Source organism: Caballeronia sp. HLA56, assembly GCF_054655155.1.
This window is the reverse complement of record NZ_BAAHOB010000001.1, coordinates 1252968-1309167: the sequence shown is the minus strand read 5'-3', so window position 1 is coordinate 1309167 and position 56200 is coordinate 1252968. Positions and strand designations below refer to the sequence as shown.

Here is a 56200-nt window from a genome sequence, read left to right as displayed (position 1 = left end):
GCGCGGCGAACGCTTGCTGGAGCGTCGCGCGCTCGGGCAGTTGGCATAGGTTCAGGATCACTACATTCGGATGGACGATATGCAAGTCAGGCAATTCGCCGCGCTCGGCGCGGGTGTGATCGGCAGCGGCTGGGTGGCGCGCGCGCTTGCGCATGGGCTAGATGTCACCGCGTGGGACCCGGCGCCTGGCGCTCAAGCGCAGTTACGCGCGAACGTCGCCAATGCGTGGCCGGCGCTGGAACGCGTGGGACTGGCGAAAGGCGCGTCGCAGGATCGCCTGCGCGTGGTGGAAACTGTCGAGGAGTGCGTCGCCGATGCGGATTTCATTCAGGAGAGCGCGCCCGAACGCGAGGAACTGAAGCTCGCGCTGCACGAACGCGTGAGCCGCGCGGCGAAGGCCGATGCGATTATCGCGTCATCCACTTCGGGCCTTCTGCCCAGCGATTTTTACGCACGCGCCGTACATCCCGAGCGCTGCGTGGTCGGGCATCCGTTCAATCCGGTTTATCTTTTGCCGCTCGTCGAAGTGCTTGGCGGCGAGTTGACTTCCGGCGACGCGATCGATACCGCGATGAGCTTCTACGCATCCATCGGCATGAGGCCGCTTCGCGTGCAGAAGGAAGTGCCGGGCTTTATCGCGGACAGATTGCTCGAAGCGTTGTGGCGCGAGGCGTTGCATCTGGTGAACGAAGGCGTGGCGACGACCGGCGAGATCGACGATGCAATTCGGTACGGCGCGGGCATTCGCTGGTCGTTCATGGGCACGTTCCTGACCTATACGCTGGCGGGCGGCGAGGCGGGCATGCGACACTTCATGCAGCAATTCGGCCCCGCGCTCGAATTGCCGTGGACGAAGCTCGTCGCGCCGACGCTCACCGATGAACTCATCGACCGCGTGGTGGACGGCACGTCGCGGCAGACGAACGGACGCGGCATCAAGGAACTGGAGCGGTATCGCGACGACTGCATCACGAGCGTGATCGAGGCGATTGCGCAGGCGAAGGCACGGCACGGTATCGAAGACTAACGGGGCGAGATTCATGGGCACGATTTATCGCGACACCGTGAAGGCCGAATGGGTCGATTACAACGGCCATCTGCGTGACGCGTACTACATGCTGATCTTTAGCCTCGCGACCGATGCGTTCATGGACGGCATCGGTCTGGACGACGCGGGCAGGCGCGCGCGGCAGCGCACGCTCTACACGCTCGAAGCCCATGTGAGCTATCTGCGCGAGATCAAGGAAGGCGCGGCGGTGCGAGTGGACGCGTGGGTCGTCGCGCGCGACAAGAAGCGCGTGCATCTTTATCTGGAGATGTTCGAAGCGGACGAGGCGGAGCCGGTATCGGCGTGCGAGCAGATGATGATGCACATCGATTCGAGCGGCGCGCCGAAGTCGGCTTCGTTCGATGAAGACGTGGCGCGAAGTATCGATATGCACGCGGTGATTGCCCCGTGCGATGCGCGTTATGCGGGGCGGGTGATTGGTTTGCCCGCGCGTTCCGCTGGCACCTCGGTTCCCGCCTGAGCACGCCAGCGCCGCAACAACAACGCGTTCGCCACCACGCTCACGCTCGAAAACGCCATCGCCGCGCCGGCGAACATCGGGTCGAGCATGCCGAATGCGGCAAGCGGAATGCCGATCAGGTTGTACACAAACGCCCAGAAAAGATTCTGCTGAATCTTGCGATACGTCCGGCGCGAAATGTCGATGGCATCCGCCACGAGCGCCGGGTCGCCACGCATGAGCGTGATGCCCGCCGCTTCGATCGCCACGTCCGTGCCGCTGCCCATCGCGATGCCGACATCGGCGGCGGCGAGCGCGGGTGCGTCGTTGATGCCGTCGCCCGCCATCGCCACGATGCCGTGGTTCGATGCCTTCAATTCCGTGATCACGCGCGCCTTGTCCGCGGGCAAGGTCTGCGAGAAAACCAGCGCCGACGGAATGCCCAGCGCGCGCGCAACCGCCTGCGCGCTACCCGCGTTATCGCCCGTAACGAGCGCGGCCTTCACGCCCAGTTGCGCGAGTCTTTCGATGGCGGCCCGCGCCGTCGGCTTGATCGTGTCGCCGAACGCGAGCAGGGCGAGGACGGTCGCCTTGCCGTCAGCGCGGTCCAAGAGCCATGACACCGTGTTGCCCTGCGCTTCGAGGTTGCGCGCCTCGACGGCAAGCGCTTCGGGCACGGCCGCATGCAATTCCTCGACCCAGCGCGCACTGCCTATCGCCACGTTGCGCGCGCCGATGAAAGCCTCCGCGCCGCGTCCGGCAATTGCTTTCGCCGACGTCGCCTCGTATCGCGCAATGTCCGGCGTGCTATCGGCGAAACCGACTACCGCTTTCGCCAATGGATGCTCGCTCATTCTTTGCACCGCCGCCGCCAGCGCGAGTGCTTCCGCGCGCTCGAATCCCGGCGCGGCTTCGAACGCGACGAGACTCGGTTGGCCGGCCGTCAGCGTGCCGGTCTTATCGAACGCAACGACGCTAATGGCATGCGCCTGTTCCAACGCCTCCGCGTCCTTGATCAGGATGCCGTGACGCGCCGCGACGCCCGTGCCGGCCATGATGGCGGTCGGCGTGGCGAGGCCGAGCGCGCACGGGCAGGCGATCACGAGCACGGCGACCGCGTTGAGCCAGGCGGTCTCGGCATCCGCGCCATGCAGAAGCCCGCCCGCCAGCGTGATGAGCGCAATTACCAAAATTGCCGGCACGAAAACGGCGGACACGCGATCGACCAGGCGCTGGATCGGCGCTTTTTCCGCTTGCGCCGATTCGACCAGCCGGATGATCCGCGCGAGCGTCGTTTCCGCGCCGATGGCCGTCGTTTCGATCGCGATCGCGCCTTCGCCGTTGATCGATCCGCCCGTCGCGCGCGCGCCCGGCTCTTTCGCAACCGGCAGACTCTCGCCCGTGATCAGCGATTCGTCGACATGTGTGCGTCCCTCGCGCACGATGCCATCCACCGGCACGCGCTCGCCCGGCCGCACGATGGCGATGTCGCCCACGCGCACATCGGCGAGCGCAATCTCGCTTTCATGCGAAGGATCGGCGCGATCGCGCACGCGCGCCGTCGTCGGACGCAGCGCGTTCAGGGCGCGGATGGCGTCGGTGGTCTGGCGTTTGGCGCGCGTCTCCAGCCATTTGCCAAAGCGCACCAGCGTGATGACGACCGCCGATGCCTCGAAGAACAGATGCATCGGCATGCCGCCGTGCGCGAACATCTGATAGACACTCAGCGCCCACGCCGCCGATGTCCCCAGCGCCACGAGCAAATCCATGTTGCCCGCGAACGCCCGCAGCGCGCGATAACCGCCGACGTAGAAACGCGCGCCGAAGCCAAACTGGACGATGCTCGCGAGCGCCAGTTGCAGCCACGGCGAGAGCGCTGCGCCGAACATCGGCGCAAGCAAGGGCAGCGTGACGAGCGCGCTCGCGACCACCGCGACGAGTTCGGCATCGAGCGCTTGCGGCGTTTTCGCATCGACAGGCGGCGCGTCTGGCTCGACCTTCGCCGCTTCGTAACCGGCTTTCGTAATGGCCGCGACCAGTTGTTGGTCGGTGACGGCATCGTTCGTATGGACGGTGGCTTTTTCGGTCGCGAGATTCACGGCGACCGATTCCACGCCCGGCACTCGTCCGAGCATTTTCTCGACGCGCGCGACGCACGACGCGCACGTCATGCCGCTCACGGCGAATTCCGCGGTTCTGGTTTGATTGACTGGTGCCGATGACATGATGAAACGCTCCTTCTGGCCACGCATGAAGCCAGTATTGACCTTCCAACGATTGGAAGGTCAAGAGCGCATTTCAGTCGCGAGGCGGTTCGATCGAGCCGAACATGGCGTCGGCGAGCGCGCCGGCTTCCTGGCCGCCGCGCTGACGCAAGCCCTCGACCGCGCCGATGCGGTCTGCTTCAGCCTTGTTCTGCGAAAGCTTTGCCTTGCCGACCAGCCGCGTCACCTCGATTTCGATGCCGACGATCGCGCCCAGCAATTGATCGATGAAATCGCGCGGAGCGTCGCCCATTTTCCACGGCATTGCTTCGCCCGCTTCCATCTTGCGCGTGAGTTTCGCAACGACGCCGCGCACGTAGGCTTCGTCGTCACGCACGGTGATTCGGCCATGCGCATGCACGACGAGGTAATTCCACGTCGGCACTTGACGGTGGGTCTCCTGCTTGCTCGGATAGAAAGTCGGCGAGATATAACCTTCCGCGCCCTGAAAGATCACCAGCACGTCCTCGCGCGCCCCGACTTCGCGCCACACGGGATTTGCACGTGCCACGTGCGCGCGCAAGGTGCCGTGTTCGCCGATGGCGGGATCGAGTTCGAAAGGAATGTGATTAGCGTCGAGCCCATTCGGGCCATGCGTGACCAATGCGCCAAAAGGATGCGCGGCGATCAGCGCGCGCAGGGCTTCCGGGCGGTTTTCCTCGAAATGGGCGGGAATATACATGCGTCGGACTCGTTCGAAAGGTTCCAAAACATTCATGTTACGCGATGCCGTGAAGCGAGTCTCGACGAGTGGTCAGACGTATTTGCGCGACGAGTAGCGCCTTTTATGCGTGTTGTCTTGCCTATCATCAGCGGATACGTTAAAACCCCAATTTCGAGATCGAATTTTCGGCGCGCTACCTCGGGGATCAGGACGGCGGCGGGCTGCTCGTCTGCGAACCCATCGAAATAAAACCGGATTTCCATTCGAATGAATAAGCACCGACGCTGGACGTTTCCGCTCGACGCCGCTTTATGGGTCAGCACGAGCCTTTCTGCCGCGGCCTTGCTCGCCGGCTGCGCGGGAACCGCGACGCCCGAGGCGGCAAATACGGGCGGCTGGGTGAAAAACCAGGTCGTCGATGCCTACACGTTCGGCTTTCCGCTCGTCGCGTCGGACATCGCGCGGGAACGTGCAAGCGGGGCGGCGCGGCCGGGTCAGGCGCCGCTCAACACGTTCCGCCACGCCATCGCGTTGCCGCCCGCGGGCGCGACCGGCTGGCCGAGCGTCGATACGCTCGATTCCTCCGCATGGCTCGATGTATCCGCCGATCCCGTGATCGTGACCGTGCCCGCCGCGCCGCGCGCACGCTATCTCGATACCCGCGCGTTCGATGCATGGAGCAACGCGCTGTATTCGAGCGCCGACACGACGCCGTTTCCGAAGGCGCAGCTCATTGCCTTCGTGCCCGCCGGCTTTACGGGCACGCTGCCCGCCGGTGCAACGCGCGTCGAAACGCGCACGCGCTATGTCTGGCTTTCGGTGCGCGTGCGGGTGAACGGCATGCGCGACGTGCGCGAAGTCAGAAAGCTGCAGACGTCGATGCGCATCGATACGCTTACGCCCACCAAGGGCTCGCTCGCCGATCCTACTTCGACCGTGACGGGCGCGTGGCCGGGCAATGCCACGGGCCAGACGCCTAGCGTGCCGCCTTTGCCGAGCGCGGCGCCGACGGCATCGCCCGGCGCGCAGGCCGAAGCGCTCGATGCCAACGCGTTTTTCGCGCGCCTTGCCCGCTCGCTCGACGACAATCCGCCCGCCGCCGACGATGCGCCCGCGATGTCCCGCCTCGCCGATCTCGGCGTGAAGCCGGGCGAACCGGTGCAGTTCAAGAAGGCCGACGCGCCGCTTCTGGCGTCCGGTGTCGCGGATGGCCGCGCGCATCTCGCGACGGCGCCATCGAACGCGATCACGAAGAACGGCTGGACGTGGTTCGGCGACGACGTCGGCAACTACGGCACGGATTACATTCTGCGGGCTTATCTCGCGCGCTATCAGCCGTTTTCGGGGACGAAGGCGGGCGAAGCGAAGCCGGTTGCGCGCGTGGACAGCGACGGCCATCCGCTCAACGGCGCGAACACCTACGTGCTGCACTTCGCGCCGAACCAGTTGCCGCCGGTGCGCGGTTTCTGGACGCTCGCGGCCTACACGAAGGATGGCGCGTTCGCCAACGGCAAGCTGCCGCGTCTGTCGCTAAGCGACCGCGACCGCCTCAAGAAAAACCGCGACGGTTCGGTCGATGTCACCGTATCGGCCGAAGCACCGCCGCGTGCGCGCGCATCGAACTGGCTGCCCGCGCCCGACGGCGACTTTCAGCTGACGATGCGCCTCTACGCGCCCAAACCGCAGGCAAGCGACGGCACGTGGACGCCGCCGGCCGTCGAACGGCAGTGAAGCATTTGATGAACGTTTGCGCGATGCCTCGTCGTATACTCGAAGCATTCTCTACCTGACAGGGCGATGCGCCGCCGCGCGTCGCAGCGCGCATCGAATGGCAAGCGTCACCAAGTCTTCACTGGCCTCGGCCGGGCAAACCCTGCGCGGCGTCGTGCATGCACGGCGTACGCGGCGAATCGCGATTGGCCTGATCGTCTTCATGGTGGTCATCGGCCTTCTCGGCTTCTTCGTCGCGCCGCCGGTCATTCGTCATATCGCCGAGCAACAGCTTGGCAAGCAACTCGACCGGCCGGTGACCATCCGGCGCATTTGGCTCAATCCCTATTCGCTCGATTTCGAAGCTGATGACGTGCATATCGGCGAAGCGCCCGCGAATCTCGCGAAAGCGCCCGGCGCGGCGGCCGGTTTCGTCGATGTGTCGCGGCTCGTCGTGCGCACGTCGTGGTCGTCCATCTTCCGGCTCGCGCCCGTCGTCAATGAACTGAAGATCGATTCGCCGCGCATCAGCATCGTGCGTTTCGACGGCGAGCATTTCAATTTCTCCGATCTGATCGAGAAATTCTCGAAGCCTTCGTCGCCGCCATCGGACAAGCCGGCGCGCTTCTCCGTGTCGAACATTCGCGTGGAGAACGGCCGGATCGTGTTCGACGACCGGCTCCTGAAGGCGAAGCACACCATCGACCAGTTCGCGCTCGGTATCCCTTTCATCGCGACGCTGCCCTCGGCCACCGATATTTTCGTGACGCCGTTATTACAGGCGCACATCGACGGCTCGCCGCTCGTCGTGAAGGGCCGCACGAAGCCGTTTTCGGAGTCGCGCGAGTCGGAGATCGCGCTCACGCTCGACGGACTCGACGTGCCGCAGATGGCGTCTTACGCGCCGGCTTCCGTGCCCGTCGCGGTGAAGAGCGGCAAGCTCACGACCGACCTCAACGTGCGCTTTGCCATTGCCGGCGATGCACCGACCATTCGTATCGACGGCACTGCGGATTTGGCCGATCTCGCCGTCACCGATAAAGCGAACGCACCGCTCGTCGCCGCGCGCGCGTTGCATGTGAAGATTGCCAACGCCGAGCCGTTGCGCGATATCTATCATCTCGACGAAGTGACGCTTGCGGGTCCGGATGTACGGCTCGCGCGCGATACGTCCGGCACGCTCAACGTGCAGAAACTCGCGCCGCCGCCCGCGAAGGCCGAGGTGAAGAAGCCCGAAGCGAAGGACGCGCCGCCGCTCGATCTGGCCATCAAGCACGTTGCCATCGACGACGGCAAGATCGCGTTCGACGACCAGTTGATGAAGCAGCGCGTGCAGGAAACGCTGACAGGTCTAGCCGTCACGCTCGATGGTTTTTCGACGCTCGACAAGACGCCCGCGCGCTACACGCTCAAGACGGCGTTCGGTCACGGCGGTTCGCTCGGCGCTTCCGGCAACGTCGCGCTCGCCGCCAAGACCGCCGACGTCAAGTTGGCGCTCGAAGCATTGGCGCTGCCGCCGTTGCAGCCTTATATCGCGAATTCGCTGGCGGCGCGCGTGACGAGCGGCACGCTCGGCGCGAATCTGCCGGTGTCGGTCGATTGGTCGAAGCCGGATGCCAACGTGCAGGTCGGCGCGGGCGATGTGAAACTCGACGCGCTCACGCTCGTGCCGAATGCATCGAATGGCGCGGATGCCGCCGCGCCCATCAAGCTCGATGCCGCGCTCGCGAAGATCGTCAAGGTGGATGTGCCCGCGCGTCAGGTCGCGCTCGACAGCGTGCAGTTGAAGGGACTTTCGCTCGATGCCACGCGCCGCAAGGACGGCAGTATCGACCTGGCCGCGCTCGCTGGAGCGCATGAGGTTGCGCCGGAGCCGAGCGCCACGCGCAAGATTCAGAAGGCGCAGGAAGCGGGACCGGCGTGGCGCTATCAAATTGGCCAGATCGCGCTCGATAACGCCTCGGCTAATGTCACCGACTTGACGCCCACGACGCCCGTGAAGCTGCGCATTGCGCCGATGTCGGTAGCCGTGAAGCAGTTCAGCGACGATCTCTCGAAACCGCTCGATGTTACCGGCAAGCTCACGCTCAACGGGCGTGGCGCGCTCGATATAAATGGCGCGGTCACGGTCACACCGCTCAAGCTCGCGCTGCATGTGAAGGGCGATCAGGTCGATGCCGCCGCCTTCGAACCGTATTTCGGCGACAAACTCAACGTCGATATCGCAAGCGCGTTCCTCAACGCCAATGGCGATGTCGGCTTGTCGGGCAGTGGCAAGACGCTCGCGGCTTCCTACAAGGGCGATGTTTCGCTGACAGACGTGCGCATGCAGGACAAAGCGACGTCCGACCGTTTCGCCGGCTGGAAACTGCTCGGCCTCACCAACGTAAAGGTGAATTATGGCGAGCGCGGCACGGACGTTGACGCGGCGCGCGTGACCTTCGCGAACTTCTACGGCCGCGTGTTGCTCGACGCGCAAGGCAAGCTGAACCTGAAGAGCGTCGTGGCAAGCGACAACGGCCCGCGGCAGTCGGTGACGCGCGATCAGTCGAAGCCCGAGGCCTCGGCGGCGGCATCCGCGCCGGTCGCGGCGAGTGCGCCGGTCAAGACGGCGGCGGCCTCCGGTCCTCCGGTGAACATGCGCTTCGGCCAGCTCGTATTGCAGAACGGCCGTGTGACCTACACCGACAACTTCATCAAGCCCAACTTCACGGCGAATCTCGTGTCGATCAACGGGACCATCGGCGCATTCGGCACGCATTCGACGACGCCCGCGCCCGTCGATGTTGCCGCCAAGCTCGCCGCGAACGGACCGGTTTCGATCAAGGGACAGGTGAATCCGCTCATCGAAAAGCCCGCGCTCGACTTGACCGCGAGCGCGCACGACGTAGAGCTCACCAACCTCACGCCGTATTCGTCGAAGTATGCGGGCTATCCGATCACGAAGGGCAAGCTCAACGTCGATCTGCATTACATGCTCGGCGACGACAAGCTCACGGCGAACAACCACCTGTTCATCGACCAGTTGACGTTCGGCGATCACGTCGACAATTCGACGGCGACGAAGTTGCCGGTGCGGCTCGCCGTGTCGTTGCTGAAGAATTCGCGCGGCGAGATCGACGTGAACATTCCCATTTCGGGATCGCTTTCGAATCCGGAGTTTTCTATTGGCGGGCTCGTCTGGCAAGCCATATTGAATCTGGTGCAAAAGGCGGTGACCGCGCCGTTCTCGCTGCTCGCGCATGCGTTCGGCGGCAGCGGCGAGGAGCTGAATTACGTCGAATTCGACGCAGGCTCGGCGACGCTTAACGATGCCGCGCAGAAGAAGCTGGAGACGATTTCGAAGGCGCTCGCGGATAAGCCGTCGATCAGGCTGGATGTGACGGGGCGAGTCGATCCGAAAGTCGATGAACCCGCGTTACGCAGCGCTTGGCTGGATGGCCAAATCAAACGCGCGAAGGTCCGCGACATGTCGGATGGCGGCGAGAATGTGGACTGGCAGTCGGTGAAGGTATCGGATGCGGATTACGACAAGTATCTGACGAAGTTTTATAAGTCGGCGGATTTCAAGAAGCCGAAGAACTTCATCGGTTTGACGAAGTCGGTGCCGGACGAGGACATGAAGAGCGCGCTGACTGAAAACGCACCGGTCGATGAAGGCGCGTTGCGCGATCTGGCGCAGCGCCGCGCGCAGGCGGTGAAGGAGTACTTCGACGGAAAGATCGACAGCAGCCGGATTTTTGTCGTCGCGCCCAAGCTGAACGCGGACGGGATCAAGGATAAGGGCGCGGGGGAGCGGGTGGAGTTGGGGTTGAAGGGTTGAAGTGAGCGTTGGCCGTATGGACGACCTTTGCCTGCTGCAAGTATTGTTTATTATTTCAACGTCCGTTCGAACCGGATAACCGCTGAAGAACGGGAGTCAGCCGATGGGAACGAGTTACGAGCAAGACGTGGTGGCATGGGCCAAGGAACAGGCCGCGCTGCTGCGTGAAGGAAAGCTCTCGGCCATCGATATCGAGCATATCGCAGAGGAAATCGAAGACGTGGGCAAGAGCGAGCAACGAGAACTGGCAAGCCGCATGTCGGTGCTGCTAGCGCATTTGTTGAAGTGGCGGTTTCAGCCGGAGAGGCGTAGCACAAGCTCGCGATTTACGATCCGCACGCAGCGCAAAGACGTAATGTATGTTTTGCGAGAAGCACCGAGCCTTAAAGCTAAGTTCGATGACGCGGATTGGATCGACCTTATTTGGTCCAAGGCTAAAAATCTGGCGCAGGCGGAGACGGGAATCGATATCGACGTATTTCCGGAATTGTGTGCTTGGCCAATGATCCAGGCACTCGAACCAGAGTTCTACCCCGGCTGACTTCCCGATGCGCGGGCTTTCTCAGCCCGCGAGCCACCATCTAATGCGCCCCCGCCGCCGCCCCACCGCCGCCACCCTTCGCCACCTTCGTAATCCAAATCAGCGGAATGATCAGAATGAAGATGACCGCTGAAATGAGGAAGATATCGTTGAGTCCCATCATCGCGGCTTGAGTGTTGACGGTGAAGTTGAACATCCCACGCGCCTGGGCTTCACCGATATTCAGCGTCGATTGCGACATGCCGAGCGACTGCAAGAACGCCGGGTTATAAATATTCGCCTGCTCCGTCAGCCGCTCGTGATGCAGCGCGATCCGATGATCCCACTCGTTGCCCGCAAGCGATGTCCCCACCGCGCCGCAAAACACCCGCGCGAAATTCGACAAGCCTGCCGCCGCCGGTATTTTCGATGGCGGCAAGCCCGACAGCACGATGGCCGTGAGCGGCACGAAGAACATCGCCATTGGAATGCCTTGCAGGAGCGTCGGCAGCACGAGATGCCAGGTATCGATCTCGATCACATACTTCGAGCGCAGCCAGAATACGAACGCAAAGCCGACGAACGCCATGGTCGCGATCACGCGTGCGTCGCTGCGCGGCAGCACCTTGCCCATTACCGGCGCAAGAATCACGGCGAAGATGCCGAGCGGCGCGGTGACGAGACCCGCGTCGACGGAACGGTAGTTCAAATACTGCTGCATCCATTGCGGCAACAACACGAGATTGCCGAAAAACACGCCATAAGCGACCGAAATGGCCACCGTGCCGCCGAAGAAATTGCGTCCCGCGAAGAGCCGCAAATCGACGACCGGATTCTCCGCCGTCAGCTCCCACACGACGAAAAACGCGAATGAAATGGCTGCCGTTATCGCGAGAATGACGATGACCGGCGACTGGAACCAGTCGAGATCGCGTCCCTTGTCGAGCATGATCTGCAAGGACGCGACCCACGCGATCAGCAGCCCGAGCCCGACGATATCGATAGGCGCCTTGCGGCTCGGCGACTCGCGGTTGCGGTAGATGATCCACGTCACGCCCGCCGCGAAAATGCCGACCGGGATGTTGATATAGAAGATCCACGACCAAGAATAACTATCCGTGATCCAGCCGCCGAGCGCGGGACCGGCGATCGGGCCGACGGTCGCGGTCATCGCCCAGAGCGAGAGCGCCATCGAAGATTTCTCTTTCGGATACGAGCCGAGCAGAATGGCTTGCGAGAGCGGAATCAGCGGCCCGGCCACCGCGCCCTGCAAGACGCGCGCGAAAAGCAGCACAGGCAAATTGGGCGCAAGACCGCACAACCACGAGGAGAGCACGAACATGAGGATCGCGCCGACGAACAGATGAATTTGCCCGAGTCGCTGCGTGAGCCAGCCGGTTAGCGGAATGGAAACCGCGTTCGACGCGGCGAACACCGTAATGACCCAGGTGCCTTCGTTGACCGAGACGCCGAGATTGCCGGAGATGGTCGGAATCGCGACGTTGGCGATCGACGAATCCAACACGTTCATGAACGTAGCGAGCGCCACGGCGAAAGTGGCGAGCACCAGTTGCCCGCCTTGCAGTGGTGCGGGCGCGGCCGGTTGTCCAGGGGCGGCGGGGTTCGTTCGAGGCGGCGTGCTCAATGCTTTTCCTGTGAGGGCGCCGCGGCGCTTCAACTCGCCGCGGGTGGTGAATCAAGCCGCCAGTGTGCCTGTGCCGTGGGAAAGTTGCTGAACGCCCGCTCATCCCTCATTTCGCCGAAATATCGATTTCCCCCAAATACTTCTTCGCGAACTTGTCGATCGTGCCGTCGGCCTTCACCTTCGCGATGGCCGCGTTGAGTTTGCTCTTCAGCGCATCGTCGCCCTTGCGCACGCCGTACGCAATGCCGCTGCCGAGAATCTTGTCGTCCCGCACCGGCGCGCCGACGAACGCAAAGCCGTTGCCGTCGGGCTTCGACAGAAAGCCGGTTTGTCCCGCAGGCGCGAGCACCAGCGTGGCATCGAGGCGGCCGGACTTGAGGTCCGTGTAGACCTGGTTCTGATCCTGATACGGCACGACCTTCACGCCTTCGTTTTCCCAATGCGCCTTGGCAAAGGTCTCCTGGATCGAACCCTGCAACACGCCCACGCTCTTGCCCTTTAGCGACGCGGGCGTCGGTTCGAGTCCACTGCCCGTTTTCGCGATGAGTTGCGTCGGCACGCGATACACCACCGTCGTGAAGTCGATGGCCTGACGGCGCTGGTCGGTCGCGTTCATCGCCGAATTGATGGCGTCGAACTTGCGGCCCTGCAGCGCGGGAATCAACCCGTCGAAAGAGGTCTCGACCCACTTGCAGCTCATCTGCGCCGCCACGCACACGGCGTTGCCGACATCGATATCGAGTCCTTGCAGTTCGCCCGTCGACGCCTTCGACTCGAACGGCGGGTACTGCGCTTCGAGCCCGAAACGCAAGGTATCGGCGGCGAACGCCGCGCCGCTCGCGAACGAGCAGGCAAGGAATAGGGCGGTGGCGGCGTATTTGATCTTCATCGTGTCGTGTCTCGAATGTTTTTAGATGGAGCAAAGGCGGCGCGCGCCTTCGATCAGCGTGTCGTCGTCCTTCGCGAACGAAAGCCGGATCACGTGGTTGTCGGTGCCGTCGGTATAAAACGCGGACAACGGAATGGTCGCCACGCGCGCCTCGCGAATCAGGCGCAGCACGAAGTCGCTGTCGCTTTCATCCGAAATCGCGCTGTAGCGTGCGAGCATGAAGAAACTGCCCGCGCTCGGCAACAACTCGAAGCGCGATCCCGCGAGCGATGTCGCCAGCAAGTCGCGCTTGTGCTGATAGAACGGTCCGAGGTTGAGATAGCTCGATTCGTCGGCGAGCGCTTCGGCGAAAGCCATTTGCATCGGCGTATCGGCGGAAAACGTCATGAACTGGTGAATCTTGCGGATCTCGGCAGTCAACGCGGCGGGCGCGAGACAGTAGCCGACGCGCCAGCCCGTCACGTGATACGACTTGCCGAACGACGACACGATCACGCTGCGCTCGGCCAGTTCCGGGTAGCGCGCCATGCCATGATGCGGCGCGCCGTCGAACACTACGTGCTCGTAGACTTCGTCCGACAGCACGATGATCTTCGTGTCGCGCGTGAGCGCCGTGAGACGCGCGATGTCTTCATCGGCGAAGGCGCTGCCGGTCGGATTGTGCGGCGTGTTGACGAGGATCATGCGCGTTTTCGGCGTGATGGCCGCCGCGACTTCGTCCCAGTCGATCTGAAAATTCTCCGCCGATAGCTGGATGGCGATAGGCGTCGCACCCTGAAGCTGCACGATCGGCGCGTAACTGTCGAACGACGGCTCGAAGTAGATCACCTCGTCGCCGGGATGCACGAGCGCGCTGATGGTCGCGTAAAGCCCCTCGCTCGCGCTCGCCACAACCGTCACTTCCGTTCCCGGATCGTACTGCGCGCCATACAGCTTGTGCGTCTTGTCGGCGATGGCTTCACGCAGCGCCAGCACGCCCGACATCGGCGAATACTGGTTATGTCCTGCTCGCATGGCTCGCTCGACGCCTTCGATCAGGCGCGGATCGCATGCGAAGTTCGGCGCGCCTTGAGAAAGATTGAGCGCGTGATGTTCGTCGGCAAGCTGGCCGATCACGGTGAAAATAGTCGTGCCGACGCTCGGCAGCTTCGACTCGGGGATGCAGGCGCTTTGCACGGCAAATGTCTCCGGTATTGCAGTTCGTCGATTGAACCGCGGCAATAAAGCCGGAACAATCGAAACTTTGTCATACTAGCCATGCTTCGAATTCATGGCTACGTAGACAAACCCGCGAACGACCACATGAAACCCTTGCCATCCCTGGACGTGCTGAAGACCTTCCTCGTGGTCGCGCGCAAGCTCAATTTCACGCGCGCCGCCGATGTGTTGAACGTGACGCAAGGCGCGGTGAGCCGCCAGATTGCCGGACTGGAGGCGCATCTCGGCTATGCGCTCTTCGTGCGGCAGGCGCGCGGCCTTGCGCTCACGCATCATGGCGCGTTGCTCATCGCGCCGTTGCAGCAGGCTTTCGAACAGATCGCCGATGCGCTCGCGAAAGGTGGCGCACAGTCCGGAACACTGCGTCTGAAGTGTCCGACCTGCGCCATGCGCTGGGTCTTGCCGCGTGTCATTCGTCTGCAGAACGAGCGTCCGGAACTGGTGATCGAAGTGACAGCAGCCGTGTCGCACAGTGTCGAGTTCAACGCCGAACAGTTCGATGCAGCCATCGTGTTTGGCGCGCCGGCGCCAGCGCAGAAGGGTGTCAGCTCGCACCATCTGTTCGATGAAGTGTTGACGCCCGTCTGTGCGCCCGAGCAGTTCAAGGTTCGGCGGGACCGCGCACCGTCGCCCGACGATCTGACCGGCAAAACGCTTTTGCATCCCACACGCGACCGGCGCGACTGGCTCTTGTGGCTCGGCGCTTATGGTTACGCCGGCCTTCCTTCGATGAAGGCGCAGCATTTCGACACGCTCGATCTCGCCATCACATCGGCGATGCAGGGTCTCGGCGTAACCATCGGCGACTTGTCGCTGATCGAGGACGACTTGCGCGCGAAACGCGTGATCGCGCCGTTTTCGCTGTGTGTGCCGAGCGGCGCGGCGTACTACCTCGTCTACCCCGAGCGGCCCGCGCCGTCGCCGACCTTGCAGCAGTTCGCGAAATGGCTGGAAGGGGAGGCGGCACAGACGCGTGAGACGCTCCAGGCTTACACGAACGCCGTGCAAGCCTGAGCACGTGCAACGCTTACATGCCGTGCTTCGTCACCACGGTGTCCCACTGGCCGTTCTTCACCTGATAGAGCGTCGATGACGCGTTCTTCAACGCGCCGTTGTCATCGAATGCGATCGGGCCGGTGATGCCATCGAAGGAAATCTTCTTCAACGCCGGCCGATACACCTTGGGATCGGCGGAACCGGCCTTCTCCATTGCGTTGATCGCGGCCCACGCGGCGTCGTAGCCGAACGGCGCATACGAGAGAATCGCCACCCCGAAGCGTTTCTGGAACTTGTCGCTGAACGCCTTGCCTTGCGGCAGCTTGTCGAGCGGGCTGCCGTATTCCCACGCCTGCGCGCCTTCGGCCGCGTCGCCGGCGAGCTTGAGGAAGTCGGCATCCATCACGCCGCCGCCGCCCACGAACTGCGCGGTCATGCCGAGCTGCTTCATGCGCTTGACCACGGCTGCCGCTTGCCGATCCAATCCGCCGAAGAAAATCAGATCGGCGTTGGCCGCCTTTAGACGCGTGAGCTGCGCGCTGAAGTCGACCGTCTGGTTGTCGCTGAATTCGCGCGCGACGATCGTGCCGCCTTTCGCTTTCACCGCTTTCTCGAACTCGTCGGCTTCGCCCTGACCGAAGGCCGTGCGGTCGTCGATGATGCCGATCTTCTTCGCCTTCGTCGTCGTCACCGCGTAGGCGCCGGCGTTGCCCGCGTTCTGCGCATCGCTCGAAATGACCGTGAAGACGTTTTCCAGGCCACGCGTGGTAATGGTCGGGTTAGTCGCCGCGGGATCGATCAGCGGAATGCCGGCGGTGTTGTAGATCGGCGATGCAGGCAGCGTCGTGCCCGAGTTGAAGTGTCCGACGACCACGGCCACGCCGTCATCCACGAGCTTCTGCGCGGCCTGCACGCCGATGCGCGGGTCGGCCTGATCGTCTTCCGCCGCGATTTCGAACTTCGCCGTCTTGCCGCCGATGCTGATCTTTTTGGCGTTCGCTTCATCGAGCGCGAGTTGCACGCCGTTCTGGAGATCTTTGCCGTAGCCCGCGTTTGCGCCGGTGAGCGGCGCGGCAAAGCCGACTTTCACCGTCATGTCCTCGGCGGCCGCGGCGAACGGCAGCGCGGCAAGCGCGACGGCGGCGCAGACTAGCTTGAGGCTCGTGTGGATACGCATGGTTTCCTCTCCTTGTTGGTCTGACTGACTGTTTCGACTATCGAATGGGACATCGCCACAAGTGCGCCGGCAAGAAGGGCTTTCCCCTCGCGCGCATCCGGCGCACGGTGAACGAGGCGGGACATGCGCAATTTAGGGAGCCAAATTCGCCGCGTCTTGTTGTTAAGTCGCGTGACGGATGCGGATTTCGGCATAGCGTCGGCGGACCGAATACCCAAGCGGGATGCGGCACTGCGGGATTTGAAGCAAGTCGCGCCACGACGATTCGCGCCGCGTCCCGAGAGCCTCCTGTCGCGTCGATGAAAACGCGGCTCTTGACAGAGTGCATATGCACAAATATGCTAAACGGCATGGCTACGAATCCGAACTCTTCTCTCTTCGATTGCAACTGCTTCGCAATCCGCCAGGCCGCGCGCTATGTCTCGCAGTTGTACGAGCGGCATCTGAACGTGGCCGGCATCACGGCCGCGCAATACACGCTCATGTTGGCTATCGCGCGCCGGCCCGATGTGTCGATGGCGGATCTCGCCGACGCCATGGTCATGGACCGCACCACGCTCGTTCGCGCGCTCAAGCCTTTGCAACGCGATGGCATCGTCGAAGCGGAGCAGCAGGCGGCGAGTTCGCGTGCAGTCGGGCTGCGGCTGACGTCGCAAGGCAGGGAGACGCTCAAGAAAGCGGTCGAGCAATGGCGCATCGCGCAGGCCGAGTTCGAAGCGAAGTTCGGAGAGAAGCGCGCGAAGGCCTTGCGTCAATCGCTATTCGAACTGACCGCGACGGCTTGAGGCGAAAGCACGAATGCTCCGCGTCTGGCTCAAGAGCGCGGCTTGTTCTGCGCTTCATCGAAGCCCGCCGCCGCTTCCTGCACGTCGGGCGGAAAGTCGCCGAACTCCATGACTTGCCGCACTTCGATCACCTCGTTGTCCGACGCGGGACAACGCTTCGCCCATTCGATCGCCTCTTCGCGCGATTTGACCTGCAGCATCCAGTAACCGCCCAGCACTTCCTTGGCTTCGGCGAAAGGGCCGTCGACGACGCGCGGCTTGCCGCCTTCGAACGAAACGCGCGCGCCCATCGAAGGGGGATGCAGTCCGTCGAGCGCGAGCAACACGCCTGCCTTCTGCAGTTCTTCGTTGTACTTCATCATTGAGGCGACGGCTTCGGCGGAGGGCAGCGTGCCCGGTTGCGCGCTTTCGTAGCCGCGCGGGATCATCAGCATCATGAAACGCATGGAATGCTCCTCGATAAGTTGCAAGCGTGGCCTTTCCCCGCTCACACCCTACGACGAGCCAGCCGCAAGCAAATCGACAGACGCGCGCTTTAAGCGTTTATCCCTAGCTGATTCCGGTTGCTTTAAGCGCGTCTCGCGCCGAATAATGTAATCCATTACATCTCGTTCGCCGCGGTGGCGCGCAGCATGTCGGATACGGTTCGTACACGCGAGGAAGTATCGATAGCGGATGTCGCCGAGCGCGCGGGCGTGTCGGTCGCGACGGTATCGCGCGTGCTCAACGGCCATGCGAACGTGCGCGAGACGACGCGCGAGAAAGTGCGCGTGGCCGTGGCCGCAAGCGGTTATCGCATCAACGAACTTGCGCGCAATCTTCGCACGGCGGAAAGCCGTCTGCTGCTCACCATGGTGCCGGACTTCGGGAATCCGTTTTATGCGGCTATCGTACGTGGCATCGACAGCGTGGCGCGACAAAACGGCTATTTCATGCTGATGTGCGATACCGGCGCCGACCCCTTGCGCGAGCGCAGTTACTTCGACTTGTTACGCGGACGCCGCGCGGATGGCGCAATTTGTCTCGACCCCGCCGCCGTGCAAAAGGCGCTTGCCGAAGAGGCCTCGACCTTGCCGTGGGTTGCGTGCTGCGAATTCGATCCGGGCGCGGGCGTGCCTTACGTGGGCATCGACAATCATCTTGCAGCGGGCGATGTCGTGCGGTATCTGCTTGGCAAGGGACACGAACGCATCGCGCTCATCAACTCGGGACACGGCTATCTGTACGGACGCCAGCGGCTGGCCGGTTATCGCGATGCGCTTCGGGACGCGGGTATCGAAGCCAATCCGGCGTGGCAGGTCGAACTCGAAAGCCTCGATTACGACGCCGGCGAACGCGCGGCCACGCAGCTTGCCTCGCTTGGCGAGCGCACAAGACCGACCGCGATCTTCGCCGTTTCTGACACGCTCGCCATCGGCGTGATGAACGGTCTGCGCGGCGTCGGCTTGCGCGTACCGGAAGATGTCGCGGTAGTGGGCTTCGACGATATCGCGGTGGCCGCACATGTCTATCCGCCGCTTACCACTGTCTCGCAGCCTATGCAGGCGCTCGGTGAAACGGCGGCGGAACTGCTGCTCAAGCGCCTGCGCGATCCACGCGCGGACGTGCCGGGCGTGCTGCTGCCGCATCGACTCATTCAACGAAGGAGCGCGTGAAAATGAGCCTTGCCGTGCGCTTCGAGGGAATCGAAAAACAGTTCGGGCCGGTGCGCGTGCTGCACGGCGTGAGCTTCGATCTGAAGCCGGGACGCATCCACGGCTTGCTTGGCGAAAACGGCGCGGGCAAGTCCACGCTCATGAAAATCCTCGCTGGCTACGAGCGCGCCAACGCAGGCGAGATGGTGATCGACGGAAGACGAGCCGACTTTAGAAGTTCGCGTGAAGCGGAACATGCCGGCATCGTGCTGATCCACCAGGAACTGAACCTCGCGGATCATCTCAGCATCACGCAGAACATGTTTCTCGGGCACGAGTTGCGGCGCGGCTTCTTTCTCGATGAACCGGCCATGCGCGATGCCGCCCGCGACGCGCTCACCGAAGTCGGCCTGCACAAGAACCCAGACACGCGCGTGCGCGACTTGATCGTCGCGGAAAAGCAGTTGGTCGAGATTGCCAAGGCGATGCTGCGCAATGCGCGCCTGCTCATCATGGACGAGCCCACCGCGACGCTCACGCCTTCGGAAACGCAGCGTCTTTTTGCGCTGATGGCACGGCTGAAGGAAGCGGGCGTGACCATCGTCTATATCTCGCACAAGCTTGACGAAGTGGAGCGCGTGACCGACGAAGTGATCGTCATGCGCGATGGCCGCTTCGTCGCGCGCTCGCCGACCGATGAAATCACGCGTCATCAGATGGCGAACCTGATGGTCGGCCGCGAAGTCTCTGACATGTTCCCGGACAAGCCGCCGCTCGCCGCCGATGCGCCCGTCGCCTTCAAGGTCGATCAAGCGTCGGTGCCGGGCTGGGCGGAAGGCGTGAGCTTCTCGGTGCGCGCGGGCGAAGTGTTCGGCTTCGCGGGTCTCGTCGGCGCGGGACGCACGGAACTCTTCGAAGCGCTCGTGGGTTTGCGGCCGCTGAGCGCGGGAACCATCGCGATTGAAAATGGCACCGTGAAGCTCAAAAGCCCGCGCGACGCCATGCGTCACGGCATCACTTACTTGAGCGAAGACCGCAAGGGACGCGGCCTGCATGTCGACATGGCGTTGAAAGACAATCTCACGATGATGACGCTGGAACGCTACGCGCATCCCCTCGTCGACATGCACGCGGAACGCGTGGCGCTCGATGTCGCCGTGAAGGACTTCGGCATACGCACGGGCAATGCGAAGAGCCGCGCGCGCATGCTCTCGGGCGGCAATCAGCAGAAGCTCGCGCTCGCCAAGTTCCTGCATCCCGATCCGCGCGTGATCGTGCTCGACGAACCGACGCGCGGCGTCGATGTCGGCGCCAAACGCGACATCTATTTCCTGATTCATCGCCTGGCCGCCGAAGGCCGCGCGGTGATCGTGATCTCTTCCGAGCTGATCGAACTCATCGGGCTTTGTCATCGCGTCGCGGTGATGCGCGCGGGCGAGCTCGTCGCGACGCTCGGCATGGAACTCCTGACCGAAGAGAGGTTGATCGCGCATGCGACCGGCACACACTGAAGACACCGCGCAGGAAAGCCGCCTCGCCGCCTACTCACGCATACTGTTCGGCGTCGGGCCGCTGATCGGACTGATCGCGCTTTGCGTCGGCGGAACCATGCTCAACGGCGACTTCGCCACTTTCGACAACGCCATGAACGTGCTCACGCGCACATCGTTCATCGGCATCATCGCGGTGGGGATGACCTTCGTCATCATCTCGGGCGGGATCGATCTGTCGGTCGGGTCAATGGCCGCGCTCATCGCGGGCAGCATGATCTACATGATGAACGGGCTGCTGCAGGGCGTGCGCGGACATGCCGTGCCGCCGCTCGCGATTCTCGCGCTCGGCATCGTGCTGGCGCTCGTGCTCGGTGCGTTGTTCGGGCTCGCGCATGGCTTGCTCGTGACCAAAGGGCGCATCGAGCCGTTCATCGTCACGCTGGGAACGCTCGGCGTGTTTCGCGCGCTTCTGACATGGCTCGCGGATGGCGGCGCGCTCACGCTCGACAATTCGCTCGTCGATCTCTACGGCCCGGTCTATTACGCGAGTCTCTTCGGCGTGCCCGTGCCGATCTGGGTGTTCCTGATCGTCGCGGCGGGCGGCGCTATCGTGCTCAATCGCACGGTGTTCGGGCGTCACGTGCAGGCTATCGGCTCGAACGAACAGGTTGCGCGTTATGCGGCCATTCGCGTGGATCAGGTGAAGATCGCGACCTACGTGCTGCTTGGACTGTGCGTCGCGGTCGCGACCGTGCTCTACGTGCCGCGGCTCGGTTCGGCCACGCCGACCACCGGCCTCTTATGGGAGCTCGAAGCCATCGCGGCCGTGGTGGTGGGCGGTACCGCGCTCAGAGGCGGCGAAGGGCGCGTGATCGGCACGGTCATCGGCGCGATTCTGCTTTCGGTCATCAACAACATCTTGAACCTGACGAGCATCATCAGCGTGTATCTGAATGCGGCGGTGCAGGGCGCCGTGATCATTTTCGTGGCCTTCCTGCAGCGTGGACGTCGATAGAAGTATCTAAAACACAGGAGACATCGTCATGAAACTCGTGCTTCGCGCGCTCGCCGCGCTTACCTTGACGGCGAGCGCGTTCGCCGTTTCCACGTCCGTATCCGCCGCCGATAAAGTCGTGCTCGGCGTCGCCATTCCGACCGCGACGCACGGCTTCACGGGCGGTATCGTCTGGTGGGCCAACGAAGCGAAGAAGGAACTGGAGAAGGCGCATCCCGACCTCAAGGTGATCGTGAAGACGGCGGCCGGCGCGCCCGAACAGGCCAACCAGTTGCAGGATCTCGTGACGGTCAACAAGATCAATGCGCTCGTGATTTTCCCGTTCGAATCGGCGTCGCTCACGCAGCCGGTCGCGCAGGTGAAGAAGAAAGGCGTGTACGTGACGGTCGTGGATCGCGGCTTGACCGACACCAGCGCGCAGGACGCGTACGTCGCCGGCGACAACACTGCGTTCGGCAAGCTGCCCGCCGAATATCTCGCGAAGACGCTGGACAACAAGGGCGATATCGTCGCGTTGCGCGGCATTCCGACGACCCTCGACAATGAACGCTGGGCCGCGTTCGAAGGCGTGATCAAGCAGCATCCGGACATGAAGATTCTCGATGCGAAATACGCCAATTGGAATCGCGACGACGCCTTCAAGACCATGCAGGACTATCTCACGCGCTTCAAGCACATCGACGCCGTGTGGGCCGCCGACGACGACATGATGATCGGCGTGCTGAAGGCGATCGAGCAGGCAAAGCGCACCGATATCAAGGAAGTGTTCGGCGGCGCGGGATCGAAGGAAGCGGTCAAGCGCATCATGGATGGCGACAAGCTCGTAAAGGCCGACGTCTCGTACTCGCCGAAGTTCATCTACGACGCAATCAAGCTCACCGCCGAAGCGCGCCTGAAGGGCGACAAGCTGCCGCCGACCACGATCATTCCCTCGGTGCTCATCACGAAGGAGAACGCCAAGCAGTTCTATTACCCGAACTCGCCGTTCTGAGTGGCGGGCCGGTTTCGACCGGCCCTTCGCGTTGTTCAAATATCGAGGCGAAAGATGAAGACCATCAAGGGCCCCGCGATCTTTCTCGCGCAATTCATGGGCGACGACGTGCCGTTCGACTCGCTCGCGCATCTCGCGTCGTGGGCGAAAGGACTCGGCTACGCGGGCATTCAGGTGCCGGCGGACCCGCGTCTCATCGATCTGGAGAAGGCCGCATCCAGCGATGCCTATTGCGACGACATTCGCCGCACCGTCGAGGATGCGGGCGTCGCGATCACCGAACTGTCTACGCATCTGCAAGGGCAACTGGTCGCGGTGCATCCGGCCTACGACACCTTGTTCGATGGCTTCGCCGCGCCCCATGTGCGAGGCAATCCGGCCGCGCGCACCGAATGGGCGACCGGGCAATTGAAGTACGCGGCGGCGGCATCGAAACGGCTCGGGCTCGCTGCGCATGTGACCTTTTCGGGCGCGCTCGCGTGGCCGTATTTCTATCCGTGGCCGCAGCGTCCGGCGGGTCTCGTCGAAGCCGCATTCGAGGAACTTGCCGCGCGCTGGCGACCGATCCTCGATGAGTTCGAGCACGCGGGCGTCGACGTGTGTTACGAACTGCACCCCGGCGAAGACCTGCACGATGGCGTGACCTTCGAGCGCTTTCTCGCGGCGGTGGATGACCATCCGCGCGCGAATATCCTGTTCGATCCGAGTCACTTCGTTTTGCAGCAACTCGATTATCTGGCGTTCATCGACATCTATCACGCGCGCATCAAGGCGTTTCATGTGAAGGACGCGGAGTTCCGGCCGAATGGCCGCCAAGGCGTGTACGGCGGATATTCGGGATGGGTCGAGCGCGCCGGGCGCTTTCGCTCGTTAGGCGACGGGCAGATCGACTTCAAGGCGATCTTCTCGAAGATGGCGCAATACGATTTCCCAGGCTGGGCCGTGCTTGAATGGGAATGCGCGTTGAAGCATCCGGAAGACGGCGCGCGCGAAGGCGCGGTGTTTATCCGCGATCACATCATCCGCGTGGCCGAACGCGCCTTCGACGACTTCGCGGGCAGCGGCGCGAATCGCGAGCAGTTGCGCGGCGTGCTCGGCATGGGAGAAACGCGATGAAGCGCGTGCGGCTGGGCATGGTAGGCGGCGGCGAGGGCGCGTTCATCGGCGCGGTGCACCGGATCGCGGCGCGGCTCGACGACCGTTATGAGTTGGTGGCGGGCGCGTTGTCATCGGACCCGCAGCGCGCGGCGGCGAGCGCATCGGCAATCGGTTTGCCGCGCAGCTATGGCGATTATCGCGAAATGGCGCGAGTCGAGGCGGGGCGTTCGGACGGCGTGGAAGCGGTGGCTATCGTCACGCCGAATCATCTGCATGCGCCCATTGCCACGGCGTTTCTCGAAGCCGGCATCCACGTGATCTGCGACAAGCCGCTCGCGGTATCGCTGGCCGAAGGCGAGGCGCTGCAAAAGCTCGCGCGCGACAAGGGGCTGGTGTTCGCGGTGACATACACGTACACGGGCTATCCGCTCGTGCGGCATGCGCGCGGCATGGTGCGGCAGGGATTGCTCGGCGATATCCGCGTGGTGCAGGTCGAATATGCGCAGGACTGGCTTTCGTTGCCGGTGGAAACGCAGGCGAACCGTCAGGCCGTGTGGCGCACCGATCCCGCGCTCGCGGGGCCGGCGGGATGCCTCGGCGATATCGGCACGCACGCGTATCAGCTTGCCGACTACGTGACGGGGATGCGGCCGTCGGAGTTGGCGGCGGAAGTGACGACGTTCGTGGCGGGGCGGCGTATCGACGATCACGTGCAAGCGATGCTGCGCTACGCGAACGGCGCGCGCGGCATATTGTGGGCGAGCCAGGTCGCGGCGGGCGAAGAGAACGCGTTGCGCCTGCGCGTTTATGGCACGAAGGCCGGTTTGATGTTCGATCAGCAGGAGCCGAACGAATTGTGGTTCACGCCGGTGGGCGGCGCGTCGCAGCGAATCACGCGCGGACGCGTGCAAAGCGCCGAGGCGCTGCACGCGACGCGGGTTCCGGCGGGGCATCCGGAAGGGTATCTGGAGGCTTTCGCGCAGCTTTATACGGATGCGGCGGCGTGTATCGCTAGCGGGACGACGCAGGGGGATGACTGGTTGACCACGGTCGAGGATGGCGTCGCGGGGTTGAGGTTCGTGGAGGCGGTGTTGAGGAGTAGTGGGAGGGATGGGGCTTGGGTGGGGGTATCTGACTGAAACGGTGTGCCTGCTTCAAGTCAACGACACAGTGCTATTTCCAATGGTAGGCTCTTGTCATTCATTCCCGAATGACGATCAAGGCGTTTCCTTAGCGGCCGGACCTTGAGCATCGTTTGACGCAATCGAGGTGGCAGCAGGTGGCAGCGACACTCCCTGTAATGACCGAGGCACGAATCAATCCCGCGATACTTTCCTGGGCGCTCGAGCGTTCGGGTATCGACGCGCCAGCACTGGCCGACAAGCTGGGAACACCGGCTGCACGCGTCTCTTCGTGGGAAGCCGGCGTGCGAATGCCTACCTTCAGGCAGGCCAAGCGGATTGCAGAGCTTACGCATATACCCTTTGGCTACCTCTATCTTGCCGAGCCGCCTGAAGAACCCCTGCCCATTGCAGATTTCCGGACTGTCGGCGATGGTCCGGTCAAGCCGCTCAGCACGAATTTCCGCGAGTTGCTAAACGACGTCTTGAGGAAGCAAGCGTGGTTCAGGGAATACCGGCAGCAGCAGGGCGAGCCATCGCTAGATTTTGCCGGACGGCTCGACATGCGCATCCCCGCCACCACCGTCGCGGCCAATATGAAACGCGCGCTCAAGATAACCGCGCAGGATCGCGCCGAAAGCGGCAACTGGGAAGACTACTTGCGCTTGTTGATCGGGCGCATCGAGGCGGCGGGCGTTCTCGTCATGCGTTCGGGAATCGTCGGGAACAATACGCATCGTCCGCTTTCGGTCGATGAGTTTCGTGGCTTCGCCATTGCCGATGAACTTGCGCCCGTCATCTTCCTGAATGCGAGGGACGCAAAGGCCGCCCAGATCTTCACGGTGATACACGAACTGGCTCATATCTGGCTCGGGGCGAGCGGTATATCCAACGAGCGGCTCGGGGACGTCAAGGCGCGCGATAGCGACATCGAACGTCAATGCAACGCTGCCGCGGCCGAATTCCTCGTTCCCGCCGAGGAGCTTCGCGGCCGCTGGACGCCGCGTCAGGACTTCGCAGCGCAAGTGCGCGAGCTCGCGCGAATGTTCAAGGTAAGCGGAATCGTGATCGGTCGTCGCGCGGTCGAACTGCGCTTCGCGACGTGGGACGAATTCAGCCGCTTCTACGAATCCGAACGTCGAGACTGGGCCGCGGCCGGAGCGCGCAGGACTCGCGGCGGCAATGCCTACAAGACGCTGGCGGTCAGAAACAGCAAGTTACTCACGAAGGCGGTACTGGAATCGGCTCTCGAAGGCCGCATGCTGCTGCGCGACGCAGGCAGCATGCTTGGAATCAGTCCTGCAAAGCTCAGACAACTCGCGGACAGTGTGTACGGGGAAAAGTAAGCATGTAGCTGTTGGACAGCAACATTTTTATCGAGGCGCAGAATCGGTATTATGCAAGCGATATTTGCCCTGGCTTCTGGGATTGGCTGGACGACGCGAATGCGAAAGGGCTGATTGCGAGCATCGGCGAAGTCTACGACGAACTCGCGGGCAAGGGAGGCGGTCTTGCGGAGTGGATCGAGGCGCGGCGCGGAACCGGTTGGTTCGTGGATGTGACAGACGAAGAAACCCAATCTTCTTTTATCGAAATCGTTCAGCATATCGAATCAATTGACCGATACACCCGGCCGAGCAGAGATCAGTTCCTTGGCGGCGCGGACCCGTGGCTTATTGCGAAAGCCCGAACGATGGGTTGCGGCGTTGCGACCCACGAACGTTTCCACGAGCACACGACCAAAGTAAAGATTCCGAATGTCTGCGTCAATTTCGGCGTGCCGATTCGCGACACGTTCGACATCTTGCGCGAGCTTCGAATTTCTTTTGGCTGGGCGCGTGCGGCCTGAACCATCAAAAAAAAGCGGCTCCAAAAGAGCCGCCCCGCTTCAACTCAAACCAGCACCCTCAAGCCCAGTTAGCGTGAAAGCTTCCCGGCTTATCCGTGCGCTCGAACGTATGCGCACCGAAAAAGTCCCGCTGCGCCTGCACGAGATTCGCCGGCAGTGTTTCCGACCGGTAGCTGTCGAAATACGCCACCGCCGATGAAAACGCCGGCACCGGCACGCCCGCCTTCACCGCCGCCACGACGACATCGCGCAATGCGTCCTGGTACTTCGCGGCGATATCGCTGAAATACGGATCGAGCAGCAAATTGGCTAGCCCCGCGTCCTTCTCATATGCGTCCGTGATCTTCTGCAGGAAGCGCGCGCGGATAATGCAACCCGCCCGGAAAATCTTGGCGATGGTGCCGTACTGCAAGTTCCAGTCGTATTCGTCCGATGCCGCGCGCAACTGCGCAAAGCCCTGCGCGTAGGAAACGATCTTGCTCAGATACAGCGCACGCCGCACCGATTCGATAAATGCCTCACGGTCGCCGTCGAACTTCGGCGACGGACCGGTGAGTACCTTGCTCGCCTTCACGCGCTGATCCTTCAGCGACGACAAAACACGCGCGAACACCGCTTCGGTAATCAGCGGCAACGGTGCGCCGAGATCGAGCGCGTTCTGGCTCGTCCACTTGCCCGTGCCTTTCTGCGCCGCGCGATCCAGAATGACATCGACGAGATCCTTGCCAGTTTCGTCGTCTTTCTTCGAGAAAATCTTCGACGTGATTTCGATCAGATAGCTGTCCAGCTCGCCCTGATTCCACTCGACATACACCTTGCCGAGTTCTTCGTTCGACAGACCCGCCACGCGCTTCAGCACGTCGTAGCTTTCGGCGATCAGTTGCATGTCGCCATATTCGATGCCGTTGTGCACCATCTTCACGAAGTGACCCGCGCCGTCCGGGCCCATGTACGCGACGCACGGTTCGCCGTCCGGCGCCTTCGCGGCGATCTCGGTGAGGATCGGTGCGACGAGTTCGTAGGCTTCTTTCTGGCCGCCCGGCATGATCGACGGGCCCTTGAGCGCGCCTTCCTCACCGCCCGACACGCCCGTGCCGATGAAATGCAGCCCCGACTTCGCGAGGTCCTGATTGCGTCGGATGGTATCGGTGAAATGCGTATTGCCGCCGTCGATGAGAATGTCGCCCTTGTCCAGCAGCGGACGCAGCGCGTCAATGGTGGCATCCGTGCCGGCACCGGCCTTGACCATCAACAGAATGCGGCGCGGAGTTTCGAGCGACTGCACGAACTCTTCGAGCGTGTACGCGGGCACGAGCTTCTTGTCGGGATGTTCGGCAATCAGTTCATCGGTTTTTTCGCGGCTGCGGTTGTAGACCGAAACGGCATGGCCGCGGCTCTCGATATTCAAGGCCAGGTTGCGGCCCATGACGGCGAGGCCCACTACGCCGATAGCTTGCTTGCTCATTGCTTGATCTCCGGATGGCCGAAGCCCGCGGCTCGTGGCGCAAGGCTTCGGGGATGAAACGTATCGATAAATGCGGCGTTCGCAGGCTGAAGAGATCGTCTTCACGCGCGGATCGCGCCGGGGCCGGCTGAAGGCCCGGTGCGACGCGCTGCGGCGCGGCCGGAATTCTACCGGCGGCGCGGCCGCTGACGCGAACGCAGACCGACCCGAATTTACCACTTTGAGCGCCATCCGGCAGGGAAAGCGCGCTCTCGGCAGGGCGTTCGGGCAGCGCACGCGGCGCCGTCATAGAATGACCAGCCCAACGAGCACGCCGCGAGGCAATTCATTCATGGCGCAGGCCCGGCGCGCGCGAGCGCATCACTATTCGGTCTACGTCGTCGAACTGGCGGACGCAGTCTGGAACGAGGCGCGCTTTCGTCGTGCGAATCCGGATTACGTGTTGGGCAAGCCGTTCGTCTATGTCGGCATGACGGGAATCGATCCCGACGTGCGCTTCGACAAGCACAAGGCGGGCATTCAGTCGAACCGCTTCGTGCGCGATTTCGGCTTGCGGCTCTTGCCGCATCTGTATGAGATGTACAACCCGATGCCCTACGAGGGCGCGCGCGACATGGAAGTGGAACTTGCAATCGGCTTGCGCGAAGCGGGTTATGGCGTCTGGCAGGCGTGAAGAACGATCACGAACACGAGCACCATCAACGACACGGAGCGTGACATGCGGATTCTGGTAGTGGGCGCGGGCGCCATCGGCGGATACTTCGGCGCGCGGTTACTCGAAGCAGGCAGGGACGTGACCTTTCTGGTGCGCGAACGCCGCGCGCAGAAGCTGCACGAGAGTGGCCTCGTGGTGAAAAGTCCGGCCGGCGATCTCCATTTCGACGCGCCGCCGCTCGTGCTGGCAAAGGACATCGATAAGCCGTTCGATCTCGTTATCCTGAGCTGCAAGGCTTATGACCTGGCCAACGCCATCGATTCGTTCGTGCCCGCGGTCGGACCGGACACCGCCATCCTGCCGCTTCTGAACGGCATGGGCCATCTCGACGTGCTCGATGCGCGCTTCGGCACGGCAAAAGTGCTCGGCGGGCAGTGCGTGATAGGCGCGACGCTCGGCGCTGAAGGCGAAGTGCTCCATCTGAACGACATGCAGTCGATGACCATCGGCGAGCGCGCGGGCGGGCGTTCGGCGCGCATCGACACAATCGCCGCGCAATTGAGCGACGCGCGGTTCGATCTGCAGGTGAGCGAGGACATTCTGCAGGCGATGTGGGAGAAGTGGGTCTTTTTGGCGACGCTCGCCACGGGAACGTGCCTGATGCGCGCGCCCGTTGGCGACATCGTGAGCGCGCCGGGTGGCGATGATGTGTTGCGTCGTCTCTTCGACGAATGCAGCGGGATCGCGGCGGATAACGGTCATTCGCCGGGCGAGGCGCTCGTCACGCGTGCACGCGGTTACTTCACGGACCGCAGTTCGCTGATGACGGCGTCGATGCTGCGCGATCTGGAAAACGGCGCGCGGATCGAAGCGGATCATATCGTCGGCGACTTGCTGGCGCGGCGCAAGACGCCGGTGGATGGCGCTTCGGTGCTGGCAATCGCGTTTGCGAATCTGAAGGCTTACGAAGCGCGGCGGGCACGGCTAGCTGGCTGAGGACGGCGATGCGGCCGCGTTCGCCTTCGCCTTCGCAGCGGCGAACCGCCATGCGTACCGCATCGCTTTCAATCAACCCACAACGATAAACACCTCTTCTGGCGCACATCGGGACGCTGTACCCTTTCGGCTTTCCCGATGAACGTTCACGCCCGCGCCTCATGTCATCCGATCCCGCTCTCACCGGCCGCACCGCCGCGCCGCCCACCGTCTCGCAGATCTTCACCGGCTTTCTCACGCTCGGCCTCACCGCGTTCGGCGGCGCGTTGCCGCTCGCGCGGCGCGAGATCGTCGAACGCCGCAAATGGCTGACTGCCGACGAGTTCACCGATCTCCTCGGCCTCTGCCAGTTCCTGCCGGGCGGCAACGTGATCAACCTGTCGGTGGCTATCGGCATGCGCTTTCGTGGCCTGGCCGGCGCGTTCGCGGGCCTGCTCGGGCTGATCGGCGGGCCGTCGCTGATCGTGATCGCGCTGGGCGTGATCTATCAGCGCACGCATCAGGACCCTCGTATCGCGCATCTGTTCGCGGGGCTTGCGGCGGCGGCGGCCGGGCTGCTGATCGCGATGGCGATCAAGATCATGTGGCCGCTGCGCAAGAAGCCCGAGGCGGCAGTCATCGCGCTCGTCATGCTCGCGGCCATCGCGTTCCTGCGCACGCCCTTGCTTCCGTCGATGCTCGTGCTCACGCCGATCTCGGTCCTCATTGCGTGGAAGGTGCGCCGATGATCGCGAATCTGCTTTCGCTCGCCGCCATCTTCAGCCAGCTCTCGCTGCTCGCATTCGGCGGCGGCAACACCATTCTTCCCGAGATGCAGCGGCAGGTCGTGCAAGTACACGACTGGATGACGGAGGCCGACTTTTCCGCGCTCTTTGCACTGGCGCAGGCGGCGCCTGGGCCGAACATGATGGTCGTCACGCTGATCGGCTGGCATGTCGCGGGCTGGCCGGGCGTGCTGGTCACGTCGATCGCGAAGTTCGGGCCGTCATCGCTCGTGACGATTGCCGCGCTGCACGCGTGGGAGCGGTTCAGGGACCGACCGTGGCGGCGCTATGTGCAACTCGGTCTCGTGCCGATCACGGCGGGCCTCGTGGCGGCGAGCGCGCTGCTGATCGCCGAGGCATCCGATCAGACGTGGATGCTGGTCGCGATCACCGCTGTCGTGGCGGTCGTGTCGTACAAGACGAAACTGCATCCGCTGTGGTTGCTGGCGGGCGGAGCGCTGATCGGGCTGACGGGGATCGGGCAGTGAACGGGCTGTAAGCGCGGTCCGCGAAGGCCGGCTCAAGCACGCGGGCGCACTTTCTGCTGAAATCGAACCGGACAAGACAGCCAGGACGAAGCCATGACCATGACCACCGAATACGCGAAAACCGCGCCGGAACGCGCTGAACTCGATGCATCGACGGCGCCCGTCGTCATCGAATTCGGCACCGACTGGTGCGGTTTCTGCCGCGCCGCGCAGCCGCTGATCGCGCAGGCGTTCCAGGATCATCGCGATATCCGTCACATGAAGATCGAGGACGGCAGCGGCCGACCGCTCGGCCGCTCGTTTCGCGTCAAGCTGTGGCCGACGCTCATTTTCATGACAGGCGGCAAGGAAGTCGCGCGGCTGGTCCGTCCCGGCGACGCGTCCGAAATACGCGATGCGCTGGCGCTGATCGACGATCCTTTGGAGCAGTAGCCGCTTCCCGGCTAGGGGTTAAAGCTGATACGATCTCGGCCATGCAAACTTGTATGATGACCCGATGACCGTACAAGATCCGTCCATCCGTATGTTCGAAAAGCTCCCGTCCCGCGCCCTGAGCGATACGGTCGCGCAGCAATTGCAAAAGCTGATCGAGAAGGGCAGTTTCACCGCCACCGGCAAGCTGCCGACCGAAGCCGTGCTCGCGCAGGAGTTCGGCGTGAGCCGCACGGTGATTCGCGAGGCCATTTCGCGGCTGAAAAACGAAGGCATGGTCGAACCTCGGCAAGGCAGTGGCGTCTTCATCGTCGAGCGCGCGGGCATTCGGCCGTTGCGGATCGACTACGCGCAGGCCGTCGAGCCGGGCTCCGTGCTGCATATCCTCGCGCTGCGCCGGGCGATCGAAGCCGAAGTCGCGTCCGAAGCCGCGATGCGCCGCACCGACGAGCAAATGGCCGCTATCGACGCCGCGCTCGTTCGTATCGATGAAGCCGTGCGCGCCGGCCAGAACGGCGTGGCGGAAGACGTGGCGTTCCATCGCGAGATCGCGACCGCCACGGGCAATCCCTATTTCCTCAAGACGCTCGCTTTTCTGAGCCAGTACCTCGAAGCCGGAACCATCGTCACGCGCGGCAACGAAGCGCTGCGCGAAGACTTCTCGCGCCAAGTGCGCGAGGAACACGCCGCCATCGCCGAAGCCATTCGCGCCGGCGACCCCATGGCCGCGCGCAACGCCGCTCAGACACATCTCTACAACGCCGCGCGCCGACTGGCGGAAGCGGGCCTTTGCTAACCGCTTCATCGAAAATCAAGAGAACGCTATGTCAAGAAACGTGGGAGTCATCGGGCTGGGCGCAATGGGTCTGGGCGTCGCGCGCTCGCTATTGCGCGCGGGCTTCGCCGTGCATGCATGCGATGTCCGCCAGCAAGCGCTCGATTCGTTCGCGGCCGAAGGCGGCATTGCATGCGCGTCGCCGGCCGAAATGGGCGGCAAGTGTGAGGTCGTCGTCACGCTGGTCGTGAACGCCGCGCAAACCGAAGCGGTTCTATTCGGCGATAACGGCGCGGTCCCGGCGATGAAACCGGGCAGCGTCGTGCTCGCCTGCGCGACGGTCGCGCCGGGTTTCGCGGTGGAGCTCGGCAAGCGCGTCGCGGCAACCGGCGTGCTGATGCTGGACTCGCCGGTATCGGGCGGCGCCGCCAAGGCGGCATCCGGCGAAATGACGATGATGACCTCCGGCCCCGCCGATGCCTACGCCGCCTGCGAAGACGTGCTCGATGCCATCGCGGGCAAGGTGTATCGGCTGTCGGAGGAGCACGGCGCGGGCTCGAAGGTAAAAATCATCAACCAATTGCTGGCGGGCGTGCATATCGCCGCCGCCGCCGAAGCCATGGCGCTCGGCCTGCGCGAAGGCGTGGACCCGGACGCCCTCTACGACGTCATCACGCACAGCGCGGGCAATTCGTGGATGTTCGAGAACCGCGTGCCGCACATTCTCTCGGGCGACTACACGCCGCTATCCGCCGTCGATATCTTCGTGAAGGACTTGGGCCTCGTGCTCGATACGGCCCGCACGTCGAAGTTTCCGCTGCCGCTTTCGGCGGCCGCGCATCAGATGTTCATGATGGCCTCGACTGCCGGACACGGCGGCGAGGACGATTCCGCAGTCATCAAAATTTTTCCGGGCATCGAAGTCCCGAAGGGAGCGAAATAATGGCGCAGGCCTTGCTTGGCTGCATCGCAGACGATTTCACCGGCGCGACCGATCTCGCCAACATGCTCGTGCGCGGCGGCATGCGCACGGTGCAAAGCATCGGCGTTCCGGCAGCCGGGACGAAGATCGAAGCCGACGCGTTGATCGTCGCGCTGAAATCGCGCACGATTCCCGCCGAGGACGCCGTGCGTCAGTCGCTCGAAGCGCTCGAATGGCTGCGCGCGCAAGGCTGCCGCCAGTTCATCTTCAAGTATTGCTCGACCTTCGATTCCACCGACAAGGGCAATATCGGCCCGGTCGCGGACGCCTTGCTCGAAGCGCTGAACGACGACTTCACCATTGCCTGCCCCGCGTTTCCCGAGAACGGCCGCACGATCTTTCGCGGCAACCTCTTCGTCGGCGACGTGCTGCTGAATGAATCGGGCATGGAGAACCATCCGCTCACGCCAATGACCGATCCCAACCTCGTGCGCGTGCTGCAACGGCAAACGAAGTCGAAGGTCGGCCTGATTCGCTACGACACGGTCATGAAGGGCGCGGATGCGGTACGCGCGCGCATCGCCGAACTGAAGAAGGATGGCGTGCGCCTGGCTATCGCGGATGCCATTTCCGACGCCGATCTCTTCGTACTCGGCGACGCCCTCGGCGACCTCAAGCTCATCACGGGCGGCTCGGGTATCGCGCTTGGACTGCCGGAAAATTATCGGGCGGCGAATCTGCTTGCTCATGCGGAAGATGCGGGCGAGCTGCCGAAGATCGAAGGCAGATCGGTGGTGCTCGCGGGCAGCGCGTCGAAGGCCACGAATGCGCAGGTCGCGGAGTGGCGCGCGTCGAAGCCGAGTTTTCGCGTCGATCCGCTGGCGCTGTCGCGCGGCGAAGCGGTCGTCGATCAGGCGCTGGAATTCGCGCGCAGTCATGGCGATGAAACCGTGCTCATCTACGCAACGTCTTCGCCGGATGACGTAAAGGCCGTGCAGAAGGAACTGGGCGTGGAGAAGGCGGGACAGCTGGTTGAAGACGCGCTCGCCGCGATTGCGCGGCAACTGCGCGACGCAGGCGTGCGCAAGTTCGTGGTCGCGGGCGGCGAGACATCGGGCGCGGTCGTGCAGGCGCTCGACGTGCGTTCGTTGCGTATCGGGCCGCAGATCGATCCGGGTGTGCCCGCGACGCAATCCATCGGCGCCAATGCAGACGATGCGCCGCTCGCGCTTGCGCTCAAGTCGGGCAACTTCGGCACGACGGATTTCTTTGCGAAGGCCTTGAAGGCGCTGGATGGGGTGGCGTGATGTCGTCGAACGAAAACCGTATCCGCGAGGAAATCTGCGTGACGGGCGCGAGCCTGTACGAACGTCGCTATACCGTGGGCAGCGCGGGCAATATCAGCGCGCGTCTCGACGATGGCTGGCTCATCACGCCGACCGACGCGTGCCTCGGCCGGCTCGATCCGGCGGATATCGCGAAGGTGGATCTGGAAGGCAAGCATGTGTCGGGCGGACGTCCATCCAAGACGCTGGCGCTGCATCGGCGCATCTACGAGAACAATGCGGATGCGCACGGCGTCGTGCATACGCATTCGACGCATCTCGTCGCGCTGACGCTCGCGGGCGTCTGGAAAAACGAGGACGTGTTGCCGCCGATCACGCCGTACTACGTCATGAAAGTCGGCCATGTGCCGCTGATTCGCTATCGACGTCCGGGCGATCCGGCCGTGGCGGAAGAAGTGGCGGCGCTGGCATCGACGGTGCGCGCGGTCTTGCTTGAGCGGCTCGGACCGGTGGTGTGGGAAAAGTCGGTGGCGCATGCGTCGTATGCGCTGGAGGAACTGGAGGAGACGGCGCAGCTTTACTTATCGACGATGCCGAGGCCTGCGCCGTTGCCCGACAGCGCGCTCGAGGATTTGCGCACGACGTTCGGCGCGCGTTGGTGAGAGCCGTGCGAGGTTGCGAAGGCCGCGCGCGGTAACGACGCCGCAGCGGCACTCGGCGACCGCAACCAAGAGCAAGTAACGCGCTGACTTTAGTGGTCAAGACCCGGAATCGAACGCATTGAAAAGGAGACAACCGCAATGCCCCGCTTTGCAGCCAACCTCACGATGATGTACCCGGAACACGAGTTCCTCGACCGCTTCGGCGCAGCCGCGAAAGACGGTTTCAAGGCGGTCGAATTCCTGTTTCCCTATGACTTCTCGGCATCGGACATCAAAGCCCGATTGCAGGACAACAACCTCACGCAAGCGCTTTTCAACGCGCCGCCGGGCGACTGGGCCGCGGGCGAACGCGGCATCGCGTCCTTGCCGGGCCGCGAGGACGAATTCAAGAAGAGCGTGGACAAGGCGCTCGAATACACCGCCGCGCTCGGCAACAAGAAACTGCACTTCATGGCGGGACTCATCAAGCCCGGCGAGTCGCGCGAGGAGCGCAAGTCGATCTACCTGAAGAATCTCGCGTATGCGGCGAAGCAGGCGGAATCGGCGAACGTGGATGTCGTGATCGAGCCGATCAACACGCGCGACATTCCCGGCTTCTTCCTCAATCGTCAGGACGAAGCACAGGCTATCTGCGATGAAATCGGCGCGCCGAATCTGCAAGTGCAATTCGACATCTATCACTGTCAGATCGTGGAAGGCGATATCGCGGTCAAACTCAAGCGCGACATGAAACGCGAGAACGCGGGCATCGGCCATATTCAGATTGCGGGCGTGCCGGATCGACACGAGCCGGATCTGGGCGAACTCAACTACCCGTATCTGTTCGATCTCATCGATTCGCTGGGCTACGAAGGCTACATTGGCTGCGAGTATCGCCCGAAAGCGGGTACGTCCGCGGGCCTCGGCTGGCTCAAGCCTTACCTATAAAAAAGGAGACGACATGAAGGTTCTGATCACGGGAGGCGCAGGCTTCCTCGGGCAAAAGCTCGCCAAACGTCTGCTGGAAAAAGGCGAACTCGACGGCAAGCCGGTCACCGAGCTCGTATTGCTCGATGTCGCGCGCCCGAGCGATGCCGCGCTTCTCGACGACAACCGCGTCAAAGCCGAAACCGGCGACATCTCGGACAAGGCCACGCTCGAGCGCTACATCGATACGAAGACGGAAGCCATCTTTCATCTCGCGGCCATCGTGAGCGGCCAGGCGGAAGCCGACTTCGACCTCGGCATGAAGATCAATCTCGATGCCTCGCGCGCGCTGCTCGAAGTGTGCCGCGCGCGGGGTCACGTGCCACGCGTCGTGTTCACGAGTTCGGTCGCGGTGTATGGCGGAACGCTGCCGGAAGTCGTGCAGGACGACACCGCGCTCAACCCGCAATCGTCGTATGGAACGCAGAAGGCCATCGCGGAATTGCTGCTGTCCGATTTCTCACGGCGCGGTTTCGTCGATGGCCGCGTGCTGCGCCTGCCGACCATCAGCGTGCGGCCGGGCAAGCCGAACGCGGCGGCGTCGTCGTTTGCGAGCGGCATCATCCGCGAGCCGCTCAATGGCGAGCGCTCGGTATGTCCCGTCGATGGCGACACGCGCGTCTGGCTGCTCTCGCCGAAAAGCGCGGTGGATGCGCTCATCGCCGGATGCGAGATCGAGCGCGCGAAGCTGGGTCTTCGGCCGGTGATCAATCTGCCGGGGCTTTCGGTGAGCGTGAACGAGATGGTCGCGGCGCTGCGTGAAGTCGCGGGCGATGAAGTCGTGGCGCGCATCGACTTCGAGCCGGAGCCGCGCATCGAAAAGATCGTGGGAAGCTGGCCGGGCGCGTGGAATCCAGCGCGTGCTGAAGAACTCGGGCTCACGGGCGACAAGTCTTTCGCCGATGTGATTCGCGCGTATATCGCCGATCAGCGCGGTTAAATGAGGCAGGACGCCGTGTTTCACGGCGTCCGCGCGAGCCAACCCGCAGCGCACCCGGCAACCGCCCCAAAGGTTGCACGATGCAAGCTTGTATCCCCTTTCCGCGCTACACTCCTCCCTTAAATGTGACGAACGCCGGTCCGGCGCCGCGTGCACCGCAGTGAACCACGAGCGGTAGCCTGCTCGTTTCTCATTCCAGCGCCGATCCGCGCTGCCGCCACGCGCAAAACCCGTCGTCTCGTCAGGCTGCCCCTTGCGCGGAGAATCCCATGTTGCTCCACCAGCTCGTCGATCGATTCGGCCCGTTGATCGTATTCGTCAATGTGATGGGCGCGGCGCTCGGGCTGCCCGTGCCCGCCATGCCAACGATGATCGTCGTCGGCGCGTCCATCGCGCTAATGGCGGTGAATGGCGCGGCGTTCTGGCCACCGCTTATCGGTGTTCTGTGCGTGGCGGTCGCGGGCGGCGTGATCGGCGATCTCGTCTGGTTCCAAGGCGGCCGCAAATACGGCGACCGCACGCTCAAGACCATCTGCAAGCTCTCGCTGTCGCGCGATACCTGCGTCAAGAAAACCGAGCGCTTCTTCGGCCGGTGGGGCGTGCGCATTCTGCTCGTGGCGAAGTTCATTCCCGGTTTGTCGCTCGTGTCCGTGCCGCTCGCGGGCGCCATGGGCGTGAAGCTGCGCAGCTTCATTACCTGGGACGGTCTTGGCATTGCGCTGTGGGGCACGGTTGGCCTTACGGTCGGCGTGCTGTTCGCGGCCGAACTGGAAATGGTCTTCGCCATGATTTCGCAGCTCGGCCGGCAGGCCATCATGGTCGTCGCGGTGCTGCTCGCGGTGTATGTGGCGTATCGCTGGTGGCGTCGCCGCGCGCTCATGGCGACGCTGGAAAAAGCGCGCATCAGCGTGGACACGCTTTACACGATGATGCGCGACGAACCCGTGCCGGTGATCTTCGATATCCGCTCGCCGGAAAAGCGCATGCTCGATCCGTTCACGATTCCCGGCTCCGTGTTCGCCGATGAACGCGAGCTGGCGAAGATCATTGAAAACTACGACAAGTCGCGCAAGATCGTCATCTACTGTTCGTGCCCGAATGAAGTGTCCGCTGCGTGGATGGCGAAGACCATGCGCAACGCGGGCTTCAACGATGTCGTGCCGCTCACGGGCGGGCTCGATGCCTGGCGTCTCGCCGGCTTCGATGTCGCGAAGCTGACCGAGTTCGGCCAGATCGTCGCGGCCACGCCGGAAGAAGTCGCCGAGATGGCGGCAATGTGCCCGTGGCCCGTGAAACAGGCGCCGGGCGCATCGGCTGCGGCGTCTTCCGCGACGGCGGCATCCACGGGCTCCGCATCCTTGCATGAAGCTGGTTTTCCACACGGAGATCGCGCATGAGTACAACCCCGAACAACGAGCACGGCGCGGACATGCCCAATGTCGTGGCATGGAGCGCGCGAGTGCCGTCGTCGGAAGATCCGAACGTCGTTCCGTCGACGACCGTCGTCGAGCCTGCGGCAGCGGATGAAAACGCGCCATATTCGCCGCTGAATTCGCGCATGCATCAGATGTTCCCCATCCTCACGGCGAACGAGATCGAACGCATGAGCCGCTTCGGCAGCGCGGCGCGCTGGCGCAAGGGCGAGTGGCTCTTTCGCACGGGCGATCTCGGGCGCGGCATGGTGATCGTGCTGAGCGGTTCGGTGCGCGTGACGCGGCGCGATGCGCTCGACCGCGTGCATCTGGTTGTCGAGCATGGTCCGGGCAATTTTCTGGCGGAAGTGGCGCAGCTTTCGGGCAAGCCGTGTCTCGTCGATGGCATGGCCGCCGAGGATGTCGAAGGCGTGGTGATCCCGCCCGAGCGTCTGCGCGCGCTGCTCGTCGCGGAAGCGGAACTGGGCGAGCGCATCATGCGGGCGCTGATTCTGCGGCGCGTCGGCTTGATCGAAAAAGGCAGCGGACCGGTGCTGCTCGGCCAGTCCGACGATGGGCGTCTGGTTTCGCTGCAAGGTTTCTTGCGGCGCAACGGCCATCCGCACACGGTAATCGACGCGTGTACCGATCCCGATGCCATCGCGCTGCTCGAACGCATCTCGGCTTCTAAAGCCGACTTTCCGCTGGTGATCTGCCCGGACGGCACCGTATTGCGCGCGCCGACCGAGAACCAGGTGGCGACGCAACTCGGCTGGCTGCCGGAATTCGATCCGAGCCATGTCTACGATGTCGCGATCGTCGGCGCGGGACCGGCCGGGCTCGCCACGGCGGTGTATGCGGCGTCGGAGGGATTATCGGTTGCCGTGTTCGACTGTCGCGCGCCGGGCGGACAAGCGGGCGCGAGTTCGCGTATCGAAAACTATCTCGGTTTTCCGACCGGTATTTCAGGGCAAGCGCTTGCCGGACGCGCGTTCGTGCAGGCGCAGAAGTTCGGCGCGCATATCGCCATTCCCACACGCATCAAGGCGCTGCATTGCGGTGCGACGCCCATTCGGATCGAACTCGAGAACGGCACGTGCGTGGCGACGCAGACGGTGGTGATTGCATCGGGCGCGGCGTATCGGCGGCCGGCCATTGCCGGGCTCGAAAAGTACGAAGGGCATGGCACGTATTACTGGGCGTCGCCGGTCGAGGCCAAGTTGTGCAAGAACTCGGAAGTGGTGCTGGTCGGCGGCGGTAACTCGGCGGGACAGGCAGCCGTGTATCTCGCTTCGCACGCAAAGCACGTGGATGTGCTGATTCGCGGCGCGGGGCTCGCGGCCAGCATGTCGCATTATCTGATCGAGCGCATTGCGTCCTTGCCGAACGTGACGGTGCGCACGCATACGGAGATTACCTCGCTCGAAGGCGACGATCGCATGTTGAGCGCCGTCGTCTGCAAGACGCCGGAGGGGCCGTTGCGGCTCGAATCGCGGCATCTGTTTCTCTTCACGGGCGCGGACCCGAACACGGACTGGCTGACCAATTGCAACGTCAACACGGACGAAAAGGGTTTCGTGCTGACCGGGCCGGAAGCGCACGAGGGCCGCACGCAAGGCGTGATGATGCTGGAGACGAGCGTGCAGGGCGTGTTCGCCATCGGCGATGTCCGCTCGAGTTCGACCAAGCGCGTGGCGGCCGCGGTCGGCGAGGGTGCGGCGGTCGTCGCGCAGATACACGGCTTGCTCGCACGGCGACAGGCGGTGCCTGCACCGGTTGCTTGATGAAAAAGCCCCGCATTCGCGGGGCTTTTCGTTTGAGGCAGGCTCGAAAGCCGGTCAGAACCGATGCCGCAAGCCGACACGCGTGACGAACTGCGTGTTCGCTCCGGCACTCTGGCCGATAAAGGCCGTCGACGAGCCGATTTCCGCTTGCACCGGCACATTGCGGCCGGCAACCGTGTTGCTGCCCGACGCCTTCTGATAGATGCCGAGCAAATACACATCGGTGCGCTTGGACAACGCGTAATCCACCGCGCCGTTGATCTGATGCCATTTGCCTTCGAAGTTGTCGTCGAGCTTCGAGAACGTATAGCCGAGACCCGCGCTGAACGCCGGCGTGATGTTGTACTTGCCGCCGATTTCGTAGTTGTTCAACTTCGACGATGCCGCGACCAGCGGTTCGAACGTCGTATGCGTCCAGTTCGCCCAGACCGTGGCCGCGGAGAACGTGTAGCGCGCGCCGACGCCATAGGTTTCGAGATCGCGCAGGCCGCCCGTGGCGATGTTCGCGATGTTCGTGCTGAATGCAGGCGTCGCGCCATTCGGGAAGCGGATGTTGGTGTACGCCGCGCCGATGCCGAACGGTCCCTGGTTGTAGTTCAAACCGAAGCTGTACGTGCTCGACGAACCTTGCGTCGCGCCCGCGCCCGTGGTGCTCGGCGTGCCCGCGAATTGCGTCGAATTGGAGAAGCCGTACATGGCGCCGAAGGTTACGCCATAGAAGCTCGCGCTGTTGAACTTCACCGAGTTGTTGATACGGCTCGAAGTCAACTGATCCAGATCGTTGATGTGGTACGCGTAGTTGCCGGCGGGCGTTTGGCTACCCATCGTGTAATTGCCGCCGATGACATCGGTGGAGAACGAATACTGGCGACCGAAGGTCAGCGCGCCGACATCGTTCTTCGACAGACCGACGAAGGCTTGCCGGCCGAATTCCGCGCCGCCTTGGCCGAGCGTGCCATCGCCGCTATTGAAGCCGCTTTCCAGGACGAAGATGGCCTTGAGCCCGCCGCCCAGGTCTTCCTGTCCGCGCAAACCCCAGCGGCTGCCTGATGCAACGCCGTCGCCGTACTTCACGAGGCTGTCGTGGCTGTTCGGTCCGGTCGAAACCTTGTTCGCATAGGTGATACCGGCGTCGATCAGGCCGTAAAGCGTGACGCTGCTTTGCGCATGCGCGGCCATGCCGAAGGTCCCGAGGATGGCGAGCGCCAGGATTTTCTGCTTCATCGATCTTTCCTTGTTATTTGCTGTTCGCGAGTGACGATTTGCCACGCGAAGCGGCGCCGCTTGTGCGGCTGTTGTGTTCACGCCGAAGGGTTTCGTCGGACATACCGTTGCGCGATGAACGTCATCGTTATGTCGCGTGGAATATAGCGAAATGTCAGCTAGCGGTAAACGCTTCGAGGGGAAGCTGTAGCCTTTCTTCCACAATACTTGCTATAAGAATTTTTATAGCTTGAGCAAGGGTGAGGCAGGAAAGCGCAGTTCGAATTCGATCCAGCCGTTCTGCGTGCAACGCGCCGACGCGCTGCCGCCATGCATGCGCATGATTGCCTGGACGATGGAAAGGCCGAGCCCGCTGGACTCCGTGAACTCGCTACGAGCCGCATCGCCACGATAGAAGCGGTCGAAGAGACGCGCCAGTTCGGCGTCTTCTATACGCGCGCCGCGATTGCCGACGACGATGCATGCGCCGTCCGCATCCGCGTGACCTGACAGGCGCACGACCGTGCCTGCGCTCGCGTAACGCACCGCATTGACGACCACGTTGCCGATCGCGCGGCGGCACATGATTGCGTTTGCAACTATCTGGCCGCTTGCCTCGATATCGAAGCTGATGTGCCGTTCTTCCGCGATGCCTTCGAAGTAAGCGGCGAGGTTGTCGAGTTCGTCGCGGATATCGAGCTTCTCGCATTCGATGCGTTGCGTTTCGTGATCCGCTTGCGCCAGAAACAGAATGTTCTGCGCAATGCGCGCGATTCGCTCCAGTTCCTCCAGATGCGATTCGAGCACGGCGCGATACTCCGCCACGCTGCGTTCATGCGCGAGCGTTACCTGCGTCTCGCCGATCAACACGCCAATCGGCGTACGCAGTTCGTGCGCGAGATCGGCGGAAAACTGCACGAGGCGCGCATAGCCGTGTTCGAGTCGGTCGAGCATGGCGTTGAACGAAGCCGCGAGGCTTTGGAGTTCCTGCGGCGCGTGCGCGACGTCGAGTCTCGCCGACATGCTGTCCGGCGCGATCTCGGCGGCTTTGTCCGCCATGAGCCTGAGCGGCATCAGGCCGCGGCTCGTGACCCAGTAAGCGAGCAGCATCGTAACGAGCACGGCGGCGATCATGGTGATCCACACGCGCACGAGATACGCCGACAACACGTGCGCTTCCTGCGTCATCACGTGCGCGGCCATGATCTCAACCACTTCACCGCTTTCGCCGATACGCGCCTGCGCACCGAGCCAGCGCATGCGCACGCCATCGGCGCGCGTGCCTTCGAAGAGATCGTCGAGCGCGACTGCGCGTGTCACGGGCACGGTCTGCAGCGGCGGCAGCGGCATGTTCTCGGGATTGACGGCGATGAACGGCGCCGCGCCCGCACGCCGGAAGATGATCACGTCCTGCCGGTCGCCGAGCATGGTTTCGAAAAGCCGCGGCCGCGCTTCGATTTCCTTGATCGTGTAGAGGTCGTGCAGCAGCGCGCGATAGTGTTCGACACGGGCGATCAACTGATAATCCGCACGCGTGGAGAGGGCGGAGTTGGTCGCGTGATAGAGCGATGCGCCGACCATGCCGACCACCACGCACACGATCAGCACGAACGACACGGCAATACGCACGGCAAGCGAGCGCGACGGCTGCGGCGGCAGCCAGCGCAAGACGGCGTCGTTCAAGGCTCTTCCCCAAACGAATAGCCAATACTGCGCACCGTATGAATCAGCTTCGGCTCGAACGGATTGTCGATCTTCGCGCGCAGACGCTTGATGGCGACATCGACCACGTTGGTGTCGCTATCGAAATTCATGTCCCACACTTCCGAGGCAATCTGCGTGCGCGACAACGCCTCGCCCTGATGCTTGCAAAAGAGATGCAGCAGCGCGAATTCCTTGTTCGTCAACGCGATATCCATGCCCTTGCGCGTCACCTTGCGGCGCAGCACATCGACGTGGAGATCGGCAATCTGGAACATGTCCGATTCGCGCATCACGCCGCGACGCAAGAGCGTGCGAATGCGCAGCACGAGTTCGGTGAAGGAAAAGGGCTTGACGAGATAGTCGTCCGCGCCGAGTTCGAGACCGTGGATACGGTCCGTGACGTGGTCGCGGGCCGTGAGAAAGATGACAGGCAAGTCACGTTTCGCGCGCAACGCCGACATGACCTGCCATCCGTCGATGCCGGGCAGCATCACGTCGAGCACGATCAGCTCGTAAGAGTTCGCCAGCGCCTGATGCAGACCGTCGGTGCCGTTGCGCACGAGATCGACCTGATACCCGGACTCGATCAGCCCTTTTTTCAGGTAGTCTCCGGTCTTGCGATCGTCTTCTATAACGAGGATGGTCATGCGCGGCATTCTTGCTTTGTATTGCCGTCATTTTGCCAGTGCGCTCGAACGGTCCGTCGAAAATGACAAAAAAGTCATCGATGCGTCATGGATCGATCAGAGCCGGCTGGCTACCATCGGTCCTGTGTTTGCTCCGTGAGAAAGACGTGCAGAACAATTCGCGATATTCCGTGCAGCCGCTTTGGCTTCGCATCACACATTGGGTCAACGCCTTCGCCATACTCATCATGGTGACGAGCGGCTGGCAAATCTACAACGCATCGCCGATCTTCAAAGCGTTCACGTTTTATCCGGCCATCACGCTCGGCGGCTGGCTCGGTGGTGCGCTGCAATGGCATTTCGCGGCCATGTGGCTGCTCGTGGCGAACTTCATCGTCTATGTCGGGATGAACGTTGCGACGGGCCGTCTGCGCGAGCGCATGTTTCCGCTCAGCATCAAAAGCATCATTGCCGATGGCATTTCCGCCGTGCGCGGCAAGCTCGGTCACGACGATCTCACGCGCTACAACGCCGTGCAAAAGTTCGCGTATCTGGCGGTCATAGTGGATATCGTCGTCATCATTCTGTCGGGCCTCGTCGTGTGGAAGTCGGTGCAGTTCCCGCTTTTACGCGCGCTGATGGGCGGCTACGACAACGCACGCGTCGTGCATTTCCTCGGCATGAGCTTCCTGGTGGCGTTCTTCGTCGTGCATGTCGCCATGGTCGCGCTCGTGCCGCGTTCGCTCGTGTTGATGATCAAGGGACGTTGATTCATGTCGCTCAAGCTTTTTAAAACACGAACGGACGCCGAACTCATCGTTAAAGATGCGGCGAAGGAATTAAAAGCCCCCGCGCGCCGTTTATTCGGCAAGCGCATTCTTTCGCTCGGCGGCCTTGCGATGCTGTCCGGCTGCAACATCACCGACGACAAATCCGTCAACGCGATGCTGCGCAAGATCTCGTCCTTCAACGACGACATGCAGGCGTTGCTCTTCGATCCCAAGCAACTCGCGCCGACTTATCCCGATTCGATGATTACGCGTCCGTTTCCCTTCAACGCGTTCTACGACATCGACGAAGTGCCCGAAGTGGACGCTTCGAGCTACAAGCTGCAGGTCGGCGGCCTGGTCAAAGGCAAGCGTATTTGGACGCTCGATGAGCTTCATGCCATGCCGCAAGAGAGCCAGGTGACACGGCACATTTGCATTGAAGGATGGAGCGCCATAGGCAAGTGGGGTGGCGTGCGCTTCGCGAATTTTCTGCTGCATGCAGGCGCGGATACGACCGCGAAATACGTGGCCTTTCACTGTGCGGACAATTACTCGACGAGCATCGACATGCCGACCGCGCTGCATGCACAAACCTTGCTCACGCTCAGCTACGACGGTCAGACCTTGCCGCCCAAATACGGTTTTCCGATGAAGCTGCGCATGCCGACCAAGCTCGGCTACAAGAATCCGAAGCATATCGTCGCGATCACCGTGACCAACAATTACCCCGGCGGCTACTGGGAGAACCAGGGCTATAACTGGTTCGGCGGTTCCTGAAGAAGTCTCTTCGCTTGACCCTTATCGATACCAAAGGAGAATCCATGTCGATTCGCATGAAACTCGGCGTCAGCATCGCGGCGCTCGCACTCACGAGCGCGGCCTTCGCGCAGACGCCCGCTGCCAAACCCACGCGTATTCGCGGCGATATCGTGTCCCTGTCCGGCGACACGATGACGGTGCATCGGCGTAGCGGCGACACGGTCAAGGTCGCGGTGAAGGCCGACACGCCAGTCACGGCGCTCAAGAACATCAAGCTCGAAGACATCAAGCCGGGGCAGTTCGTCGGCACGGCCGCGACCACGGGCACCGACGGCAAGATGACCGCAACCGAGGTGCTGGTGTTTCCGGAAGCGGCACGCGGCACGGGTGAAGGCCACTACGCGTGGGACCTCGGCCCGCAAAGCTCGATGACCAACGCGAACGTCGATCAGGTCGTGCAAGGCACGAGCGGACGCGATCTCAAGCTGTCGTACAAGGGCGGCTCGAACGCTGTCACCGTGCCGCCGAACGTGCCGGTCGTGACCTTCGCGCCCGCTTCGCATGACGATCTGAAGCCTGGCAAGAAGGTGTTCGTCGTGGCGAGTCCGGCAGGTGGCGACTTTGCCGCGCAGCGTATCGTGGTGGAAAAGGACGGCGTCGCTCCGCCGATGTAAGCTTCGATGTAACGTAAGACCCGCGCCCGCTTCAAAGCGGGCGTTTTCATTCCAGACTCGCGCGCACGTCTCTCACGTTCGACACCGTCTCGTCGAAGTGCGCAGACCCGAGTTTGCGCCTCATGCGCTTCGTGACCTCCGAGCTCATCGAGCCAATGCGCTTCATCAGCGCAGGCGCCGCGGCTGTCGGATGAATCGATGCCTCGCGTCCATCCCTGTCGGTCGACCAGCGTTCGACCAAGCCGAGCTTTTGCAAGCCGTCCAGCGTGCGCGTGGCCGTGGGTCGCGAAATGGCGAGCGCATTGGCAAGCTCGCCCTGCAGCAAGCCGGGATGCTCGACGATCGCGCGCAGCATGAAGCCTTGTGACGGCGTAAGGCCGAACGGCTTGAACGCTTTCGTCCACTCGCGCTCCAATGTGCGTGCAAGCGCCGTGGTGTTGAAGTAAAGGCATTGGTCGAACATGCGGCTTTCCTTTGAATCGAATTGATTTGCTCTGCAACTATCCGCGTGTCGTCGACGGACGGGGCAGCAGATTTTACGGGCTCGGGTTAACATCGTCGTTTGCCGCGAACCACTCGTCAGGAGAACATGCATGAGCAATACGCGTTCCGACCTTCCGTCATATCCGAACACACAACTTTTTATCGATGGCGAATGGCGCGCCGGCTCGCGCGACACCGCCGTGATCAATCCCGCGAGCGAAGCGGAAATCGGCCGTCTCGCGCTTGCGGGCATCGACGAACTCTCGCTTGCCGCCGATGCCGCCGCGCGCGGCTTCAAGGAATGGCGCAAGGTTTCGCCGTACGAGCGCAGCAAGCTGATGCGTCGCGCCGCGCAGAACATCCGCGACCGCGCGGAGCAGATCGCCGCCATCATGTCGATGGAGCAGGGCAAGCCGCTCGGGGAAGCGCGCATCGAGACGCTGTCGGCTGCGGACATCATCGAATGGTTTGCCGAAGAAGGGCGCCGCACGTATGGCCGCGTGATTCCGTCGCGTTCGGACGCGGTGCGCCAGATCGTGACGCGCGAGCCCGTCGGTCCGGTGGCCGCGTTCACGCCGTGGAACTTCCCGATCAATCAGGCGGTGCGCAAGGTGTCGGCGGCGCTGGCCTCGGGCTGCTCGGTCGTGTTGAAGGGACCGGAGGAAACGCCCGCGAGTTGCGCGGCGCTCGTGCAGGCTTATGCCGATGCGGGTTTGCCCAAGGGCGTGCTGAATCTCGTGTTCGGCGTGCCGGCGGATGTATCGAAATATTTGATCGCGCATCCGGCCATCCGCAAGATTTCGTTCACGGGTTCCACACCGGTGGGCAAGCTGCTCGCATCGCTGGCGGGCGAGCATATGAAGCGCGTGACCATGGAGCTCGGCGGACATGCGCCAGCTATCGTCTTCAAGGACGCGGACGTGCCGCGCGCGGCGAAGATGCTGGCATCGGCCAAGTTTCGCAACGCCGGTCAGGTGTGTATCTCGCCTACGCGCTTTCTCGTCGAAGAGGCGGCGTATGAAGAGTTCGTGCATCACTTCGTCGCGACGGCGAGCGCGGTGAAGGTCGGCAACGGTCTCGACGACGGCGTGCAAATGGGCCCGCTCGCCAACGGCCGCCGTCTCGAAGCCATGGAACGCCTCGTCGCCGATGCCCGCGAGCACGGCGCAAAGGTGCTGACGGGCGGCGAACGCGTGGGCCGCGAAGGTTACTTCTTCGCGCCGACCGTGCTGGTGGACGTGCCCATGAGCGCGCGCATCATGACCGAAGAGCCGTTCGGCCCGATTGCGCCTATCGCCTCGTTCAAGTCGTACGACGAAGTCATCGCCGAAGCGAATCGCTTGCCTTACGGTCTCGCCGCTTATGCGTACACGAGTTCGGCGGCGACCGCGGCGGCGGTATCGGACGATATCGAAAGCGGCATGCTGTCGATCAACCATCACGGGCTTGCCTTGCCTGAAACGCCGTTCGGCGGTGTGAAGGATTCGGGCTACGGTTCGGAAGGCGGCAGCGAGGCGATGGAAGCGTATCTCGTCACCAAGTTCGTGACCGAGCATCGTTGATGGAAACGCGCGGGCGTTATCACGACGCTCGCGCATCGACAGGAGAAGCAGGTGACGCGAACGGTCGTGGGTTTGCTCGGCGCGGGCAGCATGGGCGCGGCTGTCGGCCACAGGCTGACGCAGAAGGGCGCGCGTGTCTTGACGATACTCCAAGGGCGCAGCGAGGCCAGCATCGCTCGCGCGCGCGAGGCGGGGATCGAAGACGCAAGTCCCGACCGCTTCGCCGAGTGCGATTTCATTCTATCGATCGTGCCGCCCGCGGTGGCGGTCGAATCGGCGCACCGTCTGGCGCCCGTGCTTGCGCGGGCCGCCCGTAAGCCTCTCTACGTCGATTGCAACGCGGTCAGTCCGGCGACGGTCAAGCGCGTGGCAGAAGCGCTCGACGTTCCGTTCGTCGATGGCGCGATCATCGGTTTGCCATCCGCGCCAAAGTTCTATGTGTCGGGACCGCAAGCGCACCGTACGCTCGCACTCGCCGATGCGGGCCTCGACGTACACGTGCTCGATGGTCCTGTCGGCGCGGCATCGGCGCTCAAGATGTCGTATGCGGGAATCACGAAGGGATTGACCGCGATCGGCGCGGCCATGTCGCTCGCCGCGCTTCGCAATGGCGCGGGCGATGCGCTCTTCGAAGAGTTATCGGCGAGTCAGCCCGAGCTGGCCAAATGGCTTGCGAATAGCGTGCCGCGCATGCCGCCCAAGGCGTATCGATGGGTCGCGGAGATGGAAGAGATCGCGGGCTTTATCGGCGACGAACATGCCGAGCATCGCATCTATGAAGGCGCGGCCGGTCTCTACGAACGCCTGGCCCAGGACAAGGACGCCACCGACGCGCTCAAGCAGTTCTTCGAGCGTTAAGCCCTGGCCGTCTGCGTCATGTGTTCGAAAAAGCGTGCGGCGCGCCGGTCGCCTGCGTATGCCGAATTGATGCGCACCCACGCGCACGCCTCGCCGTTTGGCCGATAGTAATTCCCCGGCGCCAGCGTAACGCCGAACTTCAGCGCTTCACTCACGAGCTTCGTCGAGTCTTCGATACCCGGTACCTTCGCCCAGACGAAATTGCCGCCGCTCGGTTGATCGAATACGTCCCAGCCGTAGCTCTCCAACTGCTGCACCGCGCTAGAAAGCGAATCGCGCACGCGCTTGCGCAGCCTTTCGAGATACTTCCTGTACGTGCCGCGTTCCAGCAGACTTGCCGCAACGCTCTCGGCGAAGCGCGTGCCGCCGAGGCTCGTCAGCACTTTCACATCGACGAGATTCTTCACGAGCTCGCGATTGGCCGCGAGATAGCCGATTCTCAGCGACGACGACAGCGTCTTCGACAAGCCGCCCACATAAATCACGCGGTCGAACTGATCGAGCGATGCGAGCCGTTGCGTCGGCACAGTCTGAAAATCCGCATAAATGTCGTCTTCCACGATAGTGAAACCGTGCTGCGTCGCAAGTTGCAGCAGCCTGAAAGCGACTTGCGGCGCGATGTTGGTCGCCGTCGGGTTCTGGAACACGGTGTTCACGAAGAACAGTTTGGGCGTGTGCTGCTTCAGAAGCGCTTCGGCCATCTCGACATCCGGCCCGTTGGCCAGACGCGGCACGCCGACGAGCCGCACGCCTTGCAGTTTCAGCAAGCCAAACAGATTGTAGTAGCCGGGATCTTCGACGAATACCGTATCGCCGGGCTTGAGCATGTAGCGCACGACGAGATCGAGCGCCTGACTCGCGCCGCTCGTGATCATCACATTGGGCAAATCCGCGTTGATGCCGAGCGTGTTGAGGCGCATCTGGATCTGCTGGCGCAGGTTCGTGTCGCCGTGCGGAATGGCGTAATCGATCACGCTTGCGATGTCCGCGCGCGACGCCTGCCGCACCGCCTGCGTGAGGCCATCGACATCGCGCCATGCCTCGGGAATGAAGCCGCTCGACAGCTTGAGCGTCTCGCCGGGATAGTTGAACTGCGCGAGGATCTGGCTCGACTCCTCTTCCGCGAGACGCGGGTCGCAATTGCCAGCGTCGCGCGCGTGTTCGTCCACATGATTCGCCACGTAAAAGCCCGAACCGTGACGCGGCTGGATCAGCCCGCGCGACGCAAGACGGTCGTACGCTTCGATCACCGGAAAGCGGCTGATGCTCTGTTCGGTCGCAAGTTGCCGGATCGACGGCAGTTTCGCGCCCGCCAGCACGCGGCGCGACCGGATCATGGTTTCGATCTGGCTGACGATCTGCTCGGTCAGCGGCACGCCCGTGGCGCCATCGATACTTAGCGGAAGTGCGTTCATCGTTTTAAGTGTTCGGTCGAACAGAGTGAACAGTTGCGATCAAGTGTTTGCGGAGTGTTTTGATGTATTCGAACGCATCCGAAAATCGCCGTCAACTAGGCCAAACGGCCATCCACACTGTTCTGAGCGAATACCGACAAAATTATTCACTTAGAAGTGTTCGGTATTTCTGGCTATACAGTTCCTGCGTAACTGTACGCAAGTGTTCATTCTAGATGTTCGGCACTGGCCGAATAATACGCTTAACGGCTGCGACACGCTTTTACATTCGCAGCATCCATCAAGCGATCAGGCGATCGAGCGACAGGGAGCGGCATCATGCGTGAAATCAGGACTTTTGAACTCGACGGGCGCGATGCGCCGACTAGCTGGTTTATCGGCCGGCCGCAAACGCTGCGCGCTACGCGTGGCCAGATCTGGCTGACCATCGAGGGCGACGCCGGCGATTTCTGGCTCGATGCGGGCGAGTGCGTCGAACTTCAGCCGTTCTCGACGATATGGGTAAGCGGCGCGCGGGACGAAAGCGCTTTTTCGCTGGCGTCGGTTTCCACGCCGACGACCACATCGAGGCGCTTGATCGACGCAGCCCGCGCGTGGCTCGCGCGCCGCACGGCGCCTTCCGGTGCGGCGATCTCGAAGGCATAGTCGAAAAAAAACCCGGCCGAGGCCGGGTCCAATGTTCCCGCGCTCTTTCGAGCGCGGTCACCTGCAAAGCTACAGACTACTCGCTTACGCCGCCAGCAGCGAGCGCAACACGAACGGCAGAATGCCGCCGTGCTTGTAGTAGTCGACTTCGATCGGCGTGTCGATACGCAGCAGCACCTGCACGCGATCTTCCTTGCCGTCCTTCCGATGGATCACGAGCGTCACTTCTTGCTGCGGCTTAAAGTCGTCGCCCAGACCTTCGATATCGTACGTCTCTTCGCCCGTGATGCCGAGCGTCTGCACGCTGTCCGTACCCTTGAACTGCAGCGGCAACACACCCATGCCGACCAGGTTCGAACGATGGATACGCTCGAAGCTGCGCGCCACCACGGCCTTCACGCCGAGCAGTTGCGTGCCTTTCGCCGCCCAGTCGCGCGACGAACCCGTGCCGTATTCCTCGCCCGCGAAAATCACGGTCTGCGTGTTGTCGCCGATGTACTTCATCGCGGCGTCGTAGATGGACAACTGTTCGCCGCTCGGTTGATGGATCGTCAGGCCGCCTTCCACGCGCGTGCCATCTTCCTTCAGCGGAATCATCAGGTTCTTGATACGCACGTTGGCGAAAGTGCCGCGCATCATCACGTCGTGGTTGCCGCGACGCGAGCCGTAGCTGTTGAAGTCGGCCTTCTGCACGCCGTTCGCCTTCAACCACACGCCCGCCGGCGACGTTTCCTTGATTGAACCTGCCGGGCTGATGTGGTCGGTCGTGACCGAGTCGCCGAAGATGCCAAGCGCGCGTGCGCCCTTTACGGCGGGGATCGAGTCGGCCGGGGTCATCGAGAAGTCGTGGCCGAAGAACGGCGGCTCCGCGATATACGTCGACTTCGGCCAGTCATAGACCTGACCGGTTTCGCCCGCGATCTTGCTCCACAGGTCGCCATCCTTCGTAAGCTGCGAGTAGTTCTCGCGGAAGGCTTCGGCGTTGAGCGCGTACTTGAGCAGCGAATGCACTTCCTCGCTCGTCGGCCAGATGTCGCCGAGATACACGTCGTGCCCGTCCTTGCCCTTGCCGACCGGCTCGGTCATGAGGTCGCGCGTGATGTTGCCCGCGATGGCATAAGCAACTACCAGCGGCGGCGAAGCCAGGAAGTTGGCGCGGATGTTCGGGTGAATACGCGCTTCGAAGTTGCGGTTGCCCGACAGGACGGCGGCCGCGACGATATCGTTCTTCACGATGGCGTCGTTCAGTTCCGGCGTCAGGTCGCCCGCATTGCCGATACACGTCGTGCAACCGTAAGCGGCGAGCGTAAAGCCGAGCTTGTCCAGATACTGCAGGAGATCGGTCTTCGTCAGATATTCGGTGACGATACGCGATCCCGGTGCCAGAGACGTCTTGATATGCGGCGCCACCGTCAGACCGGCCTCGACCGCTTTCTTGGCCAGCAGACCGGCGGCCAGCAGCACGCTCGGGTTCGACGTGTTCGTGCACGACGTGATCGCGGCGATCAGCACGTCGCCGTTCTTCACGTCGACGCCATCGGCGGTCTTGTAGTCGGCGGTCAGATCGGCGGGCTTCTTGGCAAAGCCGTTTTCGCCGACCGGCTTCGAGAAGAGGTCGGTAAACGTGCTCTTCACATTGCCGATTTCGATACGGTCTTGCGGGCGCTTCGGACCCGCCAGCGACGGCGCGACGGTGGACAGATCCAGCGTCAGCGTCTTCGTGAAGTCGATGTCGCCGGCCTTCGGCACGCCCCACAGCTTCTGCGCCCTGAAGTAGTTTTCGAAGGCGGAGATTTCGGCGTCGGTACGGCCCGTGCCCTTGAAGTAGTCGATGGTTTTTTCATCGACCGGGAAGAAGCCCATGGTGGCGCCGTATTCCGGCGCCATGTTGCCGATGGTCGCGCGGTCCGGCACCGCGATGGAAGCCGTGCCTTCGCCGAAGAACTCGACGAACTTGCCGACGACCTTCTCCTTGCGCAGCATTTCCGTGATGGTCAAGACGAGGTCGGTTGCCGTGCAGCCTTCGCGCAGCTTGCCCTTCAACTCGACGCCGACGACATCCGGCGTGAGGAAATACACCGGCTGGCCGAGCATGCCCGCTTCCGCTTCGATGCCGCCCACGCCCCAGCCCACCACGCCGATGCCGTTGATCATCGTCGTGTGGCTGTCCGTGCCGACGAGCGTGTCCGGGTAGTAGACCGTGTCGTTGCCTTCGGTCTTCTTGTGCACGCCGCGTGCGAGATACTCCAGATTCACTTGGTGGACGATACCCACGCCCGGCGGCACGACCTTGAACGTGTCGAACGCCTGCATGCCCCACTTCATGAACTGGTAGCGCTCGTTATTGCGCTGAAACTCCAGCTTCATGTTCAGGTCGAGCGCGTTCGGCTCGCGGAAGTGATCGATCTGCACCGAGTGATCGACGACGAGATCCACCGGCACGAGCGGCTCGATTGCCTTCGGGTCCTTGCCCGCGCGTTCGGCCACACCGCGCATGGCGGCGATGTCGGCGAGCAGGGGCACGCCGGTGAAATCCTGCAGCACGACGCGCGCGACGACGAACGGGATTTCATCGACGCGGGCTGCAGTCGGTTTCCAGTTCACGAGTTGCTCGATGTGCTCTTCGGAAATCTTCTTGCCGTCGTAATTGCGCAGCACGGATTCGAGCACCAGCCGGATCGACACCGGCAGACGTTCGATCTTGACCTTCAGGGCTTCGCCGAGTTGCGGCAGCGAGTAGAACTTGCCTTTGCCGGAACCACTGTCGAATTCCTTGAGCGTATTGTGAAGATTGTGGGCCATGGTTATTTTCCTTGGGCTGATCTGGGTTTGATGCAACGTTTCCTGAATCTGAAACCGGGTCGTGCCTGGTTTGACGCGCCGGCACGCGCGCACCGGCTCCAGGCGCTAGATCACATACAAATCGACGTATTCATTGACCGGCATGGCTTCGAGCTTTGCCTGATCGAGCGATACCGCGAGGATCGCCTGTTGCTGTTTTTGCGGGAACCGGCGCGCGAGATTGGTCTTGAACTTCTCGACGAGCAGCGGAATGCCGTCCTCGCGGCGGCGCTTGTGACCGATCGGATATTCCACCGCGATTTCACCGAGCTTCGAACCGTCCGTGAACTCGACGGTGAGCGCGTTCGCAATCGAGCGCTTCTCAGGGTCGTGGTAATCGGTCGTGTATTGCGGGTCTTCCACGCATTCCATCTTCGCGCGCAAGGTGTCGATGCGCGGATCCTGCGCGATCGAATCTTCGTAATCGGCGGCGGTGAGACGGCCGTGGATGAGCGGCACGGCGATCATGTACTGAATGCAGTGATCGCGGTCGGCCGGATTGTTGAGCGGTCCCTTCTTGTCGATGATGCGGATCGCCGCTTCGTGCGTGCGAATGGTGATCTTCGCGATATCTTCGACACTCTTGCCCGCTTCCTTCAGCTTGCCGTGCAGCGTCATGGCGGCTTCGACGGCGGTTTGTGAATGGAATTCGGCCGGGAACGAAATCTTGAAGAGCACGTTCTCCATGACATACGAGCCGTACGGGCGCTGGAACTTGAATTCGTTGCCCTTGAAGAGCACGTCGTAGAAGCCCCAGGTCTTCGTGGTCAAGACCGACGGATAGCCCATTTCGCCGGTCTTCGCGATCAGCGCGAGACGCACGGCGCGCGAGGTCGCGTCGCCCGCGGCCCACGACTTGCGCGAACCCGTGTTCGGCGCGTGGCGATATGTGCGCAGCGAATGACCATCGACGAAAGCGAGCGACACCGCGTTGATGAGTTCGTCGCGCGAGAGGCCGATCAACTGACCGACGACCGCCGTGGACGCGAGCTTGACCAGCAGCACGTGATCGAGCCCGACCTTGTTGAACGAGTTTTCCAGCGCGATACAGCCTTGAATTTCGTGCGCCTTGACCATGGCGATCAGCACGTCTTTCATGGCGAGCGGCTTCTTGCCGGTGGCGATTGCGTTACGTGACAGCCAGTCGGCGGTGGCGAGAATGCCGCCCAGGTTGTCCGACGGATGGCCCCATTCGGCGGCGAGCCATGTGTCGTTGAAGTCGAGCCAGCGGATCATGGCGCCGATGTTGAAGGCGGCCTGAACCGGGTCGAGCTGAAACTGGGTGCCAGGCACCTTCGCGCCGTTGGGGACGATCGTGCCGGGCACGATCGGTCCCATCAGCTTGGTGCAGGCAGGGTACGAGAGGGCTTCGAGTCCGCAGCCGAGGGTGTCGATCAGGCAGTTGCGCGCGGTTTCCAGCGCAAGCGTGCTCTCGACGCGATAGTTGAGAACGTAGTCGACTATGTCGACGAGTACCTGATCCGGCTCTGGCCGGACGTTCGAGATCGGTGCGGACATCGAGGATTCCTGTTTGATTGCAGACTTTGTTATTCGGCCTTCTTGAACAACGCTTCCGACTGCGTGGGAGCGGTTGCGCCCGCAGCCATTTCGGCGGTCATGCACTCGTCGGCCAGGCGCGACGAATCTTTGTCGGAGAACAGCATTGCCTTCGACGGGATCACGACGAGATCCATGCCCGTTGCCGCATCGTGGAAACGATCGGCGCCGGTCGTGGTGTCCTGACGGGGCAGCTTGTAGTCCTTCTTGGCCCAATTCACGGTGACGATGGTGTCACGCTTCATGTCGCCTTTCAGATAGAAAGACGCGCCTTCCTTACAGGTCCACTTGACGGCGCCTTCGGGAATCGGGTCGGTCTTCGCTGCCGCGGCCGCTTCGGCCTTGGGTGAGCGCTTGATGAGTCGACGTGCCGGAGCCGGGCGTTTGGCCTTTGCCGCCTTCGAGTCCGTGGTGGTCGTCGCGGCGAAGGCGTCGGCACTGACGAACACGCTGGTGGTAGCCAGTGTGCCGACGATTGCAGCGATCAGGAGTTTATTCATCGAAAAACCTTTCAAAACATGGAGGTTGGTAACGGTTGCCGCGCGGAGTGAATTTCGTCCTCGCGAAATTCGATCGCGCAGTCCGCTATTTTCGCTTATTTAGTGGCGTGAACTTCAAATTATCGGGGCCCGTGTAGTTCGCACTCGGCCGGATGATTTTGTTGTCGATGCGTTGCTCGATGATGTGCGCGCTCCATCCCGCCGTGCGCGAGATGACGAAGAGCGGCGTGAACATGGCCGTGGGCACGCCCATCATGTGATACGAAACCGCGCTGAACCAGTCGAGGTTGGGGAACATTTTCTTCGCGTCGGCCATCACGGATTCGAGCCGTTCGGCGATGCTGAAGAGCTTGTTGTCGCCCGCTTCCTTCGAGAGCTTCTTCGCGACTTCCTTGATGACCTTGTTACGCGGATCGGAGATGGTATAGACCGGATGACCGAAGCCGATCACCACTTCCTTCTTCTCGACGCGTGCGCGAATATCGGACTCGGCTTCGTCGGGCGTCTGATAGCGCGATTGAATTTCGAACGCGACTTCATTGGCGCCGCCATGTTTCGGGCCGCGCAATGCGCCAATGCCACCCACGATCGCCGAATACATGTCCGAGCCCGTGCCCGCGATCACGCGAGTGGTGAACGTGGATGCGTTGAACTCA

General features: G+C 62.7%; 53 protein-coding genes (2 of these 53 only partly in view). 36 read left to right on the top strand and 17 right to left on the bottom strand.

Annotated features, from left to right (window positions below):
- The 3 genes in view from ACYQ47_RS05980 to ACYQ47_RS05970 are tightly spaced (at most 30 nt apart) and all read left to right on the top strand, a layout consistent with a single transcriptional unit that may run on beyond the window.
- Window positions 1–49, top strand: the final stretch of a protein-coding gene (locus ACYQ47_RS05980) for a beta-keto acid cleavage family enzyme (RefSeq protein ID WP_244829055.1). It extends 881 nt beyond the left edge of the window; only the last 49 of its 930 coding nucleotides appear in the window; its start codon lies off the left edge, out of view; it ends in the stop codon at window positions 47–49.
- Between the two features lie 30 nt (window positions 50–79).
- Window positions 80–1027: an L-carnitine dehydrogenase gene (locus ACYQ47_RS05975; protein WP_250493057.1), complete on the top strand. Its 948-nt coding sequence runs from the start codon at window positions 80–82 to the stop codon at window positions 1025–1027.
- Between the two features lie 13 nt (window positions 1028–1040).
- The gene (locus tag ACYQ47_RS05970; RefSeq protein ID WP_459904740.1) at window positions 1041–1529 is read left to right on the top strand and encodes a thioesterase family protein; all 489 of its coding nucleotides are present in this window, start codon (window positions 1041–1043) and stop codon (window positions 1527–1529) included.
- Here ACYQ47_RS05970 and ACYQ47_RS05965 read toward each other — a convergent pair.
- Entirely contained in the window at window positions 1469–3733 is a 2265-nt protein-coding gene (locus ACYQ47_RS05965; protein ID WP_459904739.1) for a heavy metal translocating P-type ATPase, read from the bottom strand. The two genes, ACYQ47_RS05970 and ACYQ47_RS05965, sit on opposite strands and share 61 nt — an antisense overlap.
- Before the next feature lie 73 nt (window positions 3734–3806).
- Complete coding sequence (locus ACYQ47_RS05960; protein WP_459904737.1) at window positions 3807–4454, bottom strand: FMN-binding negative transcriptional regulator; 648 nt, start codon at window positions 4452–4454, stop codon at window positions 3807–3809.
- A gap of 249 nt (window positions 4455–4703) precedes the next feature.
- Here ACYQ47_RS05960 and ACYQ47_RS05955 point away from each other — a divergent pair, with 249 nt between their 5' ends.
- From ACYQ47_RS05955 to ACYQ47_RS05945, 3 genes are all read left to right on the top strand, one after another.
- Complete coding sequence (locus tag ACYQ47_RS05955) at window positions 4704–6167, top strand: DUF1254 domain-containing protein (RefSeq protein WP_459904735.1); 1464 nt, start codon at window positions 4704–4706, stop codon at window positions 6165–6167.
- A gap of 97 nt (window positions 6168–6264) precedes the next feature.
- Window positions 6265–9969 carry a DUF748 domain-containing protein gene (locus ACYQ47_RS05950; RefSeq protein WP_459904734.1) on the top strand — a complete coding sequence of 1235 codons (3705 nt, stop codon included), beginning with the start codon at window positions 6265–6267 and terminating at the stop codon, window positions 9967–9969.
- A gap of 103 nt (window positions 9970–10072) precedes the next feature.
- Window positions 10073–10510 carry a DUF29 domain-containing protein gene (locus tag ACYQ47_RS05945; RefSeq protein ID WP_459904733.1) on the top strand — a complete coding sequence of 146 codons (438 nt, stop codon included), beginning with the start codon at window positions 10073–10075 and terminating at the stop codon, window positions 10508–10510.
- Between the two features lie 40 nt (window positions 10511–10550).
- On the opposite strand, the gene ACYQ47_RS05940 is transcribed toward ACYQ47_RS05945, so the two are convergent.
- The 3 genes from ACYQ47_RS05940 to ACYQ47_RS05930 all read right to left on the bottom strand — a co-directional run bounded on the left by ACYQ47_RS05940 (window position 10551) and on the right by ACYQ47_RS05930 (window position 14199).
- On the bottom strand, window positions 10551–12134 hold the full coding sequence (locus ACYQ47_RS05940; protein ID WP_244829063.1) for a DHA2 family efflux MFS transporter permease subunit: 1584 nt from the start codon (window positions 12132–12134) through the stop codon (window positions 10551–10553).
- Window positions 12135–12240: 106 nt separating this feature from the next.
- Window positions 12241–13023: an ABC transporter substrate-binding protein gene (locus ACYQ47_RS05935; protein WP_244829064.1), complete on the bottom strand. Its 783-nt coding sequence runs from the start codon at window positions 13021–13023 to the stop codon at window positions 12241–12243.
- Window positions 13024–13044: 21 nt separating this feature from the next.
- A complete protein-coding gene (locus tag ACYQ47_RS05930; RefSeq protein WP_250526515.1) occupies window positions 13045–14199 on the bottom strand; it encodes a methionine aminotransferase in 1155 nt (384 codons plus the stop codon).
- 126 nt (window positions 14200–14325) lie between these two features.
- On the opposite strand from ACYQ47_RS05930, the gene ACYQ47_RS05925 reads away from it, so the two are divergent.
- Window positions 14326–15255 carry a LysR substrate-binding domain-containing protein gene (locus tag ACYQ47_RS05925; protein ID WP_459904732.1) on the top strand — a complete coding sequence of 310 codons (930 nt, stop codon included), beginning with the start codon at window positions 14326–14328 and terminating at the stop codon, window positions 15253–15255.
- 13 nt (window positions 15256–15268) lie between these two features.
- On the opposite strand, the gene ACYQ47_RS05920 is transcribed toward ACYQ47_RS05925, so the two are convergent.
- Window positions 15269–16414 carry a branched-chain amino acid ABC transporter substrate-binding protein gene (locus ACYQ47_RS05920; RefSeq protein WP_244829067.1) on the bottom strand — a complete coding sequence of 382 codons (1146 nt, stop codon included), beginning with the start codon at window positions 16412–16414 and terminating at the stop codon, window positions 15269–15271.
- 350 nt (window positions 16415–16764) lie between these two features.
- Between ACYQ47_RS05920 and ACYQ47_RS05915 the strand changes: the two genes are divergently transcribed.
- Window positions 16765–17199 carry a MarR family winged helix-turn-helix transcriptional regulator gene (locus tag ACYQ47_RS05915; protein ID WP_459904731.1) on the top strand — a complete coding sequence of 145 codons (435 nt, stop codon included), beginning with the start codon at window positions 16765–16767 and terminating at the stop codon, window positions 17197–17199.
- 29 nt (window positions 17200–17228) lie between these two features.
- Here ACYQ47_RS05915 and ACYQ47_RS05910 read toward each other — a convergent pair whose 3' ends face one another.
- Window positions 17229–17645 carry a YciI family protein gene (locus tag ACYQ47_RS05910; protein WP_309850174.1) on the bottom strand — a complete coding sequence of 139 codons (417 nt, stop codon included), beginning with the start codon at window positions 17643–17645 and terminating at the stop codon, window positions 17229–17231.
- A gap of 186 nt (window positions 17646–17831) precedes the next feature.
- On the opposite strand from ACYQ47_RS05910, the gene ACYQ47_RS05905 reads away from it, so the two are divergent.
- The 8 genes from ACYQ47_RS05905 to ACYQ47_RS05870 all read left to right on the top strand — a co-directional run bounded on the left by ACYQ47_RS05905 (window position 17832) and on the right by ACYQ47_RS05870 (window position 26400).
- Window positions 17832–18854: a LacI family DNA-binding transcriptional regulator gene (locus ACYQ47_RS05905; RefSeq protein ID WP_244829070.1), complete on the top strand. Its 1023-nt coding sequence runs from the start codon at window positions 17832–17834 to the stop codon at window positions 18852–18854.
- 2 nt (window positions 18855–18856) lie between these two features.
- Window positions 18857–20344, top strand: a complete 1488-nt coding sequence (locus tag ACYQ47_RS05900) for a sugar ABC transporter ATP-binding protein (RefSeq protein WP_244829071.1) — start codon at window positions 18857–18859, stop codon at window positions 20342–20344.
- Entirely contained in the window at window positions 20325–21341 is a 1017-nt protein-coding gene (locus tag ACYQ47_RS05895; RefSeq protein WP_244829072.1) for an ABC transporter permease, read from the top strand. The genes ACYQ47_RS05900 and ACYQ47_RS05895 overlap by 20 nt, the downstream gene beginning before the upstream one ends.
- 28 nt (window positions 21342–21369) lie before the next feature.
- Complete coding sequence (locus ACYQ47_RS05890; protein WP_244829073.1) at window positions 21370–22332, top strand: substrate-binding domain-containing protein; 963 nt, start codon at window positions 21370–21372, stop codon at window positions 22330–22332.
- Between the two features lie 54 nt (window positions 22333–22386).
- Window positions 22387–23448, top strand: coding sequence for a sugar phosphate isomerase/epimerase family protein (locus ACYQ47_RS05885; protein ID WP_244829074.1), 1062 nt, complete (start codon window positions 22387–22389; stop codon window positions 23446–23448).
- Window positions 23445–24569 (top strand): Gfo/Idh/MocA family protein, encoded by a 1125-nt coding sequence (locus tag ACYQ47_RS05880; protein ID WP_459904730.1) that lies wholly within the window; start codon window positions 23445–23447, stop codon window positions 24567–24569. Before ACYQ47_RS05885 ends, ACYQ47_RS05880 begins: the two co-directional genes overlap by 4 nt.
- A gap of 161 nt (window positions 24570–24730) precedes the next feature.
- A complete protein-coding gene (locus ACYQ47_RS05875) occupies window positions 24731–25897 on the top strand; it encodes an XRE family transcriptional regulator (protein WP_459904728.1) in 1167 nt (388 codons plus the stop codon).
- 11 nt (window positions 25898–25908) lie between these two features.
- Complete coding sequence (locus ACYQ47_RS05870; protein WP_459904727.1) at window positions 25909–26400, top strand: DUF4411 family protein; 492 nt, start codon at window positions 25909–25911, stop codon at window positions 26398–26400.
- Window positions 26401–26458: 58 nt separating this feature from the next.
- Here ACYQ47_RS05870 and gndA read toward each other — a convergent pair whose 3' ends face one another.
- The gene (gene gndA / locus ACYQ47_RS05865; RefSeq protein ID WP_244829078.1) at window positions 26459–27865 is read right to left on the bottom strand and encodes an NADP-dependent phosphogluconate dehydrogenase; all 1407 of its coding nucleotides are present in this window, start codon (window positions 27863–27865) and stop codon (window positions 26459–26461) included.
- A 331-nt stretch (window positions 27866–28196) separates the two neighbouring features.
- Here gndA and ACYQ47_RS05860 point away from each other — a divergent pair, with 331 nt between their 5' ends.
- The 13 genes from ACYQ47_RS05860 to ACYQ47_RS05800 all read left to right on the top strand — a co-directional run bounded on the left by ACYQ47_RS05860 (window position 28197) and on the right by ACYQ47_RS05800 (window position 39947).
- Window positions 28197–28538, top strand: coding sequence for a hypothetical protein (locus ACYQ47_RS05860; protein WP_244829079.1), 342 nt, complete (start codon window positions 28197–28199; stop codon window positions 28536–28538).
- Between the two features lie 45 nt (window positions 28539–28583).
- Window positions 28584–29516 carry a 2-dehydropantoate 2-reductase gene (gene panE, locus ACYQ47_RS05855; protein ID WP_459904726.1) on the top strand — a complete coding sequence of 311 codons (933 nt, stop codon included), beginning with the start codon at window positions 28584–28586 and terminating at the stop codon, window positions 29514–29516.
- Window positions 29517–29677: 161 nt separating this feature from the next.
- Entirely contained in the window at window positions 29678–30244 is a 567-nt protein-coding gene (locus ACYQ47_RS05850) for a chromate transporter (protein ID WP_244829081.1), read from the top strand.
- Window positions 30241–30768: a chromate transporter gene (locus tag ACYQ47_RS05845; protein ID WP_459904725.1), complete on the top strand. Its 528-nt coding sequence runs from the start codon at window positions 30241–30243 to the stop codon at window positions 30766–30768. The genes ACYQ47_RS05850 and ACYQ47_RS05845 overlap by 4 nt, the downstream gene beginning before the upstream one ends.
- Before the next feature lie 93 nt (window positions 30769–30861).
- A complete protein-coding gene (locus ACYQ47_RS05840) occupies window positions 30862–31200 on the top strand; it encodes a thioredoxin family protein (RefSeq protein WP_250466457.1) in 339 nt (112 codons plus the stop codon).
- 91 nt (window positions 31201–31291) lie between these two features.
- Window positions 31292–31996 (top strand): FadR/GntR family transcriptional regulator, encoded by a 705-nt coding sequence (locus tag ACYQ47_RS05835; RefSeq protein WP_459904842.1) that lies wholly within the window; start codon window positions 31292–31294, stop codon window positions 31994–31996.
- Window positions 31997–32024: 28 nt separating this feature from the next.
- Window positions 32025–32918, top strand: a complete 894-nt coding sequence (gene ltnD, locus ACYQ47_RS05830; protein WP_250493074.1) for an L-threonate dehydrogenase — start codon at window positions 32025–32027, stop codon at window positions 32916–32918.
- Entirely contained in the window at window positions 32918–34204 is a 1287-nt protein-coding gene (gene otnK / locus ACYQ47_RS05825) for a 3-oxo-tetronate kinase (protein WP_250466459.1), read from the top strand. Before ltnD ends, otnK begins: the two co-directional genes overlap by 1 nt.
- Window positions 34204–34845 (top strand): 3-oxo-tetronate 4-phosphate decarboxylase, encoded by a 642-nt coding sequence (gene otnC / locus ACYQ47_RS05820; RefSeq protein ID WP_244829741.1) that lies wholly within the window; start codon window positions 34204–34206, stop codon window positions 34843–34845. Before otnK ends, otnC begins: the two co-directional genes overlap by 1 nt.
- Window positions 34846–34983: 138 nt before the next feature.
- On the top strand, window positions 34984–35772 hold the full coding sequence (gene otnI, locus ACYQ47_RS05815; protein WP_459904724.1) for a 2-oxo-tetronate isomerase: 789 nt from the start codon (window positions 34984–34986) through the stop codon (window positions 35770–35772).
- Between the two features lie 13 nt (window positions 35773–35785).
- Entirely contained in the window at window positions 35786–36751 is a 966-nt protein-coding gene (gene denD / locus ACYQ47_RS05810; RefSeq protein ID WP_250493077.1) for a D-erythronate dehydrogenase, read from the top strand.
- A 272-nt stretch (window positions 36752–37023) separates the two neighbouring features.
- The gene (locus ACYQ47_RS05805; protein ID WP_370652223.1) at window positions 37024–38148 is read left to right on the top strand and encodes a DedA family protein/thiosulfate sulfurtransferase GlpE; all 1125 of its coding nucleotides are present in this window, start codon (window positions 37024–37026) and stop codon (window positions 38146–38148) included.
- The gene (locus ACYQ47_RS05800) at window positions 38145–39947 is read left to right on the top strand and encodes an FAD-dependent oxidoreductase (RefSeq protein ID WP_309959349.1); all 1803 of its coding nucleotides are present in this window, start codon (window positions 38145–38147) and stop codon (window positions 39945–39947) included. The genes ACYQ47_RS05805 and ACYQ47_RS05800 overlap by 4 nt, the downstream gene beginning before the upstream one ends.
- Before the next feature lie 54 nt (window positions 39948–40001).
- Here the strand turns inward: ACYQ47_RS05800 and ACYQ47_RS05795 are convergent, their stop codons facing one another.
- The 3 genes from ACYQ47_RS05795 to ACYQ47_RS05785 all read right to left on the bottom strand — a co-directional run bounded on the left by ACYQ47_RS05795 (window position 40002) and on the right by ACYQ47_RS05785 (window position 43501).
- Window positions 40002–41171 (bottom strand): porin, encoded by a 1170-nt coding sequence (locus ACYQ47_RS05795; RefSeq protein WP_459904723.1) that lies wholly within the window; start codon window positions 41169–41171, stop codon window positions 40002–40004.
- Between the two features lie 222 nt (window positions 41172–41393).
- On the bottom strand, window positions 41394–42833 hold the full coding sequence (locus ACYQ47_RS05790) for a heavy metal sensor histidine kinase (RefSeq protein ID WP_459904722.1): 1440 nt from the start codon (window positions 42831–42833) through the stop codon (window positions 41394–41396).
- Window positions 42830–43501: a heavy metal response regulator transcription factor gene (locus ACYQ47_RS05785; RefSeq protein ID WP_250466465.1), complete on the bottom strand. Its 672-nt coding sequence runs from the start codon at window positions 43499–43501 to the stop codon at window positions 42830–42832. Before ACYQ47_RS05785 ends, ACYQ47_RS05790 begins: the two co-directional genes overlap by 4 nt.
- Here ACYQ47_RS05785 and ACYQ47_RS05780 point away from each other — a divergent pair.
- The 4 genes from ACYQ47_RS05780 to ACYQ47_RS05765 all read left to right on the top strand — a co-directional run bounded on the left by ACYQ47_RS05780 (window position 43500) and on the right by ACYQ47_RS05765 (window position 45683).
- A complete protein-coding gene (locus tag ACYQ47_RS05780; protein ID WP_459904721.1) occupies window positions 43500–43640 on the top strand; it encodes a hypothetical protein in 141 nt (46 codons plus the stop codon). The two genes, ACYQ47_RS05785 and ACYQ47_RS05780, sit on opposite strands and share 2 nt — an antisense overlap.
- Before the next feature lie 88 nt (window positions 43641–43728).
- On the top strand, window positions 43729–44250 hold the full coding sequence (locus ACYQ47_RS05775) for a cytochrome b/b6 domain-containing protein (RefSeq protein ID WP_459904841.1): 522 nt from the start codon (window positions 43729–43731) through the stop codon (window positions 44248–44250).
- A 3-nt stretch (window positions 44251–44253) separates the two neighbouring features.
- The gene (locus ACYQ47_RS05770) at window positions 44254–45027 is read left to right on the top strand and encodes a molybdopterin-dependent oxidoreductase (RefSeq protein ID WP_459904720.1); all 774 of its coding nucleotides are present in this window, start codon (window positions 44254–44256) and stop codon (window positions 45025–45027) included.
- 44 nt (window positions 45028–45071) lie between these two features.
- Window positions 45072–45683, top strand: coding sequence for a hypothetical protein (locus ACYQ47_RS05765; RefSeq protein WP_244829095.1), 612 nt, complete (start codon window positions 45072–45074; stop codon window positions 45681–45683).
- 46 nt (window positions 45684–45729) lie between these two features.
- Here the strand turns inward: ACYQ47_RS05765 and ACYQ47_RS05760 are convergent, their stop codons facing one another.
- Entirely contained in the window at window positions 45730–46146 is a 417-nt protein-coding gene (locus tag ACYQ47_RS05760; RefSeq protein WP_459904719.1) for a MarR family winged helix-turn-helix transcriptional regulator, read from the bottom strand.
- Window positions 46147–46276: 130 nt separating this feature from the next.
- Between ACYQ47_RS05760 and ACYQ47_RS05755 the strand changes: the two genes are divergently transcribed.
- Together ACYQ47_RS05755 and ACYQ47_RS05750 are read left to right on the top strand one after the other, a co-directional pair.
- Complete coding sequence (locus ACYQ47_RS05755; protein ID WP_250466468.1) at window positions 46277–47728, top strand: NAD-dependent succinate-semialdehyde dehydrogenase; 1452 nt, start codon at window positions 46277–46279, stop codon at window positions 47726–47728.
- A gap of 51 nt (window positions 47729–47779) precedes the next feature.
- On the top strand, window positions 47780–48586 hold the full coding sequence (locus ACYQ47_RS05750; protein ID WP_459904718.1) for an NAD(P)-dependent oxidoreductase: 807 nt from the start codon (window positions 47780–47782) through the stop codon (window positions 48584–48586).
- On the opposite strand, the gene ACYQ47_RS05745 is transcribed toward ACYQ47_RS05750, so the two are convergent.
- Window positions 48583–50001: an aminotransferase-like domain-containing protein gene (locus ACYQ47_RS05745; protein ID WP_459904717.1), complete on the bottom strand. Its 1419-nt coding sequence runs from the start codon at window positions 49999–50001 to the stop codon at window positions 48583–48585. The genes ACYQ47_RS05750 and ACYQ47_RS05745 overlap by 4 nt on opposite strands.
- A gap of 318 nt (window positions 50002–50319) precedes the next feature.
- Between ACYQ47_RS05745 and ACYQ47_RS05740 the strand changes: the two genes are divergently transcribed.
- Window positions 50320–50646, top strand: coding sequence for a DUF2917 domain-containing protein (locus ACYQ47_RS05740; protein ID WP_459904716.1), 327 nt, complete (start codon window positions 50320–50322; stop codon window positions 50644–50646).
- Between the two features lie 84 nt (window positions 50647–50730).
- Here the strand turns inward: ACYQ47_RS05740 and acnA are convergent, their stop codons facing one another.
- The 4 genes from acnA to prpC form a co-directional block, all read right to left on the bottom strand.
- Window positions 50731–53448, bottom strand: coding sequence for an aconitate hydratase AcnA (gene acnA, locus ACYQ47_RS05735; protein ID WP_244829101.1), 2718 nt, complete (start codon window positions 53446–53448; stop codon window positions 50731–50733).
- A 105-nt stretch (window positions 53449–53553) separates the two neighbouring features.
- Complete coding sequence (locus ACYQ47_RS05730; RefSeq protein ID WP_459904715.1) at window positions 53554–55005, bottom strand: bifunctional 2-methylcitrate dehydratase/aconitate hydratase; 1452 nt, start codon at window positions 55003–55005, stop codon at window positions 53554–53556.
- Between the two features lie 29 nt (window positions 55006–55034).
- Window positions 55035–55544 (bottom strand): hypothetical protein, encoded by a 510-nt coding sequence (locus ACYQ47_RS05725; protein ID WP_244829743.1) that lies wholly within the window; start codon window positions 55542–55544, stop codon window positions 55035–55037.
- Window positions 55545–55629: 85 nt separating this feature from the next.
- Window positions 55630–56200, bottom strand: the 3' portion of a protein-coding gene (prpC, locus tag ACYQ47_RS05720) for a bifunctional 2-methylcitrate synthase/citrate synthase (RefSeq protein ID WP_250466472.1). Its footprint extends 605 nt past the window's final position; the window shows 571 of its 1176 coding nt (coding positions 606–1176); its start codon lies off the right edge, out of view — the gene reads right to left on this strand; it ends in the stop codon at window positions 55630–55632.

What these genes read in the sequence shown, in the direction of transcription:
- ACYQ47_RS05975 (WP_250493057.1), top strand. Translation starts at nt 80, where the DNA reads ATGCAAGTCAGGCAATTCGCCGCGCTCGGCGCGGGTGTGATCGGCAGC.
- ACYQ47_RS05970 (WP_459904740.1), top strand. Translation starts at nt 1,041, where the DNA reads ATGGGCACGATTTATCGCGACACCGTGAAGGCCGAATGGGTCGATTAC.
- ACYQ47_RS05965 (WP_459904739.1), bottom strand. Translation starts at nt 3,733, where the DNA reads ATGTCATCGGCACCAGTCAATCAAACCAGAACCGCGGAATTCGCCGTG.
- ACYQ47_RS05960 (WP_459904737.1), bottom strand. Translation starts at nt 4,454, where the DNA reads ATGTATATTCCCGCCCATTTCGAGGAAAACCGCCCGGAAGCCCTGCGC.
- ACYQ47_RS05955 (WP_459904735.1), top strand. Translation starts at nt 4,704, where the DNA reads ATGAATAAGCACCGACGCTGGACGTTTCCGCTCGACGCCGCTTTATGG.
- ACYQ47_RS05950 (WP_459904734.1), top strand. Translation starts at nt 6,265, where the DNA reads ATGGCAAGCGTCACCAAGTCTTCACTGGCCTCGGCCGGGCAAACCCTG.
- ACYQ47_RS05945 (WP_459904733.1), top strand. Translation starts at nt 10,073, where the DNA reads ATGGGAACGAGTTACGAGCAAGACGTGGTGGCATGGGCCAAGGAACAG.
- ACYQ47_RS05935 (WP_244829064.1), bottom strand. Translation starts at nt 13,023, where the DNA reads ATGAAGATCAAATACGCCGCCACCGCCCTATTCCTTGCCTGCTCGTTC.
- ACYQ47_RS05925 (WP_459904732.1), top strand. Translation starts at nt 14,326, where the DNA reads ATGAAACCCTTGCCATCCCTGGACGTGCTGAAGACCTTCCTCGTGGTC.
- ACYQ47_RS05920 (WP_244829067.1), bottom strand. Translation starts at nt 16,414, where the DNA reads ATGCGTATCCACACGAGCCTCAAGCTAGTCTGCGCCGCCGTCGCGCTT.
- ACYQ47_RS05915 (WP_459904731.1), top strand. Translation starts at nt 16,765, where the DNA reads ATGGCTACGAATCCGAACTCTTCTCTCTTCGATTGCAACTGCTTCGCA.
- ACYQ47_RS05910 (WP_309850174.1), bottom strand. Translation starts at nt 17,645, where the DNA reads ATGCGTTTCATGATGCTGATGATCCCGCGCGGCTACGAAAGCGCGCAA.
- ACYQ47_RS05905 (WP_244829070.1), top strand. Translation starts at nt 17,832, where the DNA reads ATGTCGGATACGGTTCGTACACGCGAGGAAGTATCGATAGCGGATGTC.
- ACYQ47_RS05900 (WP_244829071.1), top strand. Translation starts at nt 18,857, where the DNA reads ATGAGCCTTGCCGTGCGCTTCGAGGGAATCGAAAAACAGTTCGGGCCG.
- ACYQ47_RS05895 (WP_244829072.1), top strand. Translation starts at nt 20,325, where the DNA reads ATGCGACCGGCACACACTGAAGACACCGCGCAGGAAAGCCGCCTCGCC.
- ACYQ47_RS05890 (WP_244829073.1), top strand. Translation starts at nt 21,370, where the DNA reads ATGAAACTCGTGCTTCGCGCGCTCGCCGCGCTTACCTTGACGGCGAGC.
- ACYQ47_RS05885 (WP_244829074.1), top strand. Translation starts at nt 22,387, where the DNA reads ATGAAGACCATCAAGGGCCCCGCGATCTTTCTCGCGCAATTCATGGGC.
- ACYQ47_RS05880 (WP_459904730.1), top strand. Translation starts at nt 23,445, where the DNA reads ATGAAGCGCGTGCGGCTGGGCATGGTAGGCGGCGGCGAGGGCGCGTTC.
- ACYQ47_RS05875 (WP_459904728.1), top strand. Translation starts at nt 24,731, where the DNA reads ATGACCGAGGCACGAATCAATCCCGCGATACTTTCCTGGGCGCTCGAG.
- gndA (WP_244829078.1), bottom strand. Translation starts at nt 27,865, where the DNA reads ATGAGCAAGCAAGCTATCGGCGTAGTGGGCCTCGCCGTCATGGGCCGC.
- ACYQ47_RS05860 (WP_244829079.1), top strand. Translation starts at nt 28,197, where the DNA reads ATGGCGCAGGCCCGGCGCGCGCGAGCGCATCACTATTCGGTCTACGTC.
- panE (WP_459904726.1), top strand. Translation starts at nt 28,584, where the DNA reads ATGCGGATTCTGGTAGTGGGCGCGGGCGCCATCGGCGGATACTTCGGC.
- ACYQ47_RS05850 (WP_244829081.1), top strand. Translation starts at nt 29,678, where the DNA reads ATGTCATCCGATCCCGCTCTCACCGGCCGCACCGCCGCGCCGCCCACC.
- ACYQ47_RS05845 (WP_459904725.1), top strand. Translation starts at nt 30,241, where the DNA reads ATGATCGCGAATCTGCTTTCGCTCGCCGCCATCTTCAGCCAGCTCTCG.
- ACYQ47_RS05840 (WP_250466457.1), top strand. Translation starts at nt 30,862, where the DNA reads ATGACCATGACCACCGAATACGCGAAAACCGCGCCGGAACGCGCTGAA.
- ACYQ47_RS05835 (WP_459904842.1), top strand. Translation starts at nt 31,292, where the DNA reads ATGTTCGAAAAGCTCCCGTCCCGCGCCCTGAGCGATACGGTCGCGCAG.
- ltnD (WP_250493074.1), top strand. Translation starts at nt 32,025, where the DNA reads ATGTCAAGAAACGTGGGAGTCATCGGGCTGGGCGCAATGGGTCTGGGC.
- otnK (WP_250466459.1), top strand. Translation starts at nt 32,918, where the DNA reads ATGGCGCAGGCCTTGCTTGGCTGCATCGCAGACGATTTCACCGGCGCG.
- otnC (WP_244829741.1), top strand. Translation starts at nt 34,204, where the DNA reads ATGTCGTCGAACGAAAACCGTATCCGCGAGGAAATCTGCGTGACGGGC.
- otnI (WP_459904724.1), top strand. Translation starts at nt 34,984, where the DNA reads ATGCCCCGCTTTGCAGCCAACCTCACGATGATGTACCCGGAACACGAG.
- denD (WP_250493077.1), top strand. Translation starts at nt 35,786, where the DNA reads ATGAAGGTTCTGATCACGGGAGGCGCAGGCTTCCTCGGGCAAAAGCTC.
- ACYQ47_RS05800 (WP_309959349.1), top strand. Translation starts at nt 38,145, where the DNA reads ATGAGTACAACCCCGAACAACGAGCACGGCGCGGACATGCCCAATGTC.
- ACYQ47_RS05795 (WP_459904723.1), bottom strand. Translation starts at nt 41,171, where the DNA reads ATGAAGCAGAAAATCCTGGCGCTCGCCATCCTCGGGACCTTCGGCATG.
- ACYQ47_RS05780 (WP_459904721.1), top strand. Translation starts at nt 43,500, where the DNA reads ATGCGCGGCATTCTTGCTTTGTATTGCCGTCATTTTGCCAGTGCGCTC.
- ACYQ47_RS05785 (WP_250466465.1), bottom strand. Translation starts at nt 43,501, where the DNA reads ATGACCATCCTCGTTATAGAAGACGATCGCAAGACCGGAGACTACCTG.
- ACYQ47_RS05775 (WP_459904841.1), top strand. Translation starts at nt 43,729, where the DNA reads ATGGTGACGAGCGGCTGGCAAATCTACAACGCATCGCCGATCTTCAAA.
- ACYQ47_RS05770 (WP_459904720.1), top strand. Translation starts at nt 44,254, where the DNA reads ATGTCGCTCAAGCTTTTTAAAACACGAACGGACGCCGAACTCATCGTT.
- ACYQ47_RS05765 (WP_244829095.1), top strand. Translation starts at nt 45,072, where the DNA reads ATGTCGATTCGCATGAAACTCGGCGTCAGCATCGCGGCGCTCGCACTC.
- ACYQ47_RS05760 (WP_459904719.1), bottom strand. Translation starts at nt 46,146, where the DNA reads ATGTTCGACCAATGCCTTTACTTCAACACCACGGCGCTTGCACGCACA.
- ACYQ47_RS05755 (WP_250466468.1), top strand. Translation starts at nt 46,277, where the DNA reads ATGAGCAATACGCGTTCCGACCTTCCGTCATATCCGAACACACAACTT.
- ACYQ47_RS05745 (WP_459904717.1), bottom strand. Translation starts at nt 50,001, where the DNA reads ATGAACGCACTTCCGCTAAGTATCGATGGCGCCACGGGCGTGCCGCTG.
- ACYQ47_RS05740 (WP_459904716.1), top strand. Translation starts at nt 50,320, where the DNA reads ATGCGTGAAATCAGGACTTTTGAACTCGACGGGCGCGATGCGCCGACT.
- acnA (WP_244829101.1), bottom strand. Translation starts at nt 53,448, where the DNA reads ATGGCCCACAATCTTCACAATACGCTCAAGGAATTCGACAGTGGTTCC.
- ACYQ47_RS05730 (WP_459904715.1), bottom strand. Translation starts at nt 55,005, where the DNA reads ATGTCCGCACCGATCTCGAACGTCCGGCCAGAGCCGGATCAGGTACTC.
- ACYQ47_RS05725 (WP_244829743.1), bottom strand. Translation starts at nt 55,544, where the DNA reads ATGAATAAACTCCTGATCGCTGCAATCGTCGGCACACTGGCTACCACC.